32 protein-coding genes are annotated in these 43,353 nt (G+C 34.4%); 11 read left to right on the top strand and 21 right to left on the bottom strand.

Annotated features, from left to right (window positions below):
• Positions 1-87: 87 nt before the first annotated feature.
• Genes EDD63_RS06135 through ulaG form a run of 3 tightly spaced genes read right to left on the bottom strand, consistent with a single transcriptional unit; the run spans position 88 to position 3,086 of the window.
• The gene (locus tag EDD63_RS06135) at positions 88-1,542 is read right to left on the bottom strand and encodes a PTS ascorbate transporter subunit IIC (protein ID WP_134169530.1); all 1,455 of its coding nucleotides are present in this window, start codon (positions 1,540-1,542) and stop codon (positions 88-90) included.
• A 6-nt stretch (positions 1,543-1,548) separates the two neighbouring features.
• Positions 1,549-2,025 carry a PTS sugar transporter subunit IIA gene (locus tag EDD63_RS06130; RefSeq protein WP_243833742.1) on the bottom strand — a complete coding sequence of 159 codons (477 nt, stop codon included), beginning with the start codon at positions 2,023-2,025 and terminating at the stop codon, positions 1,549-1,551.
• A 2-nt stretch (positions 2,026-2,027) separates the two neighbouring features.
• A complete protein-coding gene (gene ulaG, locus EDD63_RS06125) occupies positions 2,028-3,086 on the bottom strand; it encodes an L-ascorbate 6-phosphate lactonase (RefSeq protein WP_134169528.1) in 1,059 nt (352 codons plus the stop codon).
• A 214-nt stretch (positions 3,087-3,300) separates the two neighbouring features.
• Here ulaG and EDD63_RS06120 point away from each other — a divergent pair, with 214 nt between their 5' ends.
• Both EDD63_RS06120 and EDD63_RS06115 read left to right on the top strand, forming a co-directional pair.
• Positions 3,301-4,089 (top strand): hypothetical protein, encoded by a 789-nt coding sequence (locus EDD63_RS06120; RefSeq protein ID WP_134169526.1) that lies wholly within the window; start codon positions 3,301-3,303, stop codon positions 4,087-4,089.
• A 20-nt stretch (positions 4,090-4,109) separates the two neighbouring features.
• Positions 4,110-4,892, top strand: a complete 783-nt coding sequence (locus tag EDD63_RS06115) for a DeoR/GlpR family DNA-binding transcription regulator (protein WP_134169524.1) — start codon at positions 4,110-4,112, stop codon at positions 4,890-4,892.
• Positions 4,893-4,922: 30 nt separating this feature from the next.
• On the opposite strand, the gene EDD63_RS06110 is transcribed toward EDD63_RS06115, so the two are convergent.
• The 3 genes from EDD63_RS06110 to EDD63_RS06100 form a co-directional block, all read right to left on the bottom strand.
• Positions 4,923-5,954, bottom strand: coding sequence for an ADP-ribosylglycohydrolase family protein (locus EDD63_RS06110; RefSeq protein WP_134169522.1), 1,032 nt, complete (start codon positions 5,952-5,954; stop codon positions 4,923-4,925).
• Positions 5,954-7,333: a PTS transporter subunit EIIC gene (locus tag EDD63_RS06105; protein WP_134169520.1), complete on the bottom strand. Its 1,380-nt coding sequence runs from the start codon at positions 7,331-7,333 to the stop codon at positions 5,954-5,956. Before EDD63_RS06105 ends, EDD63_RS06110 begins: the two co-directional genes overlap by 1 nt.
• Positions 7,334-7,502: 169 nt before the next feature.
• Positions 7,503-8,216: a GntR family transcriptional regulator gene (locus EDD63_RS06100; protein WP_134169518.1), complete on the bottom strand. Its 714-nt coding sequence runs from the start codon at positions 8,214-8,216 to the stop codon at positions 7,503-7,505.
• 460 nt (positions 8,217-8,676) lie between these two features.
• On the opposite strand from EDD63_RS06100, the gene EDD63_RS06095 reads away from it, so the two are divergent.
• Entirely contained in the window at positions 8,677-9,675 is a 999-nt protein-coding gene (locus tag EDD63_RS06095) for an iron-containing alcohol dehydrogenase (protein ID WP_134169516.1), read from the top strand.
• A 111-nt stretch (positions 9,676-9,786) separates the two neighbouring features.
• On the top strand, positions 9,787-11,757 hold the full coding sequence (locus tag EDD63_RS06090; RefSeq protein ID WP_134169514.1) for a copper-translocating P-type ATPase: 1,971 nt from the start codon (positions 9,787-9,789) through the stop codon (positions 11,755-11,757).
• A gap of 44 nt (positions 11,758-11,801) precedes the next feature.
• Here the strand turns inward: EDD63_RS06090 and EDD63_RS06085 are convergent, their stop codons facing one another.
• From EDD63_RS06085 to EDD63_RS06075, 3 genes are all read right to left on the bottom strand, one after another.
• Positions 11,802-12,182, bottom strand: a complete 381-nt coding sequence (locus tag EDD63_RS06085) for a hypothetical protein (RefSeq protein ID WP_134169512.1) — start codon at positions 12,180-12,182, stop codon at positions 11,802-11,804.
• A 455-nt stretch (positions 12,183-12,637) separates the two neighbouring features.
• Positions 12,638-15,064, bottom strand: coding sequence for an InlB B-repeat-containing protein (locus EDD63_RS06080; RefSeq protein WP_134169510.1), 2,427 nt, complete (start codon positions 15,062-15,064; stop codon positions 12,638-12,640).
• A 128-nt stretch (positions 15,065-15,192) separates the two neighbouring features.
• On the bottom strand, positions 15,193-16,488 hold the full coding sequence (locus tag EDD63_RS06075; RefSeq protein WP_134169508.1) for an RNA polymerase sigma factor: 1,296 nt from the start codon (positions 16,486-16,488) through the stop codon (positions 15,193-15,195).
• Positions 16,489-16,779: 291 nt separating this feature from the next.
• On the opposite strand from EDD63_RS06075, the gene EDD63_RS06070 reads away from it, so the two are divergent.
• Genes EDD63_RS06070 through EDD63_RS06060 form a run of 3 tightly spaced genes read left to right on the top strand, consistent with a single transcriptional unit; the run spans position 16,780 to position 19,316 of the window.
• Entirely contained in the window at positions 16,780-17,934 is a 1,155-nt protein-coding gene (locus tag EDD63_RS06070; RefSeq protein ID WP_134169506.1) for an NAD(P)-dependent malic enzyme, read from the top strand.
• Positions 17,935-17,946: 12 nt separating this feature from the next.
• Positions 17,947-18,795: a fumarate hydratase gene (locus EDD63_RS06065; protein ID WP_134169504.1), complete on the top strand. Its 849-nt coding sequence runs from the start codon at positions 17,947-17,949 to the stop codon at positions 18,793-18,795.
• Positions 18,792-19,316, top strand: a complete 525-nt coding sequence (locus tag EDD63_RS06060) for a Fe-S-containing hydro-lyase (protein ID WP_208318303.1) — start codon at positions 18,792-18,794, stop codon at positions 19,314-19,316. The genes EDD63_RS06065 and EDD63_RS06060 overlap by 4 nt, the downstream gene beginning before the upstream one ends.
• A gap of 8 nt (positions 19,317-19,324) precedes the next feature.
• Here the strand turns inward: EDD63_RS06060 and EDD63_RS06055 are convergent, their stop codons facing one another.
• The gene (locus tag EDD63_RS06055; protein WP_134169502.1) at positions 19,325-19,948 is read right to left on the bottom strand and encodes a TetR/AcrR family transcriptional regulator; all 624 of its coding nucleotides are present in this window, start codon (positions 19,946-19,948) and stop codon (positions 19,325-19,327) included.
• Between the two features lie 115 nt (positions 19,949-20,063).
• Here EDD63_RS06055 and EDD63_RS06050 point away from each other — a divergent pair, with 115 nt between their 5' ends.
• Both EDD63_RS06050 and EDD63_RS06045 read left to right on the top strand, forming a co-directional pair.
• Positions 20,064-20,765, top strand: a complete 702-nt coding sequence (locus EDD63_RS06050; protein ID WP_134169500.1) for an ABC transporter ATP-binding protein — start codon at positions 20,064-20,066, stop codon at positions 20,763-20,765.
• 5 nt (positions 20,766-20,770) lie between these two features.
• Positions 20,771-23,983, top strand: a complete 3,213-nt coding sequence (locus EDD63_RS06045; RefSeq protein ID WP_134169498.1) for an FtsX-like permease family protein — start codon at positions 20,771-20,773, stop codon at positions 23,981-23,983.
• Between the two features lie 35 nt (positions 23,984-24,018).
• On the opposite strand, the gene EDD63_RS06040 is transcribed toward EDD63_RS06045, so the two are convergent.
• From EDD63_RS06040 to EDD63_RS06025, 4 genes are all read right to left on the bottom strand, one after another.
• Positions 24,019-27,144: a UvrD-helicase domain-containing protein gene (locus EDD63_RS06040; protein WP_134169496.1), complete on the bottom strand. Its 3,126-nt coding sequence runs from the start codon at positions 27,142-27,144 to the stop codon at positions 24,019-24,021.
• A complete protein-coding gene (locus tag EDD63_RS06035; RefSeq protein WP_134169494.1) occupies positions 27,141-29,771 on the bottom strand; it encodes a PD-(D/E)XK nuclease family protein in 2,631 nt (876 codons plus the stop codon). The genes EDD63_RS06040 and EDD63_RS06035 overlap by 4 nt, the downstream gene beginning before the upstream one ends.
• A gap of 84 nt (positions 29,772-29,855) precedes the next feature.
• Positions 29,856-30,386, bottom strand: a complete 531-nt coding sequence (locus tag EDD63_RS06030; RefSeq protein ID WP_134169492.1) for a transcription repressor NadR — start codon at positions 30,384-30,386, stop codon at positions 29,856-29,858.
• Between the two features lie 10 nt (positions 30,387-30,396).
• Positions 30,397-32,130: an ABC transporter ATP-binding protein gene (locus tag EDD63_RS06025; RefSeq protein ID WP_134169490.1), complete on the bottom strand. Its 1,734-nt coding sequence runs from the start codon at positions 32,128-32,130 to the stop codon at positions 30,397-30,399.
• A gap of 573 nt (positions 32,131-32,703) precedes the next feature.
• Between EDD63_RS06025 and EDD63_RS06020 the strand changes: the two genes are divergently transcribed.
• Both EDD63_RS06020 and EDD63_RS06015 read left to right on the top strand, forming a co-directional pair.
• Positions 32,704-33,081 (top strand): Spx/MgsR family RNA polymerase-binding regulatory protein, encoded by a 378-nt coding sequence (locus EDD63_RS06020; RefSeq protein ID WP_134169488.1) that lies wholly within the window; start codon positions 32,704-32,706, stop codon positions 33,079-33,081.
• A gap of 280 nt (positions 33,082-33,361) precedes the next feature.
• Positions 33,362-34,723: an ISL3 family transposase gene (locus EDD63_RS06015; protein ID WP_134169486.1), complete on the top strand. Its 1,362-nt coding sequence runs from the start codon at positions 33,362-33,364 to the stop codon at positions 34,721-34,723.
• Positions 34,724-34,880: 157 nt separating this feature from the next.
• Here EDD63_RS06015 and tnpA read toward each other — a convergent pair whose 3' ends face one another.
• The 7 genes from tnpA to nudC form a co-directional block, all read right to left on the bottom strand.
• Positions 34,881-35,336, bottom strand: a complete 456-nt coding sequence (gene tnpA / locus EDD63_RS06010) for an IS200/IS605 family transposase (protein WP_134169484.1) — start codon at positions 35,334-35,336, stop codon at positions 34,881-34,883.
• 274 nt (positions 35,337-35,610) lie between these two features.
• Entirely contained in the window at positions 35,611-38,220 is a 2,610-nt protein-coding gene (locus EDD63_RS06005; RefSeq protein WP_166667563.1) for a BspA family leucine-rich repeat surface protein, read from the bottom strand.
• Positions 38,221-38,372: 152 nt separating this feature from the next.
• Complete coding sequence (locus EDD63_RS06000) at positions 38,373-39,767, bottom strand: RNA polymerase sigma factor (RefSeq protein ID WP_134169480.1); 1,395 nt, start codon at positions 39,765-39,767, stop codon at positions 38,373-38,375.
• A 337-nt stretch (positions 39,768-40,104) separates the two neighbouring features.
• On the bottom strand, positions 40,105-40,230 hold the full coding sequence (locus EDD63_RS11710; RefSeq protein WP_279586078.1) for a hypothetical protein: 126 nt from the start codon (positions 40,228-40,230) through the stop codon (positions 40,105-40,107).
• Entirely contained in the window at positions 40,215-40,487 is a 273-nt protein-coding gene (locus EDD63_RS05995) for a hypothetical protein (protein ID WP_134169478.1), read from the bottom strand. The genes EDD63_RS11710 and EDD63_RS05995 overlap by 16 nt, the downstream gene beginning before the upstream one ends.
• An 18-nt stretch (positions 40,488-40,505) precedes the next feature.
• Positions 40,506-41,840: a hemolysin family protein gene (locus tag EDD63_RS05990; protein ID WP_134169476.1), complete on the bottom strand. Its 1,335-nt coding sequence runs from the start codon at positions 41,838-41,840 to the stop codon at positions 40,506-40,508.
• 90 nt (positions 41,841-41,930) lie between these two features.
• On the bottom strand, positions 41,931-42,758 hold the full coding sequence (gene nudC / locus EDD63_RS05985) for an NAD(+) diphosphatase (RefSeq protein WP_166667562.1): 828 nt from the start codon (positions 42,756-42,758) through the stop codon (positions 41,931-41,933).
• Between the last annotated feature and the right edge of the window lie 595 nt (positions 42,759-43,353).

The raw sequence follows: 43,353 nt of genomic DNA, 5'->3' as shown, positions 1-43,353 counted from the left end.
TTACCTTCCTTATTTTTATATGGTAATCTTACATTTCAATGTATCATCATACATGTAACAATCTAAGTTAGGTGCGCATCGGTTGAATTAAGCCTTTACTTTTTCTAAGTATGCATCGTAATCGTCAGTAATTAAGAAATATGTATCTTTACGTTTACGATATTGTAATTGTGGAATTGCAAGTAGGATAATAGCAACAGCTGCGATACCTACATATCCTAAGAACTTCATAATTACTGTGAACATTGGCCATACAGTTGCCCAGTCAAACATTCCTAGGTATCCTCCGTATTGTGCAAGTCCTACCCATGTAGCAATTAATGCTGAACCTAGAACTTGAATAATTCCTGATACGAATGGTAATAGACATGCTGCCTTAATTCCACCCTTTTTGTTAGCGTATACAGCGATTGCTGCATTATCGAAGAACATTGGGATAAATCCTGCAATAATAATTGTTGGTGATTTGAATAAAATCAATGCTCCAATTGTTAAGAATTGCCCTAATGCCCCAAATAAGAACCCTAGCGTTACTGCATTTGAACTACCAAATGCCAATGATGCAGATACATCGATTCCTGGAACTGCTCCTGGAAGTAATGTGTTTGAAATACCGTGGAATGATTCTGTAAGTTCATCAACGAATGTACGTACCCCAAGTTGCAAGATTGCCAAGTATACAGCAAAGTGTAATGCAGTAGTAAGAATGTAGAAGAAGAATGATTGTCCTTCTTTCATAAATCCAGCTTCAATTAAGTATGGTTGTCCAAGAACTACTAAGATAATTCCAAAGAATAATAGCATTAGAATTGCTGTTGATACCATGTTTTCATTGAAAATTGATAAGAATCCAGGTAATTTAATATCTTCGATTTGTTTACTTGATTTAAACTTCATTTTGCTTGCTGCCCAAGATGCTAATGCAATACCAAACATTTGTTGGTGAGCTACCGCAAATCCAGCACCATCTGTAACTTCTTGCGTGATATCTACAGTTAAATTTGAACCAACTGCCCAGTATAATCCAAGTAATACACCCATTACGATCAATACTTCAATACGTCCTAACTCAGGGAAACAGAATAGAATCAACCAGAATGCTGTTGCAGCTTGTTGTACTTGTACGTTTCCTGTTGTAAATACAGCACGTAGTTTTGTCCATTTCTTTAAACGAACCAAAATTAAGTTAAAGATAAAGGCAATTAGAAGCAACATCATAACATCTCCAAATGTACGTCCAAATGTTTCTTGAACCCCATCTGTGATTGCATTTTGACCAAAATACGGGTCAATTACTGTTGCACTCAAATCAAAACGTTCTTTTAATCCAACTAAGATTGGTCTAAAGTTATTAACCAATCCTCCAGATCCAACCGATAAAATAAAGTAACCAACAGTTGCTTTAAGAAATCCTGCGATACTTTGATAGAACGGTTTCTTCAATAACATGTACCCAATTAATACAATAAATCCAATGAAGTATGCCGGCTGTGTCAGAATATTGCTGGCAAAATACTCCCAAATCCCCATTAAGAAATCCATAGTTTATTAATCCTCCTCAATTATGTTTTTATATTTCTCTCTAACTGCAAGAAAGTCATCCATTGTTTCCATAGCTAACAAGTCTTCAACTACACCTTCTTCCATCAACATTGATGAAAGTCTTGAAATGTTATTACTATGTTCATTTGCATCCTTTGCAGCTAGCGTAAAGAATAACGTCGCGCTTTTTTCAGGGTTATCTTTTTCAAATTCAATATCTGAATCAAATTTCGTAAAACCAATTCCAGTTCCTAGAACCCCTGTGCTTTTATCTGTTGAGTGCGGCATTGCAACTCCTGGAAGGAGTACAATGTACGCACCATGTGTATCCACACACTCAATGATTTCATCAACATATGTTTCTGTGATAAATTTCTTATCAATCATATTTTGACATCCAATACGGATGGCTTCTCGCCAATCGCCTACACCTTTTTCGAATCGGACTAAATCATTTTCATATAAGTAATCTAGCATTTTCATAATTATAAAATACTTGGGAATGGTACGTTTGGTTCATCTTCAAACGCATCCTCAAATCCTCTACGATAGTGATATACTTTTTTATCTTTGTCTGTAGGCCAAACATATTTTCCACCAACATCCCAAATGTATGGGTGGAATTTGTAATCTAATGCATCTTTTTTATAGTCATATAACATACGAATTTCATTTGGATCTGCTTTAAAGTTTGTCCAAACATCGTAGTGTAATGGAATGACTACTTCACATTTAAGTGCTTCTGCCATACGCAAGATATCCACAGATGTCATTTTATCTTGGTTACCTGGAGGGTTTTCTCCATATGAACCAAAGGCAATATCAATGTCATGATCTTTTCCGTGTTTTGCATAGCGGACTGAGTAATGTGAATCTCCACTGTGGTAAACATTACCAGCAGGTGTTTTGATTAAAAAGTTTACTGCTTTATCATCCATGTCATCAGGAAGTACTCCACGAATGTCTTCATCAGCTGTAACTAAACATGTTCGATCAAAACTATCTAGTACAACAATTTCGACATCTTTAATTTTTACAACATCTCCAGGTTTTACGACTTGGCAACGTTCTTCAGGAACTCCATAACTTAACCATTTTTTTACACTTTCAAGTGGACCAATAAATGGAACATCGTGTTTTACATTCTGCATAACTGCTGCTGCAAAAAATGGATCAATATGATCATTGTGATAGTGTGTAGATAAAACTGCATCTACATCAGTTACAGCAAATGGATCATATGTAATTGGTGCTGCACGTAAGTTTGGTTGCGTCATACGTCCACCTGTCATATTACGCATTTGGTGGAATTCAGCCATTTCTTTAACTTTCTTTGTACGTTTACCATTTCCAAACCATAAGTCGATGGCAATGTTTGTATTGTTTTCTGTTTTGAACCAAACACCAACACAACCAATCCACCACATAGCGAATGTTCCTGGTTGAACAACTTCACTATCGATTTCTTCATTTAGCCATGTTCCCCACTCAGGGAAGGCTCCAAGAATCCATGATTCTCTAGTCATATCGTTGATTTTACTCATGTTACCTCCTTGTGACTTCGTCTTTTTACAACTCCATACTAAATCAATTATGAACGATTGACAATCTTATTTTATGATTGTTTTGATTATTATATGATTGTTTTATCAAAATGTAACCGCTTTAGCGACCATATACTTGTAAATAGTTCAAAATATGATTTGACAAACGTTCAAAGCGAACATATAATTTATTTATAAATCGAGAGGTACACATATGAAATTTTTCAAACTACAGAGTTTTTCTGATAAAACAAAAACCATTCTGACATATATTATCTTTATCATCTTTGCAATCTATAGTATCAACATTATTGTGAATACTAAAGATGTGACTGCAAAGATCATATTTGCAGTTATTGCCATTGTATTTCTGGCTATTGCTTGTTTGGGAGAATATGTAAAAACACTCCATCGAAAGATGATTCTCTCTCTTGCTTATGACTTACAACCAGAAAAAGCAAATGCCTATAAACAAAAACTCGTACGATTTGATATATTTAAACAATATAAAGATTTAGACTTAACGTACGATACCCTTTATAATATTGATACGGGTAATTTTCAAGCAAACTTAGATTATCTAGAAACACATAAAGATAGTTATCATACAAGTTTTGATGCAAAACTTGTATATGAATTTACAGCATTTTATTCAAACTATCGATTAGCAAATAAAACGCAAGCAAAGCAACACTATAAAAAATTAAAACAACTACAACAAATGAAAACCAAAAAGAAGCAAGTTGTAAAACCAATGTACTCTTGGGATTTCATTGATGGCGTATATTATCGTCTTATGAATGATATGAAGAAAAGTAATAGTTCTTTTAAACAAGTGCAATTATCACAGATGAACAACCGTGAAGCAGCACTATACTTTTTGGAATATCTACCAGTTGCTAAAGAAATTGGAAATCAAAAAAAGTTGCAAGTTTTACTAGAAGATATCAATCAAATAGCAGGAACTTCAACTACAGTTAAACAATTAAAGTCTATCGTGTAATAAAGGGTGAGGTATCTATTATGAAAATGAGTAAATCGATTGTCGATTCACGTAGAAATCGAATCATGCAAAAAATCCAAACGGATGGCAGTGTCACAGTTGAAGATTTGGCAGAATCACTTCAAGTATCACAGTTAACCATTCGTCGTGACTTGCAGTACTGGGAAGAAAAAGGAGCGATTGAACGATTTTATGGTGGAGCAAAATTAATTCAACACTTTGTTAGTATTGATGATCACTTAGCTAGTAATGAACCATATAAACATGCAATCGCAAAATATGCAGCAAACTTTGTAGAAGAGGGTGATACCATCTTCATCAATACAAGTTCTACTGCACTCTTGTTATTGAAATATATAAAGGATAAACATGTAACTGTTATTACAAACAATGGTAAAGTGATTATGTCAAACTTTGATCCTAAAGTATCCATCTTCTTAACCGGTGGTGAATTACGCACACCAAAAGAAGCGCTTGTCGGTGACTTTGCCTTAAACAACTTACAAAAGATTAGTGCCACAAAATGTTTTCTTGGATGCAGTGGTTTAACTTCAAAAAATGGAATGACAACTGCAATCCAACAAGAAGTCACTATTAATGAAATCATGATAAAAAACTGTATTGGACAAACATTCCTATTAGCTGATCATACTAAGATTGGAAATATATACAGTTTTGTCTCTGGTGCAATTACAGATTTTGATTATTTAATTACTGACACATCTGCAAATGAGACAGAGCTATACAGCATTCGTGAAATGGGTGTAGAAACGATTACTTTAGAACCACTATTTAATATCTAAAAAGAGATGCCAACTGCGGCATCTCTTTTCTTATCCATTTACAACTTCAGTTAAGTCTTTAGCAAGTTGTACAATATCCATGTTATTCATTTCTTGAACTTTCTTAAATAGTTCTTGGTAGTGTGCATCCTCTGTATCAACAAAAGGTCCTACCATCGTCGCAACAATCGTTGCTATCGTATCTGTATCATAACCGATATTCACAGCATCATATACTGCTTGCATTGCACTATCTTTATTTAATTCCATAATTCCAAATGCACAAGGTACAGCTTCACATACATGCAATCCATTTCCAATAATGTCTGCAAGTTTTTGTAGTCTTTGTTCTTTCGTACTTGGTTCATTAGCTATCGCAATTGCTAAATGAATCCGTTTGATTAGACTTGACCCTGCTACATCTCTAGATTCTACGCATGCAATATCATAGCCTCGTACTGCTCCATAAATTCCTGCTGCAATAACTTGATCCATACTACTAGACTCCAACAATCCTGCACTTGTTGCTGCTGCAACTGCACATGCTCCAGCAATTGCTAATGAGTTATCATGGGTAACACTTGTAATACATATTGCATCACGAATCGCACCTTCGATATCTCCTGGATGTAATAAACCTGCTGGTGCAATTTTCATTGCTCCTCCGTTGGTAGCTTTTGATGCATAATCCACAGTTACTGCTCCAGGCAATGGTTTCATTTCTGTATTTGGATCTTTATACATCGCAATTGCCGTTCTTGTGGTTGGTCCAGCAAAACGATTAAAGTATCTTGGAACTTCTGACCAATCTAAGATTGCTTGAATCACTGCTTGCTTATCAATCTTTCCACCATTTTTCAAAATTGATTTTGATAGAAAATAGATTTGGGAAAAGTCATCTGTTACTTCCCCTGCTTCATTACCTAAGGCAAATGCAGTTACTCCTGGTTTTTTAAAGTCTGTAACTGGACCATCATACATATCCATAATTTGTGCGCGAGTTAAGTTTTCAGTTGCTGCTCCCATCGCATCTGCAATTGCAGCTAACCCTAGTGTCGATTCAATTTTTTTGTTTAAATTCATTAACGTCCTCCGTTCATTTCTGCTTCAGGATCTTTGACTCCCATAATAAATGTTAATATCATACCGGCAACAAATGAAATTAGTAGTCCAACCACATACGCCCAAAGCGTCGCACCAGCAAATGCTGGAATTGTCGTAAGTCCACCAAAGACAAATGCATTACCGACTACTCCAAACATTCCCATAAATGCTCCACCAAGTGCAGCTCCTAAACATCCTGCAATTAATGGTGTTTTATATTTCACACCAATTCCATAGATTGCTGGTTCTACAATCCCTGATAACATAACTGAAGTAATTGCAGTTAATGAGAAGTTTCGTAATTTCTTATTTTTTGACTTTAAGAAAATCGCAAAGGCTGCTCCACTCATTCCAAAATTGGAGTTTGCCGCATAGGCAATTAATGCTGATGATCCTGTTCTAGCAATTTCTGGAATGACTACCATCGTATTTGGTGCCCAGTGAATTCCAAACATAATCAGTACATTCCAAATTCCCCCAATAAATGCACCCGTTAAAATTGGATTAACTGAAGCAATAAATTCTACACTTTGAGCTACTCCAATACTTACATAGTTTCCAATCGGTCCAATCACGCCAATCGTTAGTGGGACAAGCACTAACATCAAAATTGTTGGATTGACAATCATATGTAAACTCGTTGGAATCTTTTCAATCATAAATGCTTCCATTTTTGATTGAATCCATACCATTACGATTGCTGGAATGACTTGACTTGTGTAGTTGAATACTGGCATTGAAATCCCATATAGATCAATCATGTTTCCACCATTATCTACAACTAGGTTAATAAAGTCAGGCATAATTAAGGCACCTAATATAGCAACCGCAATATATGGACTTGTTTTAAAACGCTTTGCACTTGTTACTGCAACTAATAGCGGTAAAAAGTAAAATACGGATGTTGCAGTTAATGTCAGAATTAAGTTCGTTGTACTTGTTGTTGATAATATTCCTACTTCGTTTGCTAGAATGGTAAATCCCCGAATTAATCCAGATCCAGCAAGTAATGGCAGTAGCGGCGAGAATATACTCACAACCAATTGCACAAACTCATTTAAGTAATTCTTTTTTTCATCACGATCTTGTGATGTAGCACTTCCGACTTCTTCTTTGAAAGATTTGATGATTTCATCATATACATGTACTACATGTGTCCCTATAATAATTTGAAATCCTGATTCTTTCTCTACTACACCAGTTACACCATCTAAGTTCTTTATTTCATCTACACGTACATTTTTAATGTCCTTAAATTTTGGACGCAATCTTGTAGCACAATGTGTAATTGAAACAATGTTCTCTTCACCTCCCATGAAAGTGAGTAAATCTTCTGCCAACTTTGTTGTTGTTTTCATCTTATACCTCCTCTTAAACATTACTTAGCAGATAAGACGTTATAACGTCTTAATGTCTAACTTGATTATAGTATGTATTTTTTGAAATGTAAACGATAAAATAAAAAATCGTATTTAGGCAATAAAAAAAGGAGTCTATTGTTTATAGCAACAACACTCCTACATATCGTTATTCAGACTCTAATGACACCTTATATTGATACTTATCTCCACGATAATAGATTTCTGCAAATTCCACAATCCGATTCATCGAATCAATTGTTACACGCTTAATATGCAACAATGGTGAACCTACTGGAATTCCAAAATACTCCGATAAGGTACTATCGGACACGACCGACTCAATAGTTTCCTCTGCATTTTTAACTTTATATCCTTTTTCTTCACATAGCTTATATAAAGACAGATATTCATTTTCTAATTCTTGATCTGTGAAGTTAATATAGTTTGGAAAGTTTACCCTTTGTAAACCAATAACTTCATCATCTTTATAATACAGTTTTTCTTGGAAACTGATTTTGCTTTCTTTAGGTACTTTCAACATCGATTGAATGTATGTCGTTGCATCTGCATCAATTGCATAACGAATGACCTTTGATGAGTAATCCGAGTTTTTTTGTTCTTCTGAGAAACTTTTCAAACTTCGTAATTGAAGCGATTCTTTGTTACTCATGACAATGGTTCCAACACCATGGTTCTTTTGTAAGAATCCATCTTCCACTAACATTTGAACTGCACGGCGTACAGTAATTCTACTTGCGTTATAGTGTTCTCCTAATTCCGGTTCACTTGGAATTAAATCACCAATTACGAATTCACCTTTTCTAATTCTCTTCTTTAAATCTTCATAGATCAAGATATATTTCAATTTCGAAATTTCCATACCAGCTATACTCCCTTAGCATCTCATTGTTAATAAAAGCAGTAGCAAACGATATAGTCAATTGTATAAATAACTATTTTATGTAAAGTTTGCTCTTTTCGAGACTAATTATAACATATAGATTCATTTGAAAGAATGGTATTTGTGATTATGATGTCATATTGTTTGTCATGATTTCAAAATATAAAGCATTTGACTGAAAAGGTATAAAAAAAACACCCGAAGTGTCCAAAACCGTACAGTGCAGGCACAGTTTTTCATTCATGTGTATGTGTGTCAATAAGGGGGTTTCCCTTACATGGATAGTTATACCACCTTACAGTTCTTACAAATGCTTAATGTTATGAAATAAAGCATTTTTGTCATAGACGGATTATTTTTTTATTTTATGCTTGACCTAAAGTTAACTTTAGCCTGTAGAATGCAAATAGATGTTGGAAACAACAAAGGAGGAAATACCATGTTAGGTACATTTACATACTATAACCCAACCAAATTACATTTTGGAAAAGACGCACTTGCTTCATTAAAAGAAGAACTACTAAACTACGGACCAAAAGTTATGCTTTCTTTTGGTGGAGGTTCCACTGTAGACTATGCTAAAGCAGTTTCAGTGAGTACATACTGCGAAGAAGATCCATGGGATAAGTACTATTTACGAATGGAAGAAGTAGACAATAAAATCATCCCTGTTGGTTGTATTCTTACAATGGTAGGAACTGGTTCTGAAATGAATGGAGGATCTGTTATTACGAATCCGAAGACAAATTTAAAAATTGGACATGTATACGGTCCAAATGTATTCCCTAAATTTGCGATTTTAAACCCAGAGTACACATTTACAGTTCCAATGTATCAAATGGTTGCTGGATGTTTCGATATTATGTCACATATTCTTGAACAATACTTTTCAGGAAATGATGATAATACATCAGACTACATTATGGAAGGCTTACTAAAATCATTAATTCACAGCGCAAGAATTGCCGTGAAAAACCCAATGGACTATGAAGCTAGAAGTAACATTATGTGGACATCTACTTGGGCACTAAATACACTTGTTGCTGCTGGAAAAACAACAGACTGGGAAGTTCATATGATTGGACAATCAATTGGTGCGTATACTGATGCAACACACGGAATGACACTTTCTGCTGTATCAATTCCATACTATAAAATGATTTTACCTTATGGTGTGGCTAAATTTAAACGCTATGCTATGAACGTTTGGAATGTACAAGCACAAGACAAAGATGATACACAAATTGCCCTTGAAGGTTTACAAGCAATGGAAGACTTCATGAAAGAACTCGGACTTGTCTTAAGTGTTAAAGACTTAGGCGTTACTCCTGAAATGTATGATGGCATTGTTGCTGGTACCCCACTAAACACTGGTGGCTACAAAACACTGAGTAAAGAAGATGTTAAAGCTATTTTAGAAGAAAGTATGAATGCATAATTCGAATCGGGAACATGTTATACTACATGTTTCCTTTTTTATTGCGTGCATCTAGACCACGTAAACAAATTGGCTATGATAGGATAGGCTTATAGGAAAGGAGTGATTTTTATGGCACATATGATGCATATGAAAAACCTCAAACAAAAGTTCTTTATCTCCCTTATACTGGCAATTCCAATTTTCTTATTATCTAACATGATGGGACTTCAATTACCCATTCACATACAATTTACAGGTAGCCACTGGCTTGTCTTACTATGTTCAACTGTACTATTCTTCTATGGTGGTAGTCCTTTTTTAAGTGGTGCGAAAATGGAAATACAGATGCGCCAACCTGCGATGATGTCACTAATCGCACTTGGTATTTCCACTGCATATATTTATAGTCTGTATGCATTTGTTGTTAATTATATACTGCACTTGCAACCACATGTGATGGACTTCTTTTGGGAACTTGCAAGCTTGATTGTAATTATGTTATTTGGACACTGGATGGAAATGAAAAGTGTTATGCAAGCTGGTGATGCTCTAGAAAGTATGGCAAAACTATTACCTAGTGTTGCTAGTGTAAAGCAAAGTGATGGAAGTTATCTAGATACACCGATCGAACAATTAAAGAAAGATGATATCGTCCTAGTAAAAGCAGGAGAACGCATTCCTGCAGATGGAGTGCTTATTGATGGTTCGGGAAGTGTTGATGAATCGCTTGTTACTGGAGAATCAAGAGCAATCACAAAACAGATAAATGATACACTTATTGGTGGATCGCAAAATGGAAATCACTCACTGACGATGAAAATTCACGCAACTGGTGATGCAAGTTATATTTCCCAGGTTATGAAACTAGTCAGTGATGCGCAAAAAGAGAAATCAAAAGTTGAATCCATTAGTGATGTGGTCGCTAAATATTTATTTTATATCGCTACCGGTGTTGGTATTGCAAGTTTCATCATTTGGTTGATACTCAGCAAAGATGTAAGTACAGCTTTATTACGTATGGTGAGTGTTCTTGTTATTGCATGTCCTCATGCTCTTGGTTTAGCCATTCCACTTGTTGTAGCTCGTTCCACATCCATTGGTGCAAAACATGGAATTCTGATTCGTAAACGTACTGCTCTTGAAATCGCAAATAAAATTACAATAGTAATGAGCGATAAAACCGGAACCCTTACAGAGGGAAAATTTAAAGTAAAAGAAATACAATCTGTTTCCACAAAATATGATGATAACCAAATCCTTGCATACATGGCAGGTCTTGAAAGTGAAAGTAGTCACCCTCTTGCTTTTGGTATTTTAAATGATGCGAAGGCAAAACAAATTAAACCAGTTTCGCTATCAAACATTGAGACCTTACCAGGCATTGGTTTACAAGGTATCCTAGACCAAAATACAAAGTTACTATTGGTATCTCACTCGTATATGGATACACATCAAATTAACTACGATAAAACTACATTTGATATGCTTAGTGAAAAAGGATATGCAATTAGTTACTTGCTAGAAAACGAGCAATTGATTGGTTATATTGCACAAGGTGATGAAATCAAAGAAGATGCAAAAACCTTTATTCAAGGCTTAAAAGAAAAAGGTATCACATCCATGATGCTAACAGGTGATAATGAAAAAGCTGCATCCAAAGTACAGCAATTATTACATATTGATAAAGTGGAAAGTTCCTTGCAACCGCAAGATAAAGAGCATATCATTCAAACCTATCAAGCGCATGGTGAAAAAGTCATGATGGTCGGTGATGGAATTAACGATGCCCCTGCATTAAGTCGTGCTAATATCGGTGTAGCTATTGGTGCAGGTACTGATGTTGCGATCGATAGCGCAGATGTCGTACTTGTAAAAAGCAATCCACTGGATATACTAAACTTCTTCTCACTTGCAAAAAACACAACTAGAAAAATGATGCAAAACCTATGGTTGGGAGCAGGATATAACATCATTGCAATCCCACTTGCTGCTGGTGTATTGGCACCATTTGGTATCATACTATCTCCTGCAATTGGTGCTATTTTGATGAGTGCATCAACCATCATTGTTGCAATTAACGCAATGATGCTCAAATTATAAAAGAACGTTCAGTTTGTCTATCATGCGACACAACTGAACGTTTTTTACGAGAATTTAAAATATAGGATGGAATGATCTTCTGCTAGTGTTTTAGCAGCCGCATCCATCGACTGATTACTAATCACACTTAAACTGTTGGTTTGCATATATGCTTGTCCCTCAAGAGCACTCATAATTTGCTCATATGCAACATCACTACTTTGATACAACACCACAACTGCAATCGTTTCATCATATTCTTCATGTGTAGCTAATAATGTTACACCAAATGGATTGGTATCCAATAACTTTGTATTTCCTCCCCAAATGTACTCAATATAATGACGCACAAAATCAACATACTCATGATAATTATGAATATCTTTTAAGTCTTTCAGTTGTCCCAAGAATTGATTCCCTAGTTTTTCATCTTGATACTTACTCATTATCCCCTCGCCTTTCCGCCATAGCATGAACGATAATTCCGTTACTAAAATACTACCATCTTTGTATGCTGAATGCCATAGGGATTTCACAAACATCAACTCCGTTTATAACCATCTTATAATGGAAAAGGTCAACTTAACATATACATGCAAAGTTGACCTTTTTACTTACCTAAATAGTAAGTAGTGTACAATCCCTCAATTGTACTTGGTATAAAATACCCGCCTAGTGTTTTTCCGTTTGTGTGTTTATGTGTGTGTTTTATAAGGAAGTTTGTAGGACATAGGCTATCCTAAGAAGAATAATAATCTAATTACCTTCTATTAATTAGATGCATATATTTGAAAAAGGTTGGATTTTTCGTAAGGAAAATCACTTTATTTTTCAATTTATCGAGAATCCCCTTGATTCAACAAAAAAGACTTCATAGTATTTACTACAAAGTCCTTAGTCATTAAATTGAATGTTTTCTTTTTAATAAAACTACAATCGATAACAACGAAATTATACCAACATATAATAGAGCATCTCGATTCACACTATCACTTGTATCAACCGGAGTTTGTGCGTTTGCTTGTGTTCCGCTAAAAGTAGGAGCTACACTTGCATTCACATTTGCTTTGTCATTATTTGTATCGGTTATATTTGTATTACTGTTTTTATCGTCATTTGGTTTTTCAATAGGTTTTGATGGTTCTTCACTAGGAGGTGTAGGTTTCTCGTTCTTTTTCCAACGTGCATATAATGTTACATCTTCAGCAGTTGAACCATCAATATTAGTAATCTCTTTTCCATCTTCTGCTGCATTAAACCAACCAATAAATGTGTAATCTTCTTTATTCGGTTTTTCAAATTCACTCACTCCAATACCGTATGTATATTGCATTGGATTATCAAGGGAGTTTATTCCACCATCTAACTCATAGTTTACCTTGTAATCATTTACTTTCCATTTTGCATATAGTGTTTTATGACCAATAGAATCTTTCGCTATATTTGTGATTTGATTACCTTTTTCAGGTGCATCATACCATCCCAAAAAAGTATGTCCATATTTTGTCGGCTCTTCAAATGTGTCTACCCCTAGTTCGTAAGCATATGAAGTCGGATTATTTGTATCATTAATTCCACCATTTAGCTCATAAATGATTGCATATTGATTTGCCATCCAGCGTGCATAAATCGTTACATGTTCTTTTGACTTTTTATCGATGCTTGTAATTTGATTACCTTCATTTACATCATCAAACCATCCAATGAATGTATATCCTTCTTTCGTTGGATTTTCAAGTTTGCTCACACCTGTATCGTATGCATATGAACTTGGATTTGAGTCGTGGTTTGTTCCGCCATCTAGTTCATAAGTTATTTGATACATTCTAGGAGACCAACGTGCATATAGTTTTTTATCACCAAATTCTGTTGAACTAATCGAAGTTACTTTGTTACCACCCTCATTTGCATCATACCATCCAAGGAAGAAATATCCCTCCTTAGATGGAGTGTTAAATCCCCGTACTTCTGTATTATACTTGTATTCTGTTGGATATAATTGACTAATCGTTCCACCATTTAATTCATATGAAATTTTATAAGTATCGTAGTCCCACTCTGCATACACTTCAGTAGTATAAGGCATGTTTAGAACTGGAATACTACTATAGTCCCATTCTTCATAAATAAGCTCTTTTTTATCATAATCCCATCTTGAAGTAAACCATCTTACAAATGTAGCATGCTCATGTGTTGGGTCTGTTGGTTTAGTAAATGAACTTTCTATAACATCAACTTCCTCTTTTGCAGGACCAGTCAATGTTCCACCTGCTGGATTATAGAAAACTGCATGCTTCGCATCCCAAATATAGGTAATTGTTTTACTTGTATCGTGTGTATCCAAAAATTTAGCCGAATGAACGATGCCTGTATCAAGTTCTCTCCAATCTCTGGCATATATATCTGTATTAGCACCTAGTGCGGTTTTACCAAGTGTTATTTTACGCAGTTTGTTTCTCATTGAGCTTGCTAGCTCACTACCAAGCATCTTTTCCTTAGTGACTTCATTAACTGGATCCATACTAGAAAAATCAAGTTCTAACAATTCTCGACATCTATAAAACACATAGGAAATATCAGTTGCATTTTTAAACGTCCATTGTGATATATCGATTTCTCTTAATGAATAGCAATGACTAAACATTGACCACATAGATGTTACGTTATCTACATTCCAATTACTTACATTTATATACTCAAGTGACTCACAATAGGAAAACATCATTGTAAAATTTGTAATATTGTCAGTGGCAAAATTTGTTGTATCGATATTTTTCAACTTTTCACACGCTATAAATAATCCAGATGCATCTCCACTTAATTTAAATCGATCAAAATTATTCACAGTTACTAAGTTTTTTAAGTCAGCAAACATATAGTTACCAAGTCCTCCATCTGGGCGTGTATAGTATACATCTCCAGCGAAGGTAATAGAGGTGATAATATCTGAATATTGTTTGAAGTATCGTTTGCTTGAATCTGTAATGATATTGATGGTACCACCATGGATAACCAATTCTCCATCAGCATACAATATCCATTCAACTCCAATATTATCTTGTGCATATATGACTCTTTCATCAGTAGCACGAGTCAAATTATTCATACTTTTTTCTACAACGTCTTCTTGCGTTGTATTTTCTTCATCTACTATAAATACATTGGTGTCTTCTTTTTCATCTTCTAATACTTTCTCTTCGTAAGTCGTTTGTTCATCTTCAATTGGTTCATTGATTTCGTTTGGTTGTACTTCATCAGTAAAACCAGTACTTGTAATAAACATAACTGCTATTAATAAAACTAAAAATTTTTTATTTCTTTTTAACATAGTTTCCTCCTTTATTTTCACACATAACTTTTGTTAAAACATTTACACTTTTCTTCTCTTGATCATTGCTACCTCCTCACACATATATATCCTTACCAGTACGACGCACTTACCTTTTAAAGGTTGGTTTATTTTTTAAAATTAAAGCAATTTTCATTTCCTTTATCATCAACTAAGATCACATCGACATTTTCTGCATCTTTCACAGACACAATAAAATCTTTTGGAAACGATACTCTTTGTTGATCAATCAATAGATACGACTTCTCAACATCTACTTGATTCACAGTTACCTTAACAACGATTTCAAATGAATCATCATAAAAATCCAATCTTTCAACAATCGGAATATCATAATCAATATTTGTTACGTCAAAAAACTTTTCATCATTATTTATTCGTACGTGATATCTTCCATTTTTAACAACGTTTATACCTACATAAGTCTCATATTTTTGATAGTTACATTCAATACCTTCATAAGTAATAGAGATATTTTCTATTTTTGACATATCGTATACATACACCCGTACTTCTAAAGGACCAGCAATTGGATTTTGAATATATGAGATTGTATCAATAACACCTATACGATCAGACTTTTTATACTGAATGTTTGATGCAGTTGCAGGAAGTACAATCAAATCATTTGTTGGAACGTTAACTATTGCTGGTATTACGGGAGTTATTACTACCGATGCAATTGCACAACTTAAAAATAGACTAATCTTTTCTGCATTAGTGATAATTTGCATCAATGTTTGCATTGACGAATAGTCCTTTAATAGAACTTTATTTCGCTCTTTAAGAAAAGTTAACTGCATTTCCTTATAAAACAGTGGAATCCCCAAAAATGTAAAATATTTACGTGGATGATAACCTTGCTCTTTCAAGTCACTTGAGACCATCTTTCGTACTTCATACAACCTACTCTTTACAGTTTTCGTTTCCACATGTGTTGCTTTTGCGATTTCTTCTAAAGTTAGTCCACTCAAGTAACGTAGTTCAGCTGTCCTTCGATTATTCTCACTTAATTTTTGAAATGAATTTAATATTGCACCCATTAGTGTCGAATTATTAAAATCATTAATTTGGTTATTTTTTGCTTTTATCACCTCTTCAAGTGTGTTTTCTTCATCGGTTTGGATGAATCGCTTACGTACACGCAACCGTGAAGTACATTCATTTGATGCAATAGAAAACATCCAGAAATGAAAAGACTCTGGATTCTTTAATTGATGAATTCTTGTTTGCACTTTATACACCACTTCCTGCATAACTTCTTCTGCATCGTGCTTATTTTTCAAAATTGAAAGTGCATAATAATATATTGGCCCTTGGTAAAAACGATATATTTCCTCCAAGGCAGTAAGGTCTCCTTCTTGTAACTTTCGCACATAAGTTACATCTATCCGTTTGTTCATTTAAAACTCCTCATTCACACATCATATACGTAAGACTTTTTAAAGTCCAAAAGGTTGGACACTTTTTAAAAATTCACACAAGGGCTATTTTATTATTGTGTGCATGTGTTGTAAAGCATGACAATCAATATGATATAAAGAGTATTCATATATAATTTCTTAGCTAAATTACATCATAAATTATCACTGTTTTTATTATCCTTTTCTATCATAAACTACTAAAATATAAGATTTATATCACCAATCCAATCACTCTGATGTATAATAATGAAGATAAAAAGGAGTGATCATATGGACGTTTACGAAAAATCATTGGAATTACATAAGAAACATAGAGGGAAACTTGCTGTCACATCAAAAGTTGAAGTGAAAAACATGGAAGATCTATCATTAGCATATACTCCAGGTGTTGCTCAACCATGTCGTGAAATCGTAGAAGATGATAATGCGATATATACCTATACGAATAAAGGAAACTTCGTAGCTGTTGTGACAGATGGAAGTGCCGTACTTGGACTTGGTAACATTGGCCCAAAAGCTGCAATGCCTGTGATGGAAGGAAAGGCAATTCTATTTAAAGAGTTTGCTGATATTGATGCCTTCCCTATTTGTTTAGACACACAAGATACGGAAGAAATCATTCGTACCGTAAAACTACTTGCCCCTACATTTGGTGGAATCAATTTAGAAGACATTAGTGCACCAAGATGTTTTGAAATCGAAAGACGTTTAATTGAAGAATGTGATATTCCAGTTTTCCACGATGATCAACATGGAACTGCAATTGTGGTAAGTGCTGGTATTATCAATGCATTAAAGTTGGTAAAGAAAGGTATCGCACAAGCAAGTATCGTTATCAATGGAGCTGGTTCTGCAGGTATCAGTATTTGCAAGTTACTTCTACAAATTGGAGCCAAAGATGTCACTTTAGTTGACTTAAAAGGTGCACTTTGTCCAGGTGAAACATGGATGAATGAAGCACAAGCTGCAATGGCAAATATCACAAACCCCAACAAACAAACTGGTGACTTAGCAACCATTATGAAAGGCAAAGATGTTTTCATTGGTGTAAGCGCACCAAATATTGTAAGTGCAGAAATGGTACGTACTATGAATTCTGATGCAATTGTTTTTGCGATGGCAAATCCAGTTCCAGAAATTATGCCGGATGTCGCAAAAGAAGGTGGTGCTCGTATTGTTGCAACTGGACGTAGTGATTTTGCAAATCAAATTAATAATGTATTAGTATTCCCTGGAATCTTTAGAGGTGCACTTGATGCAAGAGCAGCTAAAATCACGGAAGCAATGAAAGTTGCTGCTGCTAAAGCAATCGCTTCTGTCGTAAAAGATGAGGAACTAAACGAAGACTACATTATTCCAAATTCATTTAATAAAGATGTCGTTACCGTTGTGGCTAATGCTGTAAAAGCCGAAGCAAACAAGTAATTGGAGAACCTCATGAAAGAAATAAGCGTACATGCAATCCGCGATGCACTTACTAAAATGGTGCAAGATATTAATGTAAACTATCCAAGTGATATATATGAACTCTTACAACAAGCAAATACACAAGAAACAAATGAACTTGCGAAGAATACTTTAGGTATTCTTTTAGAAAATGCTGAAATCGCTAAGCAAGAAAAAATTCCTGTATGTCAAGATACAGGAATGGCAATTGTATTTTTAAAAATTGGACAAGATGTACATTTAATTGATGGAGATTTAACCCAAGCTGTCAACGCAGGAGTTGCAGCTGGATATGAAGCTGGTTACTTACGAAAATCAGTTGTCGATGATCCCTTATACGAACGTATCAACACGAAAAATAATACACCATGCATCTTATATACAGAGATCATACCTGGTGAAAAGGTCATCATTGAAGTAGCTGCTAAAGGTTTTGGTTCAGAAAACAAAAGCACTCTAACGATGCTTACTCCTGCTGATGGTGAAGAAGGTGTGATTCAAACGGTACTTGAGGCAATTAAAAATGCTGGACCAAATGCATGTCCACCAATGGTTGTCGGTGTTGGTATTGGTGGTACTTTCGATTATGCTGCAGTTCTGGCAAAAAAAGCATTACTTCGCGATAGTCGCACACCTAATAACAATCCCGCTTATGCGAAACTTGAAAAGAAATTGCTGCAACTTGCCAATGAAACAGGAATTGGACCGCAAGGATTTGGTGGTGATGCCACTGCACTTGCAATTAATGTAGAATACTTTCCTACACATATTGCAGGATTACCTGTAGCCGTAAATATTTCTTGCCATATTACAAGACATGCAAAAGAGGTACTATCATGAAACACATTCAACTACCTTTAACCAAAGATAAAATGAAAGACTTAAAAACCGGAGATTTCATTTATCTTAGTGGTGAATTATATACAGCTAGAGATGCGGCGCATAAACGTTTGTTTGAAATGATTCAAAACAATGAATCTCTTCCCTTTGATTTACAAGATGCAACCATTTATTATGTTGGACCAACCCCAACACAACCAGGACATACCTTTGGTAGTGCAGGTCCTACAACATCTGCAAGAATGGATGCTTATGCACCAACACTTTATGACTTAGGTGTAAGTTGTACCATTGGAAAAGGATATCGAAGTTCAGCAGTCAAAGATTCAATTATAAAAAATCAAGCACTCTACGCCGTTGCCATTGGTGGGGCTGGTGCTTTATTAGGGAAATGCATTAAAAAAGCAGAGCCTGTAGCTTTTGCTGATTTAGGTGCAGAAGCCATTTTAAAACTAACTGTCGAGAATTTTCCTATCACGATCGCTTTAGATGCACAAGGAACAAATTTATATCAACGATAACAAAGAGCTCAAAGCTCTTTTTCTTTTGTCTTGGTTGTATCCACTTGAAACGGACCAAACATGGACTGTTCACAAACTTGTATAATCATATCAGCAACTTGCTCTGGCGTTTCAATTGCACCTTTATCAATCCATAGTAAAATAATAGAAAACACCCCTGATAATAAAACCTCATCAGCATAATCTTTTGGAAGATAATCCATGCCCATTTTCAGATTTTGCGAATGTTGTACTTTTTCTTTTATCAATTCTGCAATATATGCTTTAAAACGAGCCACAAACTTTGGATCCCCTTTTTCACCAGTGAGAGTTTCAATAAATGCAAATTCTTGTTTTACGTATTGTAATGCTTTCACTATTTGCGCATAACTAAAGATACTTGATGGAGTATTACTTTCTGTACATTCTTTCTGATCATCCAAAATCAATGTCAAATCATGGATTAAATCATCTTGCATTTTATCCATTAAGTCATATTTATCTAAATAGTGTAAATAGAATGTTCCACGATTGATTTTACTACCACGTGCAATATCTGTAACACTCATTGCATCAAGCCCTTTTTCCTTTAAAAGTTTTGTGAAGGTTTTCTTAATTTTGTTTGTTGTTTCTGTGTGTCTTTGTGTACTCAAATATCTCACTCCTTAAATGAACACATCCCAATATTTTGATTATTGAAGATTCACTTAACACATTATATACTAGGTTTTACTAAAATCAACACGTTGTTCATAAAGGAGGTAATTTATGAGTTACATTGATATTATTGATAGTACAAAAGAATATAAGATGGGTGATACAACGATCACCGCAAACGATAAGGTGAACTTCTCAATTGAGAAAGGTGAACTAGCGATTATCTTAGGTGCTTCTGGTGCCGGTAAATCGACAATTTTAAATATATTAGGTGGTATGGATCGCAATGATAGTGGCCAAGTGATTATTGATGGCCATGATATTGCAGCATATTCAGATAAAGAGCTTATTACATATCGACGAAATGATGTCGGATTTGTCTTCCAATTTTATAACTTAGTACCAAATCTTACAGCTAAGGAAAACGTTGAACTTGCCAGCGAAATTGTAAAAGATGCAAGTGATGCTGTTGAAGTCTTAAAAAGTGTAGGTCTACAATCAAGAATCAACAACTTTCCAACCCAACTATCAGGAGGGGAGCAACAGCGCGTTGCCATCGCTCGTGCAGTTGCAAAAAATCCAAAAATTCTACTTTGTGATGAACCTACGGGTGCTCTTGATTACAATACAGGTAAACAGGTCTTACAAATCCTTCAAGATATGTCACGCAAGCAAGGTGCAACCGTGATTATCGTGACACACAACGGAGCATTAGCACCAATTGCAGATCGAGTCATCCGCATGCGTGATGCCAAGGTACAAAGTATCGAAGTCAATGAGCAACCAAAATCAATTCGTGAGATTGAGTGGTGATTTCAATGAAGAAATTAGCATTACGTAAAGAAATCTTTCGCTCTTTCAAAAAATCAAAGAGTCGTTTCTTCTCCATCGTTTGTTTGATGGCATTAGGTTCATTCGCTCTTGTTGGACTCAAAGTAACTGGTCCTGATATGCGAGTGACTGGAAGCAATTATTTCCAAGACCATCATACTGCAGATTTATCGATTATTGCAGACTATGGATTAAATCAAGAAGATGTAAATATCATCAATCAAGCATCCGCCAAAGATATTGAATATGGATACTTAAAAGATGTGACTATTAAAAACGAACATACAGCAGTTCGATTATTTTCTAAAACAGAACGTATCTCAACATTCGATGTAAAAGAAGGACGTTTGCCAAAAAGCAAAAAGGAAATCGCATTACAAGAAAACTTAAAAAAGGACTATGCAATTGGTGATTCCATTTCATTTCATGAGAAAAAAGACTTAAGTGGAAACACTACATTAAACACGCACACTTTTACCATTGTTGGTTTTGTAAATTCAACAGAAATTATATCTAATGTAAATCAAGGTGCATCTACAGCTGGTACCGGAGATTTATCACACTACGCAGTCATTTCAACTGAAGCATTTGATAGTGATATATTTATGATCGCTCGACTTACGTATGAGGATATTGCTAGTGTAGACCCCTATAGTGATACTTATGCTACTAGATTACTCAAACACAAAGAAGAACTAAATGAGTTACTAGCTGACCAACCAAAACTCCGTTTGCAATCAGTTAAAGCAGATGTTCAAAGGCAACTTGATGAAGGAAATAAAAACCTTCTAGATGCGCAACAAACATTTGATAACACAAAAGAACAATTGGCAAATGCAAAGCTGCAAATTGAACAAGGTGAACTCGAACTAGCAAACAAACAAGCGATGTACAATCAAGCCATTCAAGATGGACAAGTAAAACTCAATGATGCTAGAAATACTCTTAGACAAAGCGAAACTACATTAACACAGGCTAAAAATGCCTATCAAAACAATCTGACAACCTATCAAGCAAAATTGCAAACATATAACGAAAGCAAACCGCAATTAGAAGCTGCCATTACTTCATTGAAGCAACAAGAAACAACTTTACAAGCTGTGATCAATGATCCTACTGCTACCGACCAGCAAAAAGCAGAAGCAAGTGCTACCTTACAAGTTGTCCAAGCAAATCTAACAGCCTACACGCAACAACTTACACAAGCCACAACAGCGATTGAAAATGCGAAAGTGCAGTTAGAGCAAGCAGATCGTCAAATTCGTGCTGGTGAAGTGCAGCTTCAGCAAGGACAAATCGAACTACAAAATCAAGAAGCAGGTTTTGAAACAAAGAAAACAGAAGGTGCAAATCAACTTACTCAAGCAAGTGCAACTTTGCAAGAAAGTAAAACAACTTATCAAAGCAAGCAAGCGGAATTTGATGAAAAACGCAGTGATATCGAAAAAGAACTTGCTAATGCAAAATCAAAACTCTCGCAATACGAAGATAGTTTAGATTCTTTAGAGTTACCAGCATATGCAATTCAATCAAGAAAAGAAGCTCCTGGTTCGCAAGGATATAAAATCTATGGAAGTATTGCCACAATTGTGGATAGTTTAGCAAATGTATTTCCCATCTTTTTATACTTTGTGGCTGCATTGGTAACATTTACTACCATGACACGATTTGTTGATGAAGATCGAATCAATCTAGGAACATTAAAAGCACTTGGTTATGAAAACAAGGACATTCGTAAAAAATTCACAGTTTATGGTTTACTTGCTGGAACGATTGGAACCTTCATCGGTACCATTCTTGGACACACACTATTACCTGCTATCGTTTATAAAGCGTACAGTGTTGGCTTTACAGTTCCACCTATTGAGTTCCACTTTTACTTCACCATTAGTTTGATTGCACTAATTCTTTCTTTACTTAGTGCAGTACTACCAGCATATATGGTGGCAAGTCGTGAACTAAAAAATCGTCCAAGCATACTTTTACAACCAAAATCCCCAAAAGCGGGCAGTAAAATTCTACTAGAAAGAATTCGTCCTTTGTGGTCACGTTTAAGTTTTACACACAAAGTCACTGCAAGAAATCTCTTCCGCTATAAAAAACGTGCATTTATGACCATCTTTGGTGTTTGTGGTGCAGTAACGATGTTATTTGCAGGATTTGGTATGCAACACTCAATTTCTGGGATTGGAGATCATCAATTTGGTGAGATTATCACCTATGATATGATCATCGCAAAAGATCCAACGATCCAACAAGCACAAAGCGATAACTTAGAAAAACAATTACGTAATGAGGCTATCAAATATAGTATGCCAATTCATTATAGTGAATTACATGTCACACCAAATACCTCAGGTGATAAGCAAGATGTTAAACTTCTTGTCCCAAGTGACACTGCAAAATTAAGTAATTACATTACCTTGGAAGAACGTAAGGGGAAAGAAAAAATCTCACTAGAAGATGGAAGTATCATAATCAGTGAACGTCTTGCAAAATCATTTGATGTTAGTATTGGTGATACTATTGTTATGCAAGATGCAAACAACAATAGCTATGAAATGAAAGTTGGTGGAATTTGTGAGATGTATATGGGACACTTTGCATTCATGAATGAAACTACCTATGAACAAGTATTCAACCAAGACTATACCGATAACGCATACTTTGTAAGTTTGCATAATCGCTCAATTACTAATGCAAATACACAAGCAGCAGTATTTATGGATTTACCTGGGGTTAAAGGAATCGTGCAAAACACAACTTTGATCACCCAAATTGATACAATTGTAAATGCTTTAGATATGATTATGACTGTATTAATTATTGTTGCTTCATTATTGGCTGTTGTCATTCTCTACAACCTCACAAACATCAATATCTCTGAACGAATTCGTGAATTGTCAACGATTAAAGTTCTTGGATTCTATGATAAAGAAGTTACCATGTATATTTATCGAGAAACAATTACATTAACCATTCTTGGTATTTTGACTGGATTTATCTTTGGTCGATTGCTCCACTTATATATCTTGAATGTTGTTCCACCTGAAGACGTAATGTTTGATCCAACAACTGGTCTGATGGGATTTATTGTCTCAATCATCTTAGTTGCCACAGTTACCTTTATTCTTGGTATCTTTGTTAATCAAAAACTACGTAAAGAAGATATGCTACAAGCATTAAAATCAGTAGACTAACAAAAGTGTCACATCCAAATGGATGTGACACTTTTTTACTTAATTAAAATCATTTTTGCTAATTCAAATGCATAAATATACGTTTGAATATTTTTCGTTGGATATAAAATATGTAATGCTTTTTGGTAAGCTTTGATTTGTTGGTGATATCTTGTGTATAAAACTTGTTCATCTACTCCACGATCACTTTTAAAATCAATCATAATTACATCGGTTTCATCAATTGCAAGATAATCCATATATCCATGCATGATTTCTTGATCATCTTTAACCATAAATGCAAACTCATGATACACTTCATGAAAACTTGATGCTTGCTGATACAACTGCTCATTTTGTAGTTTTTGTAAGACTTGCATATCATGTGCATGCAATGTAATCGCTTCTGCATTTGCTACTTGTGTTAGCAATGCATCATCCCAAGTTGTATTAGGTAAGACTTCTACCATACGGTGAAGATTGCTCCCTCTTTCAAAGCCGACATCCTCTTGTAAAGAGAATGGCTGTGGTTTTTGCACAAATGTTTCACTATCACTTGGTGAAGCAAATACAACTTCACTTGCTTGTTTATCGTAATATGTTTGCGTGTATTCCATTTTCTTTGTTTCTTGTGTTTGATTTGTCCACACTTCATCAACATACTCAATGTGGTATAACGATGCATCAACATCATGTAACCCCATACGCATCCACCATATAAACCCTTTGGTATTGTAGAAGTTCTGGAAGTTTGCATCAAGTATTTCGGTTTCATTTCCCGTTCCTACAACATGCATCTCACACTCCGCTCGCGTAATAGCAACATACAAAACACGTAGTTCTTCTTCAAGTGAATTAAGATACTGTTTATTCTTAATTGCAATTTTACTAATATCATTATAAATCTGATAGTTTTTGGCATCCACATAGTCAACTGCAATTCCAAGTTCATCATCTGTTGCTAGAAAATTGGATTGTGCATTCTTGTTTTGTGAGCTTACTAAGAAGACAACTTTAAATTCCAATCCTTTGGATTTATGTATCGTCATCAAACGAACGACATCATCTCCTTCACCTAATGGAAATGCTTCTGGTACTTTTAGATTTTGTACTTGCTCAATATAACGTAAGAAGCCCTGAATTCCCATTGCCTCTTCTTGTTCTTTCTGACATACAATTTCATAAAGTAAATCCAAGTTTGCTTTATCTTGTAACGTCGTATACGACATATAGAAATCGTTAATATCATAGATGCTTTTCATCACTTTTGAAACAGGTTGTTTGTAAATGTGTTCACGTAATTCATAGAAAGATGCAAGTCGTTCATCATTTTCAAAATACGTTGCATAACTACTATCTTCAGCTTTTTCTAGTTTTGCTTTTGCTAGATCATTTGCAGGAATTTGATAGAAACAAGATGTACATAAAGCAATAAAATTATGATCATCATGCATATTCACCAACGCCTTAACAAAAGAAATAACGGATGTAATACTTACATTTTTATAGAAGTCTTCTGCATTTGCATAAAAACATGGAATTCCTAGTTCACTTAATTCTTCGTTAATGCTTTTCATTTTAGCATTGCCACGAACTAAAATCGCGAAGTCTTTAAATGCATATCCTTTTTCTGCTTTTATTTTTAGAATTTGATTAGCAATATATGAAGTCGTTAAATCATTTGGTGTTTCTGCCCATGCATCTGATTTCTTTAAGTTCTTATCAATAATGTGAATTTGCACAGGTACATTATTTTCCTTTTGTTGGTCACGACCCACACTAACAACATCATCACTTTCATAAGATGAAGAAAGTCCTTCAATATTCATCAGTGCCTTGAAGTATTGATTGGTAAACTCTACAATACTTTCTTTACTACGATAATTGTACTTAAAGAAAATCACTTCATTTTTTGCATCAGGTGTATCGATAAAGCCTTTCATAATTTCTGGTGAAGCATTACGAAATCCATAAATAGATTGTTTAATATCACCAACACGGAAGACATTATCCTCTTTCGCAATGAGTTTAATTAGTGTATCTTGAACATCATTACTATCTTGGAATTCATCTACCATGATCGTTTTAAACTGTTGCTTTAAAAGATTTGCGACATGCCCACCTTTTGCTTGTAGTATAGCAATTGCATAGTGTTCCATATCCGAGAAATCAATACACTCGTATTCTTGCTTTTCTTTTTCATAATGCGCAAGAAACATTTGGGTTAACTCAATAAAGTGATGCATTACTTCAACATTTGCATTATGGAAACTCACATACTCTTTTTCACTAAATGCTTGTTGCAGTAAACGATCTTCCACTTCTGCAATTGTCGTATAATATGCACTTTTGGTTTTGGCTGGACTTTTTAGTTGCACCGTTGCTTTTAATACTGCACGATAACTTTCATAATCACGTGCAAGAATGGCAGCCTTTGCTTTCTGGTAACGTTCTTCTTTTACAAGATTACTTTCATCACTATATTCAAATTCTACTTGTGTTAGTGCATCAATAAGTACATCTAGTTCTAGTTCGATTCCTTGAAAGAAATAGTGTTGAATATCTTTAGGTAACTGTGCAATTGTATCAATAGGTTTGTAGTAATCCATACAGTGTTTTATATATGCTTGTGGATCTGCTTTTGCATTTACCACATTTGCATATTGATTGATGGATGCTTCCAAAGTTCCTAATGATTCTGGTCGATCACTAAAAACTTCCACGAAGCTTGGAAACCATGGTTGTTGGTAGGCATATGCTAGTACACTTTCTAGTGCATTTGTTTTTAGCATACTTGCTTGTTGTTCATCTAATGGATGATTGACACGTTTTTTAGGTAGATCAATCATGTAGTAATATTCTTTTAAAATACGCAAACAAAATCCATGAATTGTTGAGATGTTTGCACTTTCTAAATTTGCCAGTTGCGCTTTTAGAAATGGATCCTTTGTTTGTTCGTACGTACTTGATAGAGATGCTGCAAGTCGCTTTTTCATCTCTGCTGCTGCCGCTTCTGTAAAAGTCATAGCAAGTATTTCACTAACTTCTACTTTATCTTGTGTGATTAAAGACATGAGTCGTTCAATCAAAACTTTTGTTTTTCCAGCACCAGCACTTGCAGATACAAGAATATTCGTATTTCTAGCAGCAACTGCACGTTGTTGTTCTTGATTTAGACTCACTGACTTTCCTCCTTTAACTTTCCAACTAAGTAGATATCTTGATCGACATCTAACATATCTCTTTCATATCCATCTTTGCGGTTATGACAAATATCTTGATATTTACAGTATGCACAACTAACTGGTTCAATGCGAATATTGGCTTGCATTAAGTTGTCCACAATTCGTTCTAAATTTGCTTTTAATAAGGTTTCAACTGCCTCAATATTATAAATCTTTGTTGATGCACTAAAACTTCCATCTTTCTTTCTTGCAATGCCATCAATAAAACGTTCATCCTGATCCATCACTTGGAAATCTGTAGATGTGGTCCAACCAGATAATTTCTTTGTTTTCTCAAAGTTTTGCTTACGACCTTCTTCGCTTTGTTCGATTAGTTTTCCTCGGTTCATCTTTGCATAGTATGCAGCTTGTTTTCCATTTTGTAAGCTATAGTAGTATGCACCAACTGGACGACGTTGGAATTCATGATGTGCCACATATAAGTATGTAGGAAGTTGAAGTTTCATACCTTTACGTACTTCTTTTAAATCTAGTTTCTTTGCACTACTTTTATAGTCAATGACACTTACAAAATCGCGGTTCATATCCAAACGGTCAATATATCCATGCAATTTTACGTTTGCGTGAGTTGTTGGAATGGTTGCATAAAATTCATACTCAAAAGCAGTGGGTACTAAATGACTTGTTTCTTCAAACATTTCTAAATATGCCAGGTTTTGCATAAGGGATTGTAATAAGCGTTCTTGACTCATTTGTAGTTGTTTTGCATTTTGCACATATACATCTGCAAGTGCTTTACTTTCTCTAGCTATCAAATGCGCAACTTCTGCACATGATGCACTAGCATAGTTTTTTCCCATTTGTGAAGTAAGCGACTCATAAATATAGTGCATGAGTGTACCTGTCGTTGAGTTATCTAATGGATTTTTTGCTTCTTCATAGATTTTTAAACCATGACGCAAGAAATACTTATATGGACAGTTTGCATACATTTCAAAAGCGGATACTGAACCCATATACATTCCATCTTTTTGAAATAATGCTTTTGCATATGTTGGTTGTAAGTTTGTATCAACTTGATACATTTGATATGCAAATGGTAATGGATATGGTTTTGCTTGTTGTTGCATCAGTGTTTCTATTTCTAGTGAAGGTTGTTGAACCTTTCCATCAAGTCCACTGGTTGCATAAAATACGATAAGATTTTGACTTGTCTGTAAAGAATCGATTGCTTGTTGTACATGAAATTCATAACGACTTTCTAAACTTGGATAGTCGGTATGTTTAATATAGTTTTCTGAAAACAAGCCACTCTTAGCAACAAATCCAGGAAAATGATTGGCCGTAGCACCTAGTACAAAATGGTAGTCCATCTCTTTTGTCGGCTGTGTAAGTTCACCAATTTGTAAGCCTAACATTTCTTTGGATTGCTTGAGTTGCAATGCTTCTAAGCGCTCAATAAATAACGAAATTGTTTTTTCATTTATATAGGTGTAGCTAATTTTAATTTCTTTACGAATTTGACGAATGGTTTGCACATCTTCAATACTTGTAAAACTACTATTATCTACCACAAGTTGTTCAATGTATACAATTGCTTCTTGCAAAAAACATGATAGTAAATATTTTAGCTTCTCATATACTTCAGTTTTTACTTCACGTGCATCAAGTTCCAATTTTTTGAATGCTTCGCGCGTATTTGCATCAATGGTATTGTGAGCAGCATCAACATGATCTTCCATGCGTGTAAAACTATCCTCAAGTGTACACTGAAAGCTTTGCACATAATTTACAAATGCTTGTGCCTTTGGATGAACAAAAACCTCTGTTTCAAATAAGGCAGCTAAATGTTCACTATCTGGTTGTAGATAATACGCAAGTAAACTCGTGAATGAAAAAATCATACGATTTTTCTTACGTAAACTTTGAAATGAATACGGAATATGGTAACGATCAAATATCTGTTCAATAAATGGTTGATACGATGTATCTAACAATGTCATTTTTGCTTTACTCACATCAATATCATGTCCAATGATATAACGTGCCACAGCTTCACATTCTTCTTTCTTATTTAAGACATAGTAAAATTCCTTGTTTGGTTGAACAAGATTTGGGGCAATATGTGTTGCTCCTTTTTGTTGGAGTACATCATAAATGTATCGATGTCTTTCATTTGCAAAGTCATCGATAATTACGATATTTGATGCATCATCAAGAGCATACAATCGTTCCCGTTGTTCCTTGCTTGCACTTGGTATTGTTAGCAAGTTAAAAACAATGTCTTTCAATTCTTTTAAATAGACATCACTTTCTTTTAATTGATTTGCATCTATACCATAGAAATTTACATCATCCACAAATTGAACGACTTCGTTTATGAAGTCGGTATTATCTTTTACACCCGCAAAATACGTAAGTGCTAAATCTTGCATCGCTAAGTAACATTGATATGGATATGCATCATAGTTATTCCTTAGTAAACTTGCTAGATACGTATCCACACTCATAATACTTACGTTTGCTAAGCCATTTGTCTGCTTGAGTAAATCACTACGTAATTGTTTGTGTAAATAGGATGGTGCTAAAATCATGGTATGTTCTTTGATCTGTTGTAATCTCATAGTTGTATTATACTATGTTTTTGATATGACCATGCACAAAAAAAGCGACATGCGTAATTTTTCTTACGTCATATCGCATTCTCTCTATTCGTATAAATAATGATGTTCGCGCAATACGTTTTTAATCCGTTCAAATGTTTCCTCATTTGGACATTGAATCGTATGTAAATGGACGCCATCATTTAATTCACTTAAGTTACGAGCACCTAAGCTTTTACTTTTTTCCACAAATGCTTTTACATCATAACGTGAATGGATATCCAGTTGACCAATTAGTTCACCATATAATGGATGATCAACAATTACATTCACAATGATTCCACCTTGATCAACAATCAAAGAAAGTTCATCACCAGTTTGTGATTCTTCGTGTTTACATGCAATCGTATAATACTCGTCATGTTCACGTAAGTATAGATATCCTTTGACACTTGCCACAATTGGTTCTTGTCTAGCTTTAAGTATCGCGATATCACCAACGATGATTTGTCTTGATACTCCATACTTTTGCGCAAGTTTTGTTGCGTTAAGTGGTTGTGTTGTATGTTTTAAATCATCTAAAATCGCGTCACGTCTTTGACTTGTTAGTGCTTCTTTTTTCGGTTTATTTTCCATGGTTTATTCCTTATCTAAATTGCATTTCATACAATTTTGCATATTCACCATTTTTAGCGAGTAATTCATCATGACTTCCTACTTCATCAATTCCAGATTCACCTAAGACTACAATGCGTTGTGCATTTTTAATTGTAGTTAAACGGTGCGCAATCACAAATGTCGTTCTATTTTTTGCTAGTTGTTCCAGTGATTCTTGAACAACTTTTTCACTTTCATTATCTAAAGCACTTGTTGCTTCATCAAAAATAAGAATTGATGGATTTTTCAAGAAAACACGGGCAATCGAAATTCTTTGTTTTTGTCCTCCGGATAGTTTGACTCCACGAGATCCAATATCTGTATCATACCCATCTTCTAATTCAACAATGAAATCATGCGCATTGGCTTGTTTAGCTGCACGGATAATATCTTCTTCACTTGCATTTGGATTTCCATAGGCAATATTATCCATAATTGTTCCTGCAAATAAGTAGACATCTTGTTGTACAACTCCAATATGATTCCGTAAAGAGGATAATGTAACATCACGATTTGATATTCCATCAATACGAATCACTCCATCACTTAATTCATAGAAACGTGGAATCAAGGAACACATCGTTGTTTTTCCTGCCCCACTTTGCCCAACCAAGGCAATGTATTCACCAGCTTGTACTTGTAAGTTTACATCACGCAGTACATAATCACTTTTCTCATTATAACGGAAGTATACATGTTCAAAATCTACATTTCCTTTTACATCCTTTAATTCAATTGCATTCGGTGCATCTTCAATATCTGGATGAATTTCTAATAATTCCATAAAGCGTTCAAATCCACTGACCCCATCTTGGAAAGTTTCTGTAAAGTTAATTAAACGTTTAATTGGATCGGTTAGATTTGATATATATAATAGGTAAGCAATCAAGTCTCCTGCATTCATTTCCCCAATGCTAATGAAATATGCACCACCAATAATAATGATGACACTCAGCATTGAGATAAATGCGCCAATTCCAGCATGGAAACGACCCATCTTATGATATGAGTTACGTTTTGTATCAATCCATAAACTATTTTCATGAGAGAATCGATTCATCTCCGCTTCTTCATTGGCAAAACTTTTTACTACACGAATTCCAGATAAACTATCTTCAATACGTGCATTGATATCTCCAATTTTTTGACGATTGGCTTTAAATGCTCGTTTCATTTGCTTATTATAGTAAATCGCAAAAATAATCATAAACGGAATTAAAGCAAACATGATCAAAGTTAATGGAACATGAATCGCTAATAGGATTGCAAAGGCTCCCACAATACGAATAAATGAAATAACGATATCTTCTGGACCATGGTGATATAATTCTGTAAGTGAGAATAAATCATTGGTTAATCGTGTCATCAATTGTCCAACTTTTTGATCATCATAAAAGCTAAAACTTAACTTTTGGTAATGTTGAAATAATTCATTACGCATATCTGCTTCCATAAATGCACCCATTACGTGCCCACGATATGCTACATAGTAATTACATACATATTCAATAATCACGAGTACTAAAAATACCCCCGCAAAAACTGCAATTGCATCCATTTCGATAGAGCCACCACTACCTAGTACATCATTGGCAACATAACGCGTCATCAATGGGAATACTAAAGTAACTGCACTAGCGACAAAGGCGCAAAACATATCAGTAAAAAAGATTTTTTTATAAGGTTTATAATAGGATAAAAACTTCTTCATTCTTTTTGACATAAGTACCTCCAAACGCTATTCATTATACCATACATAAAACGTTTGAAAAAACGTATGCCCAAACACAAAAAATAAAGAGCCGCCGAGCTCTTTATTTTTTAATTATTTAAAAGGGAGAATATAATGAAGTATCTAGGATTATGTCGATACTTCAACAAACGGGTGTAACGTTTGTATACACATATAATACTGTCGTCAAGTGGGTACAATATCAATTCTTTATGGAAATTTGTGTGAAGATTTTGACCAATTGTAGAGAATTGATGTCCTTTCTGTCAAACGATGATGTTTACGACAAAATAGGTATCCTTCCTTCATCTGTAATCCATCTATTTTTTGGTAGATATACACTGAATTATCACATAACCCAAGCAAAATAGTAGGTATAAGTTTTATCAAAGAATTGGCGATTTTAACGTCTTTTTTCGGAAGATTCATATAATTTGCATATAATTCGTGTATATTGTTAAGAATTGGTTAAAATTGGTTTAAAATTCGGTAAAACTGGTAGGAATTAAAAGAATGGTTATGGTATTATAAGTGTAGGGAAAAGGAAAGGAGTAATAGGAAGATATGATTTTAATGTACACATCTTTTGGTTGTACAAGTGCAATCAAAGCGAAAGCTTGGTTAAAGGAGAACAATTTGAATTTCGTGGAAAAGAATATTCAAAGTACGCTGCTTAACAAGGAAGAGATCAAGTATTTGCTACAAAGATGCCCGAATGGAACTGATGACATCATCTCTACCCGTTCAAAAGCATTTAAAACATTAGGAAAGGACATCGATGATTTAACAGTCAACGACTTAGTAAACTTTATTCAAGAGAATCCTACCGTCTTAAAAAGACCAATTCTACTTGATCACGATAGTTTCGTAGTTGGATTTGACAACGATGAAATCACTGCATTCGTTCCAAGTGAAACACGTAACGTGTTTGGAAATGAGTAAATAGGCATCAATGAATAAAAAGGGGCTGTAACGAAATAGATTAGCTTATGATCTATGGAGGTTTATCAGCCTCCTTTTTTTGTTGTTTTGGCGTGACCATATAAAAACACCTTAAACATTTGGTATATTAAAAAATCGTGGGGCGAATCTGGCTTTAAATAAATCATGGGGTAATAAATAGTCCGCTTTAAAATATTTATGGGGTATTTATTACTCCATTTTTTTATTATGATTTTATTGGCCTCAGTTATTTTCATTTACAAGAGGAGGAAATAATCAAATGAAGAAATTTATAATGAAAGCTTTAGCTCTTTCTGAAGAGGCATACGATCAAATAGAAGAAGTTAAATCGTTAGAGGATTTCAACTTAGAGTTAACATTAAAAAAGAAAGTTCACTACTGTCCAAAATGCGATAAAGAAACAATGTATGTCAAAGGTTACACCAAAAGAAAAATTTCCCATTCATTTTTACTGAATCGGGAAACAACAATTTTTTATAATTGTAGAAGATATTTATGTAAGCATTGCCGTGCTTCCTTCACTGAAAGTAACCCATTCACTTTGAAGGACCAAACAAAAATATCTTCCTATTCAATTATAAGCATATTAAATGATTTGCGACCATATAATTCAACATTTTCTGATGTTGCCAGAAGATATCATATATCTGTATCAAAAGTCGTTGACGTGTTTGATAGTTACGTTCAAATACCACGTAAGAAGTTAAGTAGAATTATTTGTTTAGATGAGTTCTATTTCAATAGCCACTCTAAATACAAATATGCCTTTATGATCATGGATTTTGAAAAGAAAATCATCTTAGATATTTTGGAGTCTAGACATACTCAATTTTTAAACAGTTATTTTTATTCAATCCCAAGAGAGGAACGTAATAACGTTGATTACGTAATTATCGATATGTATAAGAACTATTGTGATTTAGCTAGTATATTCTTTAAAGAAGCATCTGTTTGCGTTGACCCATTTCACGTTGTGAAGAAAATTAATGATTCTCTAAATATCGTAAGAAAACGTATCATGAGAAAATACAACGATACTCACGATAGTAAGGAATACAAGTTATTAAAGTATAGATACAAAATCATTTTAAAGAATAGAGACAATATTAACTCAGATGCATTTTACTATGACAGGATTCTTGGCTTTCATACAAATGAGAATCGAGTACTCGAAGAAATCTTAAAAATAGATGTAGATCTAAGAGTTGCCTATCAACTAAAGGAAATGTATATTCAATTCAATGATCAAGAAGAACTTACGCATAATGCAAAGAAAACTAGAATACAGCTTGAGAGTATCATTGAAGCAATGGAAACCTCTGATATCAAAGAGTTCACTTACTGTGCCAATACCCTAATGAATTGGAAGAAAGAAATATTAAACTCTTTCGTTTGGATTAATGGTCGTAGATTGTCCAATGGTCCAATTGAAGGAAAGAACAACTACGTGAAGAAAATATTAAGTAATGCAAATGGATTTCGTAACTTTGACAGAGCGAGGAATCGTATTATATTTTCACAAAATCAATTCGAAAAGTTTTCTTTAACTAAGCACAAAAAAGAAATCAAAAAACCAGGTAAAAACCGAGGGAAATACAAAAAGAAAAACCAGAAAGGTTAACATAATCAAACTGGTATAATTCTAATCAAAACTGAGGCTATAAATAAATATCCACCGGCTTAGCCGGTGGTATTTTACTGTGCGGGCATAGCCCTCCTCCAACAGCCACCCCTAAAGGGGTTTTATTTCATTTGGCTTCGCCTATGCGTCTTGCACGCTACTTTCCAAACGGATCTTTCAAATTCATTGTTAATTGTTCTGCCTCACGGTCCTCTTTCAGTTGATTCTGTATATATTCTGTTATTTTCTTGGTGTTTTTCCCTACCGTATCAACGTAATATCCTCTACACCAGAAAGAGCGACCTCGATATTTGAATTTCATATTTCCCCATTTCTCATAGATTATCTGACTACTTTTTCCTTTTAAATATCCCATAAATCCAGATATGCTATATTTCGGAGGAATTTCTACTAATACATGGATGTGATCTACACACACTTCTGCTTCAAGTATATTTACACCTTTCCATTCACAAAGATCTCTTATTATTTTTCCTATTTCTAATCTTTTACTATCGTAAAATACTTTCCTCCTGTATTTCGGTGCCCATACGATATGGTATTTGCAGCACCACTTGCTATGTGCTAAACTATGTACGTCATTGTTATTCATTGACATTTCCTCCTTGTATTTATTGTTGGATGCAGTTGCTATGCCGCACCTCAATTATACAGGAGGGTTTTTTCGTTACCACTCCGCTAAAGCCTATCGGGACCCCCAGATTATCTGGGGGTATTATTTATACAATAATCCGTGGGGTAAAAGCACCCCACGGATATTTTAAGCATTTTCTTCAAACCCCTTATTTTTTTAAAGAGCCAGAATTTTGCTTAGTTGATAGACTCTTAACTTAATGACATTACAAATTTTTGAGTCTTTTTCCATACTATTTTTTCAGTTTTCTTCTGGTAATCATACCACCACTTAATAATGCTAATCCTAATAAAACGTATAAAGTCATAATGTTGGTTTCATCACCTGTTTGAACAGAACCAGAAACGTTTGCTGTCGAACCGTTAAATTCTGGAGCTACGTTTGGGTTGTTTACTACATTTTCTGTAGTACTTCCATTATCACTTTCATCAGCATTAATTACTGTGTTGTTATCATTTGGTGTATTTTCAGTTGGATTTTCTTTATCTTTATCTGGGTTTACTATTGGTTCTTGTGGGTTTTGTTTCCAGCGAGCATAAAGCGTAATGTCTTCGTTTCTTTCTTTCGCGATTTTTACTACTTCATTTCCACCAGTTTGTGCATCAAACCATCCTAAGAATGTGTATCCAGCTTTTGTTGGTTCTTCTAGTTTTTCTACGCCTTCACCAAATGCAAATCCTGCTGAGTTATCTTTGTGGTTTTCTCCACCGTCTAGTTCATATGTGATGGTATAACGGTTAAGTTCCCATTTTGCGTATAGAGTTACATCTTCCATCTGTGTTTCACTAATATTTGTCACTTCTGTTGTGAAGTCTGCATCACTGTACCATCCTTCAAATGTAAATCCTACTTTTGTTGGTGCTTTAAACGCTTTAACCCCTACACCAAAGGTGTATCCTAGTGGATTTTCTGAAGTATTTGCCCCTCCGTCTAATTCATAGTTAATTGTGTAATCATTGGCTTTCCATTTTGCATATAATATTACGTCTTCTAATTGTGTCTCTGAAATAGATGTTACTTCTGTTGTGAAGTCTGCATCACTGTACCAACCTAAGAATGTGTGCCCTTCTTTTGTTGGTTCTTCGAATGATTTTACTCCAACTCCATATGTGTATCCAGTTGGGTTAGTTGTTGCATTTTCACCGCCATCTAAGTTGTAAATGATGTTGTATTCTTTAGCTTTCCATTTTGCCTTTAGATTAATTGGAGTTGTAGCCATTTCTTCTATATTCAAGTCATTACTAGAAGCATAGCCATGCGGTGTGGTTGTTTCCATGTCCCATGCCAAATCACCAACTATTTCCCACCCTAGAAATTCATGTCCTTTCTTTGTTGGATTTGGAATATCTTTTATAATTGATGAAACTGTAGATAATTGATTAATAGTTTTGGTTGATATTAATGGGTTTCTATCTCCACCATTTAAATCAAAATTAATACTCACCAAGTATTCCCATTGGTATGTGTCTGGAATTGAGCCATCATAATTTTCCATGAATTCATCAGAATCGTTGTAAACGTTTCCTGTTGTTAATCCTATCCATCTTTCAGTACGCCAACTTGGAGTAGGTGACATCCAATTTTCTGTAAGCAGTGTGTCCCATCCAGAAAAAATTGAATTTTCACCCAACGCGATTGTATAAATCATATTATTTTTAAATATATAATCCTTATATATTACACTACTTGTATCCCATCCAGATAAATCTAGCGTTCTTAGACTAATCATATTTCTAAACATTTCTTTCATATTTATTACATTTTTTGTATTCCATCCAGACAAATCTAGCGCTTTGAAATCACTTGAGGAAAACATATTACTCATGTGTTTTACGTTTCCTGTATCCCATTTAGATACATCTATGGTTCTTAAACCACAACTAGTAAACATATAGTTCATATTTGTTACGTTTTTTGTATCCCATCCAGATACATCTAATGTCACTAACTCATCGCACCTTTGGAACATATAAGACATACTTGTTACGTTTCCTGTATCCCATTCAGATACATCTAGCTCTGTTAAAACATGGCAATAATCAAACATACTATTCATGTTTGTTACGTTTTTTGTATCCCATCCAGATACATCTACGGCTGCTAAAGTTTTACACCAAGAAAACATATAACCCATACTTGTTACGTTTTTTGTATCCCATCCAGATACGTCTAATGATGCAATACTACTACAACCGTTGAACATACCATGCATATTTGTTACATTTTTTGTATCCCATCCGGACACATCTAGCTTACTTAACCTATTGCACTGATAAAACATCTCATATAGTGATATGTCAGCTCCTATAAAAGTAAAATTCGTCCCGCCTTCTATGGTTTCAAGGGCTTTGTACTTTCCGAATAGGTTTTTTCCATCTTGAATGTTTACTAAATCATCAACTGTTATTTTCACAATACTATCTTTATACGCCGCAAAATTACCCGGAGCAGTATCATTGGAACCTCTCGCTCTTAACTCTCCTTCACTTAACACCAATTCTCCGTCATCGTAAAGTACCCAATCAACACCCCAATTTCCTTGAGCTGTAATCGTACGTGTTTCCCCAGCAGTAGTCACCGGTGTAATCGGTGCACTTAACGTTGCGGTTGCAACTGGTGCAACAAGTGCTGCTTTTGGTTCTGATTTCTCTTCTTCTATTTGTTCTACATCTACAGTTACTTCTTCAGTTTCTTCTTCTGTTTCTGTAACTTCTACTTCATCTGTCACTTCAGTTATTTCTTTTGGATCTTCAACAGGTTGCTCTACATCTGCAAATCCTGTCCCAGTTAAAAATAAACCACTAATTAAACATATCATTAAATACTTTTTTGCTTTATTCATAATTTCCTCCATTTATATTTACACTTTCACTTTTCATTTTTTCAATTTTTCTTTTTGTTAAATTTACGTAATCCACTGCATCTCTATACCTCCACACACATTTTTCTATACACCTAAAGGATTTAGTAATCCTTCAAAGGTTGGATAGTTTTTTAAATATTGAATCTAAAGGTATTTTTATTCCCCTTATCATCAACCAACACAACTTCTATTACATCCTCATATATTCCATGAATTACTTTACTCTTAGGTAAAGTAATTTTCTTATCCTTATATAATATGTACGACTTTTTATAATCTATCTTGTTCTTTGATTCTTTTATTTCAAATCGCATGACTCCTTTTGTATAGTTCATCGAAGTCACAACTGGGATATCGTTATCAATATTGTTGATATCAAAATACTTCTTATCGTTACCAATATTTATGACATATCGTCCGTTTACACTTGCATAGAATAATAGATACTCATTCGTTACTTGATAATTGAGTTTTTCATCCTCATATAAAATACTGATATCTTCATTTTGATATCCATTTACCAAATAGACTCGAACCTCTAACGGTCCTGCAATCGGATTTTGATAGTATTTAACTACATCGATTATATTTGCATAACTTGGCTTTTTATAGATGACTTTATTGTCAGAAGCGTTTGCTTCCGCAAATCTACAAATGTCTGCCGGTTTCGTTAATATATCATAACCACTAACTAACCATTCATCATGTATTCCAAACAACGATGGTAAAACAAGTGCACTAACAGTTAGACTAGATAAAACTAGGCTTGAAAATTCAATCGCATTCAATACTTGTCCGATTGCACTAGCAGCTTGACTTCCAAACTGACAAACACCCTGCAAAACACCTTGTAGAAACGAATAATCTGTTAACTCTATTTCAGTTGTTTCTTTTCCCGTAGACATCGCTTCATAGCTTTGCTGCATTTGAACAAATAATAACGGTCCTGCTTCTACACTGTAGTATGTTTCTGGCTTATATCCTTGTTGTTCTAAGTCCGCCATAACATATTGTCGAATATCATAGAGTCTACTTTTAACTAAACTAGGAGAAACATCTAACTTCTCTGCAATCTCCTTCATTGATAATCCACCAAGGAACCGCAATTCTGCTGTTTCCTTGTAGGTATCACTCAGTTTTTGAAATGAAGCTAGGATTACATTTAATATATTCAAGTCATCAAATTCTTTTTCAGGACTATCAGGAGCTATTACAACATCCTCGATATTATGTTCCTCGTTTGGCTGAATAATCCTGTCTTTTGCCCGTAGCTTCCCTTTGCATTCATTTCCTGCAATACTAAATAACCAGAAATGAAACGATTCTGAGTTTCGTAATTGATTAATCTTTGTTTGAACTGTACAAATTACATCTTGCATCACTTCTTCTGCATCAGCCGGATTTCTTAAAATCGATAATGCATAGTAATACAATGGTCCCTTATAAAAACTATAAATTTCTTCAAGAGCCCCCATATCCCCATTTTGTAATCTTCGTACAACTGAAACATCTATCCTTTCGTTCATTTTGTCCTTCCTTTCACGCACACGCAATCTTTTCTACAGAAGAAGGATGTTTTAATTAAAAAAATGTTGCTAGATTATTTTATAAAATTGAAAACATTAATACAATTCTAACAAATAGTTTTTATAACTACCATATTTTATAAGTAATTTGCTGTATTTTTTGTATGAAATTTCCCTTTGACCAACTTCATGAAATCTTATAGAATTATCTTATGTCTGCATTAATTCCCTTTTCGCGGACATAAACCTAATGGGCGGTTATCAACTAATACATTTTTCTATTCGAATGAGATAATCGCCTCCCCGAAAAAATAAGACGCCACATTGGCGTCCTTTTTTATTCTTGATTATCTTGTAACAATACTTCGTCGATTTCTTTCGCTAGTTCTTTTGCAGCATCTTCGCTTTTGTTAATGAATAAACTAACCGTTACATCCTCTTTTTTGTTTATAATATAATCCACAAAATTACAATCATTACAACAATAACAATTGCAAGTGCACCATTTAAAAATGCATGCACATATTGCTTTCGATTTTTAAAATTGTATGCATCAATCAATAATGTGATAGCAACTAGCACACTTGTGATACTCATTCCAAGATTCCAATCGATTAAATTCATAATTCTTGAAATGATAATACATGCTGCAGACAATGCATAAAGATACAGTTTCATCTTTTGCAGTTGTTCTGTTTTAATTGTTTCTGTGTTTGCCAATTGCATACCCTCACATTCTTATTTTGCTTGTTCTTTATCTAAAGCAAGTTCTTCTTCATCTAGTTTTTCTACTTTTGCTTCCTTGATGACTTTTTCATCAACTTGTGTAATTGTAAAACGATATCCAGCAAAATCAATATATGCATTATCATCTTTTTCTGGTAAACGTTCCAATTCAGAAACAAGGAACCCATTTAATGTATCATATTCATCTACTGGAAGTTGAATCTTTAGAATTTTCTCTACCTCATCAAGTTCAATTGAACCTTCCATCAAATACGTATGATCCCCAATTTTACGATATTCAACTGGTACATCATCGTATTCATCAAATACTTCACCAACGATTTCTTCAATTAAGTCTTCCATTGTGACAATTCCTGCAGTTCCACCATATTCATCAATTACAATTGCCATATGTTTATGACGTTTTTTCAAATCGTAGAATAATTTATCGATTGCTAGTGAGTCAGGCACAAATACTGCATCTTGAATAATGTTACGTAAATCAAATGTTTTTACATCATGCTTTTCATATACATAGCGAAGTAAATCTTTTGCGTGTAATAATCCTACAATATCATCTAAGGTTTCATCATACACTGGAATTCTTGTAAAGCGTGAATCTTTAAAGTAATCCATTACTTCATTATAGCTTGCATGAACTTCGAGACCTTCAACATCAACACGGTGTGTCATTACTTCACTTACTTCTGTATCGTTGAACTCAAAGATGTTATCAATCATTTCACGCTCAGTGACATTAATTTCACCTTCTTCGCTACTTGTTGCTACCATCAAACGTATTTCTTCTTCACTTACTAAATCATCACTCTTATTAGGGTCAATTCTAAGCAAGCGTAAGACACCATTTGTACAAAACGATAATACATACACAAAAGGTAAGAAAAGCTTGTACAGAAGGTTTATTGGTACTGCTACGACGTTTGCAAAGGTTGTTGGCTTTGCCATCGCAATTCGTTTTGGAACGAGTTCTCCAAAGATCAAAGTTACAAACGATAAAATGATTGTAATTAATGCCATAGAGATGCTACGCATAGCCCCAGCATTCAAAGATAATCCCATATTTTGCATCAACTCAACTAGATTATCCGCAAAAGCGTCACTTGCAAGAGCTGAGTTTAGAAACCCAGATAATGTAACCCCAACTTGGATTACTGACAACAAGCGATTGGGTACATTCACAAGACGATAAAGCATTGCAGATTTTTTATTTCCTTCTTCTGCTTCAATCTTTAATTTCTTTTTATTTAACGAGATTAAGGCAATCTCACTACCCGAGAAAAACGCATTTAATAAAACCAAAACAATAAGAATTATTATGTTTATCATCACTACCTACTTTCTTAAGAAAATTGTAAGGATTCTACCTATATAAGTCAAGAAAATCACACAATGGTTTTATTGAAAAGCAGATACATTTCAATGATTTCCATCCTTGAAATTTTGAATCATTTGACCAGTTAATGAATCTGTTGAAAAGTCATCACCAATTTCATCAACTTTCAACCATTGGGCTAGTGCAAGTTCTTCTTCATCTAACGTAATTTTTGTATCGCCATCCACTTCAGCATAGAATCCCATCAATATCGATTCACTAACACCCCATGGTTGGCTTTTATAGTAACGAAGATTTTTAATGTTGATTCCAACTTCTTCTTTTACTTCCCTTTGACATGCCTCTTCTACAGTTTCACCAATTTCAACAAAACCAGCAACTAAGGCAAAACGTGCATATTCCCTACCTGCATACTTTGTCAGTAAGAGTCGATCTCCACTGATTACAGCAACAATAACTGCTGGATTGATTCTTGGGTATTCAATATTCCCACATACTTCACAAACTAAAGCACGTTCACTTGTCGAATGATGAAATGCACTTCCACAATGTCCACAATACCGATATCGACGATACCATTGTGCTAAATGATATGCACTACTTGCTGCATAACTCACGACTTGTTGGCTTTGAGCTATAAAAGTACGTAATGGGGTATATGTATAATTTTCAATCATCGTACGATCCAAACCTATGAAAACATCATGTGAAGCAATTTGAAAACCATAGACGATTTGCTTAAAATGTATATTTGCTTCCTGTAGTTCCTTATATGTATAAAAACGAACATACTTTCCATCTTTTTTCGATAACAAACCTTGTTTACTTACTTGTACAACCCAAGCATCATCATGTATCTCTTTTTGTTTAAAACTATTATCTAATTGATCCGGATAAATTTCTTGTAGCATAGAATCCTTTCTCACTTCAATGAGTAGCATTTCTTCCAAAAAAATGTTTGATTTTTCCAAACTTTAACTTTTTCAATCATATGAAGTGTAAGTATTTTTATTTATGATAAGATAATAATACCACTTTATATAGGAGAGTGGATAGAACTTCTATGATATTGAATATTAAACATATTCCCTCAATGTTTTCTTATAATTAATGATTTTACACATTTAATATTCATAACCCCTACATAGAAGTAAAGCAAAAACCATTGGACCCCCACAGACCAATGGTTTTTTATATTCCACAAAAAAAGGCGCTTTTTCTTAATGTGTGGGTGTGGTATTACTATTACTTAATGTGTGGTATTTTTTGAGGCACCATTACTTAGTGTGTGGGTGCCCCTTTTTTTTATAAAAAACCCTTCATGTTATTATTGTTCTCGTGAGGAAAAATAATTATGAAGGGAGGATTAAATCCTATGAAAAAGTTTATCACATCTCAACTAAATATCAACGAAGAAGATATTGAATGTTTAGATGTTGAGTCAAAAAAAGAAGAAACCATTTTTAAGGTCGTATTGAAATCCAAATTTGAAGAATGTCCATATTG

Origin of the sequence: Breznakia blatticola, from assembly GCF_004365815.1 — a bacterium.
GTDB classification, from domain to species: Bacteria; Bacillota_I; Bacilli_A; order Erysipelotrichales; family Erysipelotrichaceae; genus Breznakia; species Breznakia blatticola.
Note: the sequence above shows the minus strand (reverse complement) of the source record. Positions and strands in the feature narration are given on the sequence as shown.

What these genes read in the sequence shown, in the direction of transcription:
- EDD63_RS06135 (WP_134169530.1), bottom strand. Translation starts at nt 1,542, where the DNA reads ATGGATTTCTTAATGGGGATTTGGGAGTATTTTGCCAGCAATATTCTG.
- EDD63_RS06005 (WP_166667563.1), bottom strand. Translation starts at nt 38,220, where the DNA reads ATGAATAAAGCAAAAAAGTATTTAATGATATGTTTAATTAGTGGTTTA.
- EDD63_RS06065 (WP_134169504.1), top strand. Translation starts at nt 17,947, where the DNA reads ATGAAAGAAATAAGCGTACATGCAATCCGCGATGCACTTACTAAAATG.
- nudC (WP_166667562.1), bottom strand. Translation starts at nt 42,758, where the DNA reads ATGCTACAAGAAATTTATCCGGATCAATTAGATAATAGTTTTAAACAA.
- EDD63_RS06050 (WP_134169500.1), top strand. Translation starts at nt 20,064, where the DNA reads ATGAGTTACATTGATATTATTGATAGTACAAAAGAATATAAGATGGGT.
- EDD63_RS06035 (WP_134169494.1), bottom strand. Translation starts at nt 29,771, where the DNA reads ATGAGATTACAACAGATCAAAGAACATACCATGATTTTAGCACCATCC.
- ulaG (WP_134169528.1), bottom strand. Translation starts at nt 3,086, where the DNA reads ATGAGTAAAATCAACGATATGACTAGAGAATCATGGATTCTTGGAGCC.
- EDD63_RS06075 (WP_134169508.1), bottom strand. Translation starts at nt 16,488, where the DNA reads ATGAACAAACGGATAGATGTAACTTATGTGCGAAAGTTACAAGAAGGA.
- EDD63_RS06015 (WP_134169486.1), top strand. Translation starts at nt 33,362, where the DNA reads ATGAAGAAATTTATAATGAAAGCTTTAGCTCTTTCTGAAGAGGCATAC.
- EDD63_RS05990 (WP_134169476.1), bottom strand. Translation starts at nt 41,840, where the DNA reads ATGATAAACATAATAATTCTTATTGTTTTGGTTTTATTAAATGCGTTT.
- EDD63_RS06045 (WP_134169498.1), top strand. Translation starts at nt 20,771, where the DNA reads ATGAAGAAATTAGCATTACGTAAAGAAATCTTTCGCTCTTTCAAAAAA.
- EDD63_RS06000 (WP_134169480.1), bottom strand. Translation starts at nt 39,767, where the DNA reads ATGAACGAAAGGATAGATGTTTCAGTTGTACGAAGATTACAAAATGGG.
- EDD63_RS06080 (WP_134169510.1), bottom strand. Translation starts at nt 15,064, where the DNA reads ATGTTAAAAAGAAATAAAAAATTTTTAGTTTTATTAATAGCAGTTATG.
- EDD63_RS06090 (WP_134169514.1), top strand. Translation starts at nt 9,787, where the DNA reads ATGGCACATATGATGCATATGAAAAACCTCAAACAAAAGTTCTTTATC.
- EDD63_RS06085 (WP_134169512.1), bottom strand. Translation starts at nt 12,182, where the DNA reads ATGAGTAAGTATCAAGATGAAAAACTAGGGAATCAATTCTTGGGACAA.
- EDD63_RS06120 (WP_134169526.1), top strand. Translation starts at nt 3,301, where the DNA reads ATGAAATTTTTCAAACTACAGAGTTTTTCTGATAAAACAAAAACCATT.
- EDD63_RS06130 (WP_243833742.1), bottom strand. Translation starts at nt 2,025, where the DNA reads ATGAAAATGCTAGATTACTTATATGAAAATGATTTAGTCCGATTCGAA.
- EDD63_RS06095 (WP_134169516.1), top strand. Translation starts at nt 8,677, where the DNA reads ATGTTAGGTACATTTACATACTATAACCCAACCAAATTACATTTTGGA.
- tnpA (WP_134169484.1), bottom strand. Translation starts at nt 35,336, where the DNA reads ATGAATAACAATGACGTACATAGTTTAGCACATAGCAAGTGGTGCTGC.
- EDD63_RS06070 (WP_134169506.1), top strand. Translation starts at nt 16,780, where the DNA reads ATGGACGTTTACGAAAAATCATTGGAATTACATAAGAAACATAGAGGG.
- EDD63_RS06110 (WP_134169522.1), bottom strand. Translation starts at nt 5,954, where the DNA reads ATGAATTTAAACAAAAAAATTGAATCGACACTAGGGTTAGCTGCAATT.
- EDD63_RS06060 (WP_208318303.1), top strand. Translation starts at nt 18,792, where the DNA reads ATGAAACACATTCAACTACCTTTAACCAAAGATAAAATGAAAGACTTA.
- EDD63_RS06030 (WP_134169492.1), bottom strand. Translation starts at nt 30,386, where the DNA reads ATGGAAAATAAACCGAAAAAAGAAGCACTAACAAGTCAAAGACGTGAC.
- EDD63_RS06025 (WP_134169490.1), bottom strand. Translation starts at nt 32,130, where the DNA reads ATGTCAAAAAGAATGAAGAAGTTTTTATCCTATTATAAACCTTATAAA.
- EDD63_RS06105 (WP_134169520.1), bottom strand. Translation starts at nt 7,333, where the DNA reads ATGAAAACAACAACAAAGTTGGCAGAAGATTTACTCACTTTCATGGGA.
- EDD63_RS06020 (WP_134169488.1), top strand. Translation starts at nt 32,704, where the DNA reads ATGATTTTAATGTACACATCTTTTGGTTGTACAAGTGCAATCAAAGCG.
- EDD63_RS06100 (WP_134169518.1), bottom strand. Translation starts at nt 8,216, where the DNA reads ATGGAAATTTCGAAATTGAAATATATCTTGATCTATGAAGATTTAAAG.
- EDD63_RS06115 (WP_134169524.1), top strand. Translation starts at nt 4,110, where the DNA reads ATGAAAATGAGTAAATCGATTGTCGATTCACGTAGAAATCGAATCATG.